Raw genomic sequence first — 57,671 nt, forward strand, 5'->3', positions numbered from 1 at the left:
CCCTGTATTTTCCTTAAAGAATTTTTTATATGCGTTTTCTAAATCTTTTAAGGTGTTTTGTAGTGAAAATTTATCAGGTTCTTTAAGCCACTCTAATTCTCTTTTTAAATTGGTCAAATCAGAACTGCACTGTTTATAAGTAAAAGTTTCTTTATTATTTTCATAAATTTCTATTTTTTTAGAAAGATATTTATTATATACAAATCTACAACATCCAAAAGTTTTGTTAATTAACTCTTGCTGTTTTTTATTTGGATACATTCTAAACTTATATGCTTTTTCCACTACTATCACCTCACTTTACTTGTTTTTTATGATTATGTTAATACTAGATGTCCATATTTTACACACCATACTATATGGTATTTATACATATCTGAGCTACTTCAATTTTTACTCACCCATCCTAATATTAACAAGGTAAATTTTTTAAAACAAGTTTTTTAAAGGTTTTTATATTTATTTCTAAATAACATATGTAAGAACCGTAAGTCCTAATTTTTATCATTTTTGAGGTTGTCGTTCACATAGGTTCGCTACTACCTATGCAGTTCTCTTATGAACTTCTTACACTTTCATGCAAGCACAGACTATATCTTATCCTTCAGCATTATCCGTTAAGGCCTACCCACTTCCACTACCAATAGCTTGTAGTGTACTTCCCTCAAGAGGAATAGTCGTTGAAGTTTCTCCTATTCGGAGCTTACCTGCTGATTGCCCATTTTAAAGCACTTAGGGTTTAACCTTATACCATCTAACCAATTTTTTCTACTTTCGTAACTTTCACACTTAGGTTTATTCCATCCTTATGTTTTAGTTTGGTTAGCTTTAGGGGTTTCCAGCAATTCAAGTAGTATTGGATAGGTTCTATCCTATCTCTACATATAAGTTTCCCTATACACTGACTATTTTAGCTACTAACTCACGACTAAAGTCACGAGTGTGCGTAGCTATTTTTTAATCAAAGAATCCTGATTCAGAAAATATATTCCAGTGCCAAGAGCCTACTCCAAATCCTGAAAGCAATATGGCTCCTTCATTTAGCGATTTATTAGTATCAAGAATCTGACTCATATTAGGAATTAGTTTTTTTCCAAGTCCATGACAGTGTTGACACATACCCTCAATATCATTGAAAGAAAACATATTGGCATTACCTATATACTCACTACCAAACCTTGAATATAAAGTTCTTAAAAATGAATTTACATCTGTGATAGTACCTAGAGTTGACCTTGAATTGCCACCAAGTCTACTTTGGTCTATGATAATTGGTGTTGATAGATTTTCTATACAATCAGCTTTAACTTCTCCATATCTAGGTAAAAAACTTCTTATAAAAGTACTAAACCTTTCATTTAATTGACGTTGGGATTCTTTTGCAATTGTCTCAAACACGATAGATGATTTTCTAGAACCTGATACACCTGTAAATATGGTTATTTTTCTTTTAGGTATTGTTAAAGATACATTTTTTAAATTATTCTCTTTACATCCTTTTAAAATTATAAATTCATTATTCATAACTTTCCTCCTACATTGTTTTTATCTAAATTTTTTCCAAGCAAATAATAGTAGTGATTATGTGTAAGTAAAATACTATTTTATTAGTTTTTTTTTATTTTTTATAAACACAGGTCAAATTATAGCATGTAGGTTTTATATGGTAGTATGATGTAGGGTTTGATTTTTATGAAAAATACATTTATTTTATATAAGTATTATTGAATCTATTTTATATAAATATCATTACTATATAGATATTAAATTATATAGAGTTCTTAAATTCAAAATTTTATATAATTGTATTAATTGCACAAAAAAGTACCTTATCTATAATTCTAAAATCATAAATAAGATACTTTTTCACATAATTAAAACACTTCACTTTAGATATCAAATGTAACCTACTACTTCCAAGAAATTAATCTTCACTTAACACAGATGTAAGTTCAGGGTCATTTAAAAGATGTTCAAAATAGCTATGCGCTGAAATATATCCTATACCATACATTTTGCGTTTTGAATTTACAACCTTATATTCATAACATGCACTCTTGACTTTATTATAGTCGTTAAAATCCACAGCTTTATAAATAGCTCTTTCATTTCTTGGTATATACTTCATATATTTTGGCTTGATAAAATATAAGTCATCTTGTATCTTACGCTCACGCTTAAGCTTCTTTAAAACTTCTCCATTTTTTCTATGCATTATATGGTCATCATACTTGTAATGATGAGCTATATGAGTTACATTACCTTTAAATTTATGCTCAAAATCTAATATAGTCTTCTTCATTAACTCATAATGTGTTCCTTCTTTTTTATCTATATCTGCAAGTATAATCACATTTTGAGGTTTTACCCCAAGTTCTTCCAACGCAGATTTAAATTCATTGTTTCTAAGCTCCTCTTTTTGCTTTCTAGTTAAGTTTCTAAACTTAGTATTAGCCTTAAAAACGTTAACCCCAGAACCATCTGATACTAGTACAACATATACATTATTTACACCACACTGTTTTATAGCATCTACAATTGCACTTCCACCCCATAAGACTTCATCATCTTGATGTTGAGGATAAAATACTGCTGCTGACTTAAACTTCCTGCTATTACTCTTAGGAATAGGCATCTCAAGCTTTCCATCAAAATTCCTTGCAATTAAAAATATCATTAATAATATTAATATACTTATGCCTATGTGCTTTGTTTTATTTTCCATATTTAAAATTTTCTCCTTCTTATCAATTCAAATATCTGATAAACCCTTGTGGCAAATAGGTTGAAATACACAAATCATTTTACAATATTTTATAGTTTCATACAATCTTTGACACGAACTATAATAAAATAAAAAAGCCTTCTAACCGCAATATTGCAAATATCACAGCTAGAAAGCTTCCCAATTCTTAAAATTTATTAAGCTTATTTGTAATCTAAATATGTCTATTTTGTATAAATTATACTTTAATTACTATATCGATACGACTATTTTCATAGTCTACATTTCTTTTAAAACTTCAAGTAACTCTTCTTCACTATACATATACTTCTTATTACAGAATTGACAACCAACTTCTGCTTTTTTATCTTCTTCTATTATTTCAGCTAATGATTTTTTACCAATTGCAACTAAAGCAGTTTTAACTCTTTCCTTTGAACATTCACACATAAATCCAACTTCACAAGTATCAAGTATTTTAGGCTCCAAACCATCTAAAACAATATTTAATATATCTTCTGGAGTTTTCCCTTCTTTTAATAGATTAGTTACTGAAGGTAATTTAGCTACATTTTCCTCTAATTTAGCAATCGTCTCTTCTTCTGCATCTGGCATTAATTGGACTATAAATCCTCCAGCAAACTCAACTTCTTCTTCTTTTGTAAGTACACCTAAAGCTACTACTGATGGAGTTTGTTCTGATACTGCAAAGTAATAAGTAAAGTCTTCTGCAATTTCTCCACTTACTAATGGATAAGTACCATTATATGGCTCTCTAAGACCTAGGTCTTTAATAACTTTTACAACACCTTCTGTACCTACTGCTGCTGCTACATTTAGCTTACCATTTGGATAGTCTTCCACTTCTACTTGTGGATTTCCTACATATCCTTTTACCATACCTTTAGAATCTGCTGTTGCAATAATAGTTCCAATTGGACCTCCACCCTTTATTATTACAGTCAATTTATCACTATCATTTTTCATCATTAATCCCATTATAGATGTTGCAGTTAATGTTCTTCCAAGTGCTGCTGTTGCTACTTTTGTAGTTTCATGTAATCTTCTAGCTTCTTCCACTGTGTTTTTAGTAGTTGCAACAAATGCTCTGACTTGACCATTTCCTGATGTTGCTCTTAATACATAATCTCTCATTCATATTCCTCCATATTTCGTTAATTATCTAATTTCACTATATTACTATTTTAATTTCAATCTATAAATACTTACCTATTTTAACCTTAGATAATGGTTATTCTATATTATACTTACTCTCAATTTATAAAGCTTTATAATTATAAAGCTTTATAATTATGAAAAAGTAACTGTTCATAAAACATCATCACTTTGTTTTAATATGTAAACTTGTATTTGTTGTATTTTTATATGACATTTATATTTTATATACAAATATATACAAATTTTTTTTACATACAAAACTATCTTATTTTTTACATACAAAAAATATTCTTTGACTTTCTTCATTAGGTTCATTAAAGGTAAAATCTCCATAAGATTTTATATATTTAAATCCAGATTCTTTAAGCATATCAACTATTTCATCTTCAGTGTACGCCCTTTGTTGATGTACTTCTTCAAACCTTTCAAACTTTCCATCTTCATCTTTAATAAAAAATGTCAGTTCCATTTCAATTAGATTTTCTTCATCATCAAAGTAATTTTGCCACATATAGGCTATATCATCTCTATTTTCACCATACATATTGTTTCCTAATATGTCGGCTAATTTATAAAACGAACTTATATCAAATATAAATATTCCATCTTTTTTTAATAATTCATATGTCTTTGAAAATACATTTTCCAAATCATCATCATAGGTTATATAGTTGAATCCATCACAAGCACAAAGCACACAATCTAAATCAGATATTTCAAAATCTAGTTCTGATATATCTTGTTGAAGTAAAACTAATTCTACGCCTTCTTTTTCTGCTTTTTCTCTTGCTACACTAAGCATCTCATCAGATATATCGATACCAGCTATATCATAATCTTTTTTAGTTAATGGAATTGTAAGATTACCTGTACCACATGCCAATTCCAATATATTTTTTACTTTTACACCTTCATCAGCTATTATATCTTCTATATATTTAACCCAGCCTTCATAATCAACTTCATTCATAAGTTCATCGTATACAAACGCAAAATCGCTATATTGACTCATCCTTTTTATTCTGCCCCTCCACAATCTTTTTCAGCCTCTTTTTGCGTGATGTAAGCATACCTCCAATTCTTCCAGCTTCCTTAGCTGTAAGCCCTGCCCATCCACGTTCTCCAACTTTATCCATAAGACCTAGTTCTGAGGCTATCTCATATTTCATTATATCATCATTTGTCAATATTTTAGTATTCTTACCATTAGTTATCTTCTTTTCTCTTTGCATATTTTCTTTCAAAAAAATCACCCCTTCATATTTGTATTTTTGTCAATTAAAAGAAATTTATACAAATATGTAAGGGGTATTTATCAATTCATATCTTTTTAGATTTAAGTATCTCTACTTTTTAATTTTTATAAATTATTTCTTAATCTATAGCTCCTTTATATTTTAATAATTTTGCATAGACATTCAGTGCGTTTACACATATCTTTTCATCAAAATTAAAGTTTATATTATGAAGACCATTTACAAATCCTTTTTCCTCATTTCTTGAACCTAACATAAAAAATAAACCTGGAACTTCTTTTTGATAATAAGAAAAATCTTCTGATATCATAAGTGGCTCTAACTCCACAACACTATCATTTCCAACAGCTGTTACAAATTCTTGATATAAATCCTTGTCATTTTTAACAGCAATATAATCGTCTATGATGTTTATATTAACCTTACAGTTATAAGCCAGTTCAAACCCTCTAGCAAGTTCTCTAACTCTAAGCTTCATCTTCTCATATACTTCTGGGCTGAAGCATCTCATTGTACCTTCCATCTTTATATTTTCAGCTATTATGTTTCTTCTAGCTCCACCTTCCATTCTACCAATAGTCAATACTGCATTGTCTATTGGGCTTATATTTCTTGATACTATAGTTTGAAGTGAACTTACAAAGTTTGAAGCTATAACTATCCCATCAATTCCATTTTGTGGCATAGCACCATGTCCACTTTTAGACACTATTTCTATATCAATGTCTCCTATTTGAGCCATAAAGTATCCTTCTCTTGTACCAACATAACCTTCTGGCAACTCTGGATATATATGAAGTCCATATATTTCATCAACATTATATTTTCTAAGTACACCTTCATTTATTAAAGCTTTTGCTCCCCCTGGACCTTCTTCTGCTGGTTGGAATATGAATACTATATTATCATTCAGTTGTTCTTTGTTATCATTCAAATATTCAATTAATCCAAGTAATATAGTGGCATGTCCATCATGACCACATAAATGCTTTACACCTTCCTCACTATGAAGCCCATCTATATCTGCTCTAAAAGCTATATCTTTTTTAGGTTTTTTGCCTTCTATTATTCCTACTATACCTGTTTCTAAGTAAACTTCATACTTAATCCCCAATTTATCAAGATAATCTCTTATGTATTTTGAAGTTTTATATTCTTTTCTTCCAATCTCTGCAATTGGATTTAATGCCTTTCTATGTTTATAAAGTTGCTCTTGTAAATATGATGCCTCTCTCATGTAATCTCCTCCAAATTTTAATTTATTATAAAAATATTTCTATATCTCTCATAATTAAAACATTATATAACAAACTATACTAATTAAAAGTAAAAAATTAAATTTAATATAAAAATATTTTGCATTATTAAATAATTCACCATTAATAATAATTCCCCTGTTTCATAAATCAAAACAGGGGAATTATTACTTAAAAATTTTATTTTTTAGCAAGAGAAGAAGTGTTTAGCAAGTCCACCCTTAGCAGTTTCTTTATATTTATCCATCATGTCTATACCAGTTTCTTTCATTGTTTCAACAACTTGGTCCAAGGAGACAGAATGTGAGCCATCAGTTAATAATGCATAATTAGCTGCATCATAAGCTCTTTGAGCTGCCATAGCATTTCTTTCTATACATGGAATTTGAACGTATCCATATACAGGGTCACAAGTCATTCCTAGATGATGTTCAAGTGCTATTTCTGCTGCATATTCAATATGGTCTATAGTACCACCTTTTAAGTATGCTACTGCCGCTGCTGCCATAGAACAAGCTGCACCAACCTCACCTTGACACCCTACCTCTGCTCCAGATATTGATGCGTTAGTCTTTATTATATTACCTATTATCCCAGCCACAAGTAGTGCTTCAATTATTTTTTGGTCATCATACTTATAGAAATCTTGCATTGCAAAGAATATTCCTGGGATTACACCAGCAGAACCACAAGTTGGCGCTGTAACTATGATATTACCAGAAGCATTTTGCTCAGAAGCTGCTAGTGCATATGCATATACAAGTGTTGAGAAGTTTTTATCTTTTTGGTATGCATTATAAAACGTACTTGCTCTTCTTTTTAATAATAATTTACCTGGTATTATTTCATCTGTGCTTAATCCATCATCAATAGATTTTCTCATAGCATCTTTTATAGTTTTTATATAATCTTTTATGTCTTCTGGTTCACATTCCAACACAAAATCTACTAAAGTCTTATTATTTTCCTTACACCATTTTACTATCTCATCCATAGTATCTAGATGATATATACTGTTGCTTTTGCTATTTCTTTGACCTTCTTCTGCTATAGTTCCTCCACCTACAGAATATACAGTCCATTCAGCCGTTACATTTCCTTCTTTATCTAAAGCTTCAAACTTCATTCCATTTGGATGAAAATCTTTTATAATATCTTCTTCCCAAACAATTTCAACTTTTTTTGGCGATATCGTTTTTTCAATTATATAGTCAGTTAAGTGACCTTTACCTGTGGCTGCCAAACTACCATATAATATTGCTCTAAAACTTTCTGCATCTGGATTTTCATTTTTAAATCTTTCTGCTGCTCTTTGTGGTCCCATAGTATGAGAACTTGAAGGCCCACTTCCTATTTTAAAAAGTTCCTTTAAAGTATCCATATTATTCCTCCTAAATTTACGGTATTATTGCTTATTATTAGATTTTACGCACATATTTATTATAACCTAAATATATTAATTATTAGTTATTAAATTCGCATAAAATTTATTTTTTATTTCCATTTTGGTATATTTTATTAAATTAATATGCATATTTTGAGAATAATACATTTATTTCAAATTTTTCTAATATTAATATAATATAAATATCTTATTTAAACAGTTAAGATATTAACTATACCTATTAAAATTAATTAATTTGTACTATAATTATTATTGTACTTAAAAAATTAAATTTAGATAAAAAAGGAGATTTGATTATATGTTATTTAAAGGTTCTGCTGTTGCTTTAGTTACCCCATTCACAGAGGATAATAATGTCAACTTCGAAAAATTAGGTGAATTAATCGAATACCACATTGAGAATGATACAGATGCACTAGTTGTTTGTGGAACAACAGGTGAGGCAACTACTATGAGTGAATCTGAAATTTTTGCTGTAATAAAATATACAGTTGAAAAAGTTAACAAAAGAATACCTGTCATTGCAGGTACTGGTTCAAACAATACTATGTTGTCTGTTCATATGAGTCAAGAAGCTGAAAAATTAGGAGTTGATGGACTTTTAATAATAACTCCTTACTATAATAAGACTAATGAAAAAGGTCTTAAACTTCACTTTGAAACAATAGCAAATAGCGTTAAATTACCAATTATTTTATACAATGTACCTGGAAGAACTAAAGTAAATATAAAGCCATCTGTTGTGGCTGAACTTGCTAAAATAGATAATATAGTTGCTGTAAAGGAAGCAAGTGGAGATTTAGCTCAAGTTGCAGAAATAGCTAAATTAGTACCTGAAGACTTTGCTATATACTCCGGTAATGATGACACTATATTACCACTATTATCATTAGGTGGAAGTGGTGTTATCTCTGTGCTTGCTAACATTTGCCCTAAGGAGACACATGACTTAGTAACTAAATTCTTTAAAGGTGATATTGAAGGCTCAAAAAAATTACAACTTGATATGGATGCTTTAATTGCTGCCTTATTTATAGAAGTAAATCCAGTGCCAGTTAAAACTGCCATGAATATTTTAGGTTTTAATGTTGGAGATTTAAGACTTCCTCTAGCTGAAATGGAAGAAACTAATCTTAATGTATTAAAACAAGAATTGACAAATTTTGGATTTAAATTTTAGCAATATTTATATAAATAAGTTGATTTTTTCTTAAATATGTATTATTATTAGAATAATCAAATTTTAATATCCTATTAACCTAGGGTAGAGGTAGCTGTAACTAAGAGTATCCAATAGTAGCTGGCAGGCGTTAATGATTGGAAAAAGGATTTACAGCCGAAGAAAATATTTCTTGCAATTATATTTTCTGGGATTACACATAACATGTGTAATACTGTCACTTATATTATAAGTGATGAGCTACAGGGTTTACTTTGAGTGATAAATTAGACGTACAAAGTATACCTTTGTACGTTTTTTGTATATAATTAAAGTTGTTAATATAATATTAAAGTTTTTGGATATAAAAAAATATTAACATATCTTACTTGTATAACTAAAATCAAATAATGTTTTAATAATTTAAAATTGGGGTGAATTTATATGAAAAAAGTAAACGTAGCGATAGTTGGTGCTACTGGAATGGTAGGTAGAACATTTTTAAAAGTATTAGAGGAAAGAAATTTTCCAATAGAAAATCTATTTTTATTCTCTTCTTCTAAATCAGCTGGTTCTAAAGTAATATTTTGTGGTAAAGAATATATAGTAGAAGAATTAAAGGAAACTTCATTTACTGATAGAGGTATACAAATAGCACTATTCTCTGCTGGAGGAAGTATTAGTGAAAAGTATGCTCCAATAGCAGCATCAAATGGAATCTTAGTAGTGGATAATTCTAGTCACTGGAGAATGGACCCAGATGTTCCTTTAGTAGTTCCTGAAGTAAATCCTGAAGCAATAAAAGAACACAAGGGCATAATAGCTAATCCTAACTGCTCTACTATACAAGCTATGGTTCCTCTTAAGCCACTTGATGATAAGTACAAAATTAAGAGAGTAGTATACTCTACTTACCAAGCTGTATCTGGTTCTGGTGTTAAAGGTGTTGAAGATTTAGAGAAAGGAATGAATGGTAATCCTACTGGATTCTACCCTCACCAAATATCTTACAATTGTCTTCCTCATATAGATTCATTTACTGAAAATGGATATACTAAGGAAGAAATGAAAATGGTAAATGAAACTATGAAAATACTTAATAATTACGACTTAAAAATAACTGCAACTACTGTAAGAGTTCCAGTGAGAAATGGTCATAGTGAATCTATAAACGTTGAATTTAACAATCCATTTGAATTAGAAGACTTGGTAAAAACACTTGAAGATGCTCCAGGGGTTGTAGTAGTTGATAATCCTGCTAATAATGAATATCCAACTGCTGTAGAATTTGACAATAGAGATGAAGTATTTGTTGGAAGAATAAGAAGAGACTTCAGTGTTGACAATGGTGTAAATCTTTGGGTTGTAGCTGACAATATCAGAAAAGGTGCTGCAACTAATGCAATTCAAATAGCTGAAATGGCTTTATCATACGATTTAGTATAATATACAAACTTGTATAAATATATAATTTTGTAAAATATTAATAATAATATAAAAACAAGCATTAGAAGTAACTGTAATATAAAACACAAAAATAAAAAAGAGGGGATTGATTTTATATGATATTTAAAGGTTCTGCTGTTGCTCTAGTTACACCATTTACAAAGGATAACAAAGTTGATTTTGACAAATTAGGCGAATTGGTTGAATACCAGATAGCTAATGGTACTGATGCTATAGTATCTTGTGGTACTACTGGTGAAGCTAATACTATGACTGATGAAGAACAACTTGCTACTATTAAGTATGTTGTAGAAAAAGTTAATAAAAGAGTTCCTGTTATAGCTGGAAGTGGTTCTAATGATACTATGCACTCAGTTAATCTAAGCCAAGAAGCTGAAAAATTAGGAGTAGATGCTCTATTAATCATAACTCCTTATTACAATAAAGCTAATAAAGCTGGACTTAAACGTCATTTTGAAACAATAGCTAACAGTGTCAAACTTCCAATTATACTTTACAATGTCCCTGGAAGAACTTGTGTAAATATAAGTCCTAGCCTTATAGTTGAACTTGCTAAAATAGATAATATCGTTGCTGTAAAAGAAGCTAGTGGAGACCTAGGACAGGTTGCAGAAATAGCTAGTTTAGTTCCAGATGATTTTGCTATCTACTCTGGTAATGATGATACTATACTTCCTTTATTATCTTTAGGAGGTCAAGGAGTTATATCAGTACTTGCTAATGTTTGCCCTCAAGAAACTCATGATTTAGTAGCCAAATTCTTTGAAGGCGATATAGAAGGTTCTAGAAAATTACAACTTGGTATGGATGCTCTAATAGCAGCTTTATTTATAGAAGTAAATCCTATACCAGTTAAGACTGCAATGAATTTACTAGGATTCAATGTTGGAGATTTAAGATTACCTCTAGCAGAAATGGACCCAGCAAATTTAGAAGTATTAAAGAAAGAATTAGTTAACTTTGGACTAAAAGTTAATGCATAGTAAAAATTGATGCATGGTAAAAAATAGGTTTGGTCAAAAGTTAGCCCTTAATCATAGGAGGAAATTATGTTAAAAGTTATAGCAACTGGTTATGATGGAAAAATGGGTAAGATTTTAGCCGATACTATAAGAGAAGATAGTGAATTAGAATTGGTTTGTGTTGCAGCTAGAGGTATGGATAGTTGTGAAGGTGACCTTAAAATCTATGAAGACATGAGCACTATAGTTGAAGAAGTTGATGTAGTTATAGATTTTTCTCATCACTCTAATTTAGATAATATCTTATCTTATGTTTTAAAGACTAAGACACCTTTAGTAATTGCTACTACTGGATATAATGATGAAGAAATGAACAAAATACATGAAGCGGCTAAAGTTATTCCTGTATTCCAATCATATAATATGTCTCTTGGTGTAAATGTATTAGTGAAATTAGTTAAAGATGCAGCTAAATTATTAGAAGGATTTGATATAGAAATAATAGAAAAACATCACAACAGAAAAGTAGATGCCCCAAGTGGCACAGCTGTTATGATTGCTAACGCTATAAAAGAGGTTTTACCAAATGTTGAAAATAATTATGGTAGATATGGTCGTAGCGCAAAAAGACAACCAAACGAAGTTGGTATTCATGCTATAAGAGGTGGAAATATTGTTGGTGAACATGATGCTCTATTTGCAGGAGATAATGAAGTCCTTACAATAAGCCATCAAGCCCAATCTCGTGGTATCTTTGCAAGTGGTTCTATAGCTGCTGCTAAATACTTAGTTAAACAAAAACCAGGATTTTATAATATGGACAGCATGTTAGGATAATAACAATAATATAATGAGGACACACAGTTTAACTCAAATATATACAATAGATAAATTTATTTGATACTATGCTTATATAATAAAAAATCTGTAAAATAAAATGTAAATAATGAAAAGTAAGTATATACTAAAATTGATAAATAAGTATATAATAAAAGAAATATAATGAAATACAAGGAGAATTAACAAATGGTAAATTTAAACGATGCTTATGAAATAGCAAGATATATAAAAGAAGTTAAAAAGAAAACACCTGTTAAGGTATATGTAAATACTAACTCTTTACATTTCCAATCAACTGATAAATTTAAAGTATTTGGATGCAATGGTTCTTATATATTTATAGGTGACTATGAAGATATAATGGAAGTATTAGATAAACATGGTAAAGATATAATAGATACTCATGTAGAATACGATAGAAGAAATTCTGCTATTCCTCTAAAAAATACTTTAAGTGAACATGCAAGAATCGAGCCAGGTGCAATAATAAGAGATATGGTTACTATAGAAAAAAATGCTGTTGTAATGATGGGAGCTGTTATAAATATAGGAGCTGTTATTGGTGAAGGTTCTATGGTAGATATGAATGCTGTTATTGGAGCTAGAGGTACTCTTGGTAAAAATGTTCATTTAGGTGCTGGAGCTGTTGTTGCTGGTGTTTTAGAGCCACCTTCTGCTACTCCTGTTATAGTTGAAGATGATGTTTTAATAGGAGCTAATGCAGTTATTCTTGAAGGTGTTAGAATCGGTAAAGGTGCTGTTGTTGCAGCTGGTGCTATTGTAACTACTGATGTAGAAGCTGGTGCTGTTGTTGCTGGTTCTCCTGCTAAAGTTATAAAAATGAAAGATGAAAAAACGGCTGACAAGACTAAACTTATGGATGACCTTAGAAATTTAGATTAATTAAATAAGTAATGTATAAGCAAAAGGGTGTCTCAACATGAATTTAATTCATTAGAGACACCCTCTTTTTAGGATATTTGAAATTATTTAAAATGTCTTAACTTTACCCTAGATTAATATATTGAACCACTATTTACTACTGGTTGTGCATCTTTATTACCACAAAGAACAACCAATAGATTACTTACCATAGCTGCTTTATGTTCTTCATCCAAAGTTACAACATTATTTTCACTTAAATTAGTTAGTGCCATTTCTACCATACTTACAGCCCCTTCAACAATCTTTTTACGTGCTGCTATTATAGCCTCTGCTTGTTGACGTTGTAACATTGCTGCTGCAATTTCTGGTGCATAAGAAAGGTGAGTAATTCTTACTTCACACACTTCAATTCCTGCAATATCAACTCTTGATTGTAATTCGTCTTTTAATTTATCAGCTATCTCTTGACTACTACCACGAAGAGATTTCTCATCTCCATCTTCAGATACATCGTATGGATAAAGTCTTGAAACATTACGAATAGTCGAATCACATTGAATAGATAAAAATGTATTATAATTATCCACATTAAATACTGCCTTTGTTGCATCTACAACCTTCCAAATTACAACAACTCCTATTATAATCGGATTTCCTAATAAATCATTAACTTTCTGCTTTTCATTATTAAGAGTCATTGTTTTTAAAGATACTTTTTTCCCTCTTGGATTAGATGATATATCTACTTTTTCATCAGATGAAGATTTTGATATATTAATTCCTGATGATGTTGGATTTATTGCAGAACAAAATGGATTTACCCAATAGTATCCTTCTTTTTTTATAGTCCCATAATAGTTACCAAACAAAACAAGAACTATAGCTTCCTTAGGATTAATCATCTTTAGTCCAAAACATAGGATAAAATCTACCAGTATAAATACAAGCCCTGAAACTAACATAAGTGAACCTATCCCAGCAAAGCCACTATCAAGTTTTATTATTCCAAAAACCATAATAGCTATTGAAACTACTAAAAATAAGATAATCATTATCAAAGCCATTACTCCATTAAATGTCTTTGCTTCTTTCTCTTGATAAGTCTTCTCTTCTTTTAACATATCTATCACTCCCATCTTAGTATATTAAGTTAAGATATTTCTAATTTAATAATATCACTTTTAATACCCTAAATGTTGAGTTTAAAGTTAATACTTTAAATTTTTATCTATCTTTACATATACACATCTTTAGAACTTTTAATATATTAATATTGATTTTTAAGCGAATTTTATGAAATATGAACTTAAATTTAATATATATTAAATTTAGGCACTCTTTTTTAAATATCCAGTAAACTATAACCCTAATATCACTAATATTATTTTATATAAATTGTATTAGTGATAAAATAAACTTATAGTAATACAACAAATTTTTATTAATTTAATAGGAGGAATTTATGTTGAAAGTTATAATTAGTGGTTATAATGGAACAATGGGAAGAGTACTAGCAGAATGTGTAAAAAAAGATAGTGAATTAGAACTAGTGTGTGGGGTAGCTAGGTCTGCTGATGAAAAAGGTTGCCATTGTGATACAAAACTTTATAAGACAATGACTGATGTTACTGAAAAAGCTGATGTCATAATAGATTTTTCACATCATAAAACTTTAGAACCAATATTATCATATGCGCTAAAAAATAATGTACCTGTAGTATTAGCCACTACTGGCTATGATGAGAGTGATTTAAACAGAATAGAAGAAGCATCAAAAAATATTCCTATATTATTATCATCAAATACATCTCTTGAAGTAAATATATTAATAAAATTGGTTAAAGATGCATCAAAAATGCTAAATGGTTTTGATATTGAAATTATAGAAAAACATCACAATAGAAAAGAAGATGCTCCTAGTGGAACTGCTACTATGATAGCAAATGCAATTAAAGAAGTGTTACCTGAAAGTATAAATACACATGGAAGATATGGTAGGGATTGCAAAAGAAAATCAAACGAAATTGGAATACACTCTATAAGAGGAGGCAATATAATCAGTGACCATGATGTTATATTTGCAGGTGATAATGAAGTTCTTACATTAAGTCATCATTCTCAATCTGATGAGGTGTTTGCAAACGGTTCTATAGTTGCAGCTAAATTCTTAGCTTGTAAACAATCTGGACTTTATAAAATGTCAGACATATTAGGATAGTTTTTTATACATAATAAATCTCAATCTATTTAGATATTCAAGTATAAACATTTAAATAGATTGAGATTTTAATATATATTATTGTATTCTATATACTGAAACAAATCCAGCAGCAGAAGTACCTGATGTTGTTGAGTTAAAAGTAAAGCTTAAAGTAACAGCTGCTGCTCTGGCATCAACCAAGAAGTCCAGTCCTACACTTACATCCGATGCAGTAAGAGTATTTACTGCTTTTGCAATAAAGTTATTTTGAGCTGTTCCATTAAAGTTTGTAGTTATTGATATAAACCCTGCAAGTGAAAGTGTAGCACGTACACCAAAAGATACATTATATATTCCTCCAACTGCAAGATTTATAGTACTACTTGTTGGTAAAGTTATATTAGTTCCATTTATAAATGATGAGTTAAATGTAACTAATGAATTATTTGATAAGGTTGTAGAAGATACTACAAACTGTGCATTATTTGATGCTAATACTCCTGTTGCTCCTGTTGGACCTGTTGGGCCTGTCGCTCCATCTGCTCCTGTTGCTCCTGTATTTCCGGTTGCCCCTGTTGCTCCATTTGCTCCTGTTGGGCCTGTTGGACCTATTGCTCCTGCTGCTCCTGTTGCTCCTGTTGCTCCTGTTGGACCTACTGCTCCATTTGCTCCTGTTGGACCTACTGCTCCATCTGCTCCTGTTGCTCCTGTTGCTCCTGTTGGACCTACCTCTCCATCTGCTCCTGTTGGGCCTGTTGCTCCTACTGCTCCTGTTGCTCCTGTCTCTCCTGTTACTCCTGTTGCTCCTGTTGGACCAGTTGCTCCATCTACACCTGTTGCTCCTGTTGCTCCTGTTGCTCCTGTTACTCCTGTTGCTCCATCTATACCCGTTGGACCTGTTGGACCTACTGCTCCTGTTGGACCTACTGCTCCATCTGGACCTGTTGCTCCTACTGCTCCTGTTGGACCTACTTCTCCATCGGCTCCTGTTGGGCCTGTTGCTCCTATTGGTCCAGTAGAACCTGTTATTCCATCGGCTCCTGTTGCCCCTGTATTTCCTGTTGGGCCTGTTGGACCTACTGCTCCATCTGGACCTGTTGCTCCTGTTATTCCATTTGCCCCTGTTGCTCCTGTATTTCCTGTTGGACCTGTTGGACCTGTTATCCCATTGGCCCCTGTCGCTCCTGTCGCTCCTGTATTCCCTGTTGGACCTGTTATCCCATTGGCTCCTGTTGCTCCTGTTATTCCATTGGCTCCTGTTGCTCCTGTATTTCCTGTTGGACCTGTAGAACCTGTTATTCCATTGGCTCCTGTTGCTCCTTTGTTTCCTGTTGGACCTGTTATTCCATTGGCTCCTGTTGCTCCTGTTGCTCCTGTTGGACCCGTTATTCCATTGGCTCCTGTTGCTCCTGTCGCTCCTCTAGGACCTGTTTCTCCTGTTGCCCCATTGGCTCCTGTTGCTCCTGTATTTCCTGTTGGACCTGTTATTCCATTGGCTCCTGTTGCTCCTGTGTTTCCTGTTGGACCTGTTATTCCATTGGCTCCTGTTGCCCCTGTTGCTCCTTTAGGCCCTGTTGGACCAGTTGGACCAGCCGGGCCAGTTGGTCCTGTTGGGCCTACATCTTGATACAAACTTGGCCCTGAATTGTCATTGTAATCACTCATATAATAAATCCTCTCTCTTTTAAAATTAGAGCAATACTCTATAAGTATTGAGCATTACTCTATATAATTATATGAATCGACAATTTCTTATGTGAGAATATATTTATTTACTTATATCAATATCTATACTTTGATTATTAAATGACTCTATATTATTAACTTCTTTGCTCCAATCCTCTATTATTGGAGTAATACTTATTTTTTTAACATCTTTTTTGACTTCATACTCTAAAGAAGATTCAACATAATTACCTTTAGAATAATCTAGACTATATCCTCCTGCTCCACTAAGTAACTCTAAACTTTTTCCTCTTGCATCTTTAAGTTCAAATCCTAATGTTTTTGGAAGTTTATCATCTTTAGCAAAATTATATTTATTAACTTTGAATCCATACATTACTTTAATCTTCGTTGGAGATACCCTCACTTCTTTTAATACTAAATCTATATCAACGTTTTTATTTTTTAATCGTACATTCTTGTTGACATTATAAATTCTTGTATCTTTAGCTATATTTGAACCATTTATACTAGTATTAAATTCCCAATTTCCACTAAGATACCCATTTAAGTGCTCACCTTCTACTCCTCCCATGTTTCCTATCTCTATCTCTTTTGATGTCTTTATACTCTTGTTTAACTCATACTCAACTTTATTTATGCTTATACTTATATCATAATCTTTATTTAAATCTACATTTTTCAATAAATCAAAATTTTCTACATCACTTTTTCCATCTCCATCTTTATCCAAATTCTCAAGTTTGCATGTCATAACCATATTAGTAGTTCCATCTTTATTTTTTTCTGATGTAGAAGGACCTGATACTGAAACAAAGTTCATATCTCCAACTTTAATTTTAATATCATCAATTCCCAAGAATCCATTTTCTTTCTTTAAACCCAAGGCATCTTTATCAAGCTTACTATCATCAACACTTATATTTAAAAATAGCTCCCCTTCTCCAAGCATAATCTCATTTAATGTTATACTTATTCCTTTATCTGTAACAACACTGTCTACAATGTTTTTATAGGGTTTGAGTTCTTCAGTATCTTTATTAAAGAAGTATTCTATTTGTTTTCCTATATGTTGCATGTATGCTAAGGTAGTTTCATTAGTAAATGCAGATGTACCTAAAATAACTACTGATAATCCTCCTACAAGAGCATATCTCTTAAAATTATTACTCTTATTATATTTAACCTTAGATTTCATTCTCTTTTTCATCTCCTCTTTTTCTTCACTACTCAATACAATGTCATCATATTCTTCTATATTTATATTTGTCTCATTAAATAAATCAAATTTATCTTTCATAAAAAATCTCCTTTTCTTCTATATTTTTTATATTCAAATATTTACTATTATCCATTTTATATTTAAGCTTTCTTCTTATTTAAATGAATTTTCATCTTTTTTCTGCCCCTTGAAAGTCTATTATGTAAATTTTCAACAGTAGTCTCATTTTGCATAGCTATGTCTTTTAGAGATATCTCTTCTAAATAATACTTTCTAAAGAGCTCAGCATCTTTATCACTTAATGTACTTATAAGGTCATTTATTTCTTCTTCAATTTCTTTTTTGTACAATTTTTTATCTATATAGGATATTTCTTTATCTTCCAATTCCAAGTGTGTATTATTGTTTGTGTACTTTTTCCTATAATTGATTGCTCTATATTTAGAGATAGAACCTATCCAATTTTTAAAGGAATTTTTTTCACTATCAAATTTTTCTATGTTATTCCATATTGATAAAAGTACATCATCTATACACTCTTCCTCATAAATCCTAGCATTAGCAAGAGTTCTTCTAACTATAGATGCTATAAAGTTTCCATACTCATCAATAAGCATTTCCATCCCTTTTTCTTTTTTCTTTTTTATATTTTTGATTATCAGTTTATCCTCCAAGTTAATACCTCCTTTGTAAAAGCCTTTACAACTACTAATACAATTAAAAATCTCATTTCCTATCACTTATTTTAAATTTTTTTATTATATTCATAAAAATAAAACTAGTTAAGCCATATAAAATTAAACTAATCCTACTTTAAATTACTTTTCAAATGAAAAATGCCTCAACACGATTAATAAAAATCATATTGAGGCATCCACAAAATTATATAATTGCTTATCTATCTTCATCTGTAACATTGAATATATAAGGAACATTTCTATAGTAATCACCAAAATCAAATCCATACCCGACTACAAACTTATCTTCTATTTCAAATCCACAATAATCTGGCACTAAATCTACTTTTCTTCTACTTGGTTTGTCCAAAAGAACACAACATTTTAAACTAGCTGGGTTTTTAGCTTTTAAATGCTTTAATACAAAATCCATAGTTAAGGCAGAATCGGTAATATCATCTACGACTAATACATCATATCCTGCTATATCAGTAGTAACATCTGCAACTACTTTTACTTTACCAGTACTTTCTTCACTATTTCCATAACTAGATGTAGTCATAAAATTAACTCTAAGAGGTAAATTTATATTTCTAACTAAGTCCGCACAAAATATAAAGCTACCTTTTAATAGAGAAACTACCATAAGATTTTTATCTTTATAGTCTTTTTCTATAACTGCTCCTAATTCTTTTAATTTATCTTTAATTTTTTCTTCTGAATACAACACTTCCCATTTTTTTGCTTCTATATCCATAAAAAGACCTCCAATTGTAATAATCCTTCTTAATTTTATAAGAGATTGCTCACTTTTTCAATACTCTTATTCAATATTAGCCAATATTATTGAGTTTTTAAGTGCATTCAACAATTATTAACAATGTATCTTATATTTTAAGTAGTTCATATATTAATACTAAATTACATACTATATATTTTAGACAAAAAAAGAAAAAACTTGCAATAACAAGTTTTTTCCATTTATACATAATTGTATTTCATCAGAGGCACTAATTAAATTTATTTATTCTATTTTTACTATATCTTATAATATAAAAATATTTTAAAATACTAATCAACTTTATTCATATCATTCATTACATTTAAGATTATCTCATCTGTTATAGACATACCTTTATCACTTACTCTACCTAAGTTTTGTATACTTTGCTCAACACTTGAACCAACTATACCATTTAGTGGTGGTACAAAACAGTCTTGCTTAGCTATTATAGCACTTTGTATAGCAGCAGATGCAGCAGATGATAATTTTAAAGCACAACCAGCTTTTGCTCCATCACATATCATTCCACTTAGGTCAGCTATCATATTTTCTATAGCTCCTTCTATTTGCTTTTCAGTACCATTCATAAGCCAAGAGATACCTGCAGTAGCTCCAGTAGATGCAGCAACTCCGCATCCACATACAGCAGATAATCTTCCTGTATAGTTTTTAATATAACCAGTTACTAGATGTGATATAGCTAAAGCTTTTGCTAGTCTTTCATCAGATTGTGGGAATTTTTTATTGTAAGCAACTATTGGAAGAATTGCTGTCAAACCATGGTTTCCACTACCATTAGAACTCATAACAGGCATTTTTACTCCAGCCATTCTTGCATCTGAAGCTCCAGCAGTTAACATCATTGCATAGTTTATAACATCATTACCTAAAAGACCTTCTTCCATAGATTTTTTGATTCCATATCCTACGCCAATACCAGTTTTTTGCTTTAATCCATATTCGGCCATTTCTTCATTCATTTTTACTCCATCTAGTAAAAATTCTATATCTTTAAAATCAATATCTTCTACATTTTTTACTAATTCTTGTATAGTTACAGTGTCCATTAAGCTCTCAGCTTTTTCTGCTGAATCATTTGAAACTGATACTTTTGGCTCATTATCTAGTAATACTTCTCCATCTTTCTCTAAGTATGTGAAGTTGTCATGTTTAGTTCTTATTCTAACTTTAGAAGTATGATTTGCTCCTTTTAATAACACTTCTATAAATACTTTCTCTCTAGTATCAGCAGGTGTTATTGATAAAGGAGTGTTATCCATATAGTCTTCAGCTATTTTAACTTCTTCTTTTGTTAAAGTTTCTAGTACACTTAATCCGTTTTCAGAATGACCTCCTACTATACCTAGAGCTGCTGCTATTTTTAATCCTAATCTTTCAGTCCCTGGTATACCTACGCACATACCATTTTTATATATACTAGGACTAACTAACATACGATTTTCAACTATTTCTTCTCCTAATAATTCCTTTGCCTTTGCACATGCTAGTGCTAAAGCTACTGGCTCAGTACATCCTACTGCTGGCTTAACTTCTGCCTTTAACATTTCCACTAATTCTTTTCTTATATCTCTCATTTTATATAAACCTCCCAATTAAGTTTAGATTTAGTACTCAAATAATTCTATTAAATAATTTCTTATCTATATTTATAGCAAGATGCATGCCATATTTTTTATTTTTTCTATATTTTTATTTTGATACGCTATAATCATTGATATGACTGATTCTATATATATACTTTTTTTATTTACATAGAGATTTTCTATTCCTTTCAATCGATAAAAGGATGACAATTTCGCAAAAAGACAAAAAAAAATCTCAAAATGAGATTTTATATCATTTTGAGACGGCTTACACTTATTCTATTACTATGAGATTATATTGTATTTTTCAATTTTTCTATATAATGTAGCTCTTGATATTCCAAGTGCTTTAGCTGTTAATTCTTTATCTTTTTTATAATCTTTGTATCTATTTAAAGCTTTTATTATCTCAATCTTCTCAAGTTCATCAAGTGGAACTATTCTATCACTTTTAACCTCTAATTCTTCTACAGATGTATTTTTTATCTTTTGAGGAATCACATTCATTGTAATGACTGGAGACGAAGACATATTCACACTATATTCAATAATATTCTGTAATTCTCTTATATTACCGGGCCACTTATATTCAATCATAGCATCGACAACTCTGCTATCTATATCAATAACATTTTTATCTAGTTTTTTTGAATACTCTTTAACCATATGCTTGATTATAAGTGGTATATCATCTTTTCTTTCTCTTAAACTAGGTAATTTTATAGGTATAACGTTTAATCTATAATACAAATCTTCTCTAAAGGTCCCATTTTGAACCATCTTTTCTAAATCTTTATTCGTTGCTGCAATAATCCTTACATCTATAAAAACATTTGATTTACTTCCAATCTTATTGAGCTCTTTTTCTTGTAATACTCTCAATAATTTTGACTGTAAGTGTAAACTCATATCTCCTATCTCGTCTAAAAATATGCTTCCTTTATGAGCTACTTCAAACATTCCAAGCTTTCCACCTTTTTTAGCTCCAGTAAAAGCTCCCTCTTCATATCCAAATAACTCACTCTCTAATAAATTATCTGGTATTGCTGCACAGTTTACAGCTATAAAAGGATTATCAACCCTATTACTATGATTGTGTATAGCTCTTGCAAAGAGTTCTTTGCCCGTTCCACTTTCACCAGTAATAAGTACTGTTGAAGTTGATTTAGATGCTATTAGGGCTTCTTTTTTAGAATGTCTTATGGCTGCACTTTCACCAATTATATTTTCTAATTTTATCTTATAATCTTTATTAATCTTATTATAGTTCTTTATAGCATCTCTTTTATCTATAAAATCAATAACATAGCCTTTTAATTCATTTTTTAATACTATTTTATTGATATTATATATTCCTTTTGAATCATATCCATATCTCTTATAAAAAAAGCTACATGATTTATCTTTCTTAAAGTTATTTACAGAAGGCTTCTGTATAAAATCTAATTCAGCAAATATGTTTTTTCCAGTTATATTATCTTTTAGATTAAAAAGCTCCTTAAATTTTGAGTTATACTTATCAATCTTACCATCTACATCAATAGATACAACAGCCTTGTCCATGTTGTTTAATAAAGTCTCTAATTTTTTCTTTTCTAATTCCAGTTCATACGTTTTAATTTGAGCTTTTAATTTGCTCGATATTAAATCTGCCATCTTACCTAGAAAGTTTATAAGACCACTTTTATTATTTTCTATAATCTGTGCCTGCTCTTTTGTAAAGGCTATAAGACCTATAACGCCATGAGAATCACCATCACATATAATAGGGCAGCATACCTCTGCAAACTCTACACAGGCATCATTCTTATAGCATTCCTTACATATATCACTACTCTTTGGGTCATCGATTAGTATTGTAATCTGTTCTGTAAGTGATTTTTTAAAAGCTGTATATTTATCTACTTTCTCACCTATTTTATCTACATAGATTCCTGTTCCTGCAATCCTAAATAGTTCTTTATTTACTATAGTTACATCTATATTGAGTACTGATACTATAGCCTCAGCTATATTTTGAATATCAGATTTTATATATTCTAAACCTATCATAATCATCATTCCTTATTTTTTCTTAACATAAGTATTTGTCTTATTTCTTTAAGAATCAAGTATATCTTATTTAAAGTAAATTGGATTGACATTAGGATTACAAAGAGCATAACAATTATTATCAATTCATAATTTATTTCCATCTAAACATCTCCTTATAACAAAAGACTAGGCTTAACCTAGTCTTTTATATTATATCCATATTTATATTTTAACTCATTTATCTTCTTTTTCCCACATAAATATATTTTAATTTATTTGACTCTTTAATCATACCATCAAAGTTTAATCTTGAAAATATATTGAATACTTCATGTGGATAGTGAATCTTTGCAACAGAACCACAAAACTTATGTTTAAGATAGTTTAACTTAACTTTTAAATTTTTTAAATTTAAATCCTCTAATATAACCTCTCCATTGCCCTTTAAAACTCTTTGTATTTCAGATGAAGCTTTTTCACAATCTGTAATAACATTAAATTGGTCTACTATTATTATCTTGTTGAAATGATTATCATCAAATGGTAAAAACTCTAACTTACCTTTAACTACATTGCAATTTTCATTATATACTAAAGAATAACAGACATCTTCATAGTTACTATTCTCCAGTATAGTTACAGATGTACCAAGACCTCTCAATCTCTTGCCTAGGTTTCCTATATGACCAACAAGCAATATTTTATCACCTACATTATACTCAATTGTATCCAAAAAACATTCTAATTCATCAGATGTATATTTAGCTTTAACTGGCTGTCTATTTATCTGATACAATATGCTTTTCACAATGCTTCACCTCTTCATTTCCTCAATTATAAATTATGTACAGATTACATTATAATAAATGGCGAGCAACTATTCAAGAGATATTTCATTAGTATTTTTTTAAACAATCTTTATGAATTTTAATATGTTATTATAGCAGAATTATTGGTATTTTGTTCATAAAAAACAGTATACTTTTTGAATCTATTCGTTGTTATTCTCATCCAGTTTTTTTATTTTCGATATTGATACTTCATAAGCCATTTTTTTAATCACATTATTTTCATCTATTTTTTTCTCATATTCTCTACTTTGAACCCTACCCCAAAGCTGTATTCTATCACCAACCTTTAGATTCTTTGCAAATTTAGCATTTCTACCCCAAACTATTGATGGTATATAGTCAGATTTGTTATAAGGTCTATTTATAGCCACCAATAAATCGGTTATTTCCCTACCTAGAGGCGTCTTCCTATATACAGGCTCCTTACATACATATCCATCTAGAAATATGCTATTAGGGTCTTTATTTTCCTCATCTATGCTTTTTATTTCTCTGGCAAACACTGTAAGCACTAATCTATTTTTATTATTTAATGTTTTATTATATGATCTTAATTGACCTACAACATTGACTAAATTTTGTTTATCGAGGTCAACATCTTGAAGAAGTCTTTCTGATACAGTCATTGGAAGTATATCAAAAGAATCACTTAGTCTGTTTATTTTTATTTTCATATTATAAAATTTTTCCCCAAATATCTCATGACTAAATTCTAGCTTATTGTCTAACTCCCCTCTTAAGTTTACTACGTTATTCTCATCTTTAACAGCTATCATATTTTATCCCTCCACAATTGTTAATTCTTATATTTCTGGTATCAGCTTATATAATAAATATATTTGTGAGGGATGTATTTTATTACAAATCTTTGATTGCTGTTTAAAAATTTTTATTTAGTTATAAATTTCATTTAATCTTTTCCTTTTTAAATTTATAAAATTGTTATTGGATTTATATATCATCACACTGTTTAATTCCTATATTTCACTCTTATATTAATTTTAAAACTCTTTATATATTTTTTTAAGTCATATATAACTCATTCTAAATACTTGTATACAAGTAAATCCAGTAACTTAAATTTATCCAAATAATTCAGATAACTCTAGAGTCATATATAACTTATTTTTTATCAGTTACAAGTTATTTTAGACTTAATATGATAATATTTTTATTTATCTGTATTAATATATGAGCACTTGCATAGTTTATTGAGCATAAAATGTAAATATTTAACTTCAAATTATGCTTTAATTTTTATAAATACAACAATTTTCATCTCTAATTTAATAAATTATTATATATATTACACAATTGGCATATTAATTGCTTTATATAATTATATTAATTTAATAAATAAAAAACTGCCCTAAAATATTAAATTAATATTTTAAAGCAGTTTATAGTTTTATTATTAGCTGTAATATTTAATAAATACTAAGCAGTCTTTTTATTTTTATTTGCAGCCATTATCATTGTAGCAGAAGTGTAAGCTATAACAACTATTACTAATGCTTTTAATATATCCATTGGTAGAGTTTTTACTATATATGCAGCTACGAAAACCCCTATTAAACCACAGATAGCTATTATAACTGATGCTTTTTTAGTATATGCATCTTCTTTTATGAATTTCATACTTGCAACTGGCATTAATAATGCACAAGAACCCATAACTATTGGGAACGCAACTTTTGCAGACATTCCTAAGAAGTAAACCATCGCCATACCAGGAGCATATAGACCTATACCAGCTGTCATTAAAGCACCTAGTATAAAGTTACCTAATACACCTATTACTAATTTAACACCAGTAAGACCTAATTCATTTCCCCCACCTGGTAATACGTTAACCCAAGGATGACCTAATAACATTAATATTGCTGTTAATGCTAGAGTTACACCCATAACAAGTTGTATTTTTCTTTCGTCCATTTTAGCTATTATTCCTGCACCTATGTATGAACCAACAGCTGCTGCCACAACCATAGATACTAGAGTAACACCATCAACTGGTATGATTGATGTAAATATGAATGCTTCTGTAACAACTGGAATAGTATGTGCTACGTTTAATGTACCAGGCATTTTTTTATCTGGTATATTTAATTTTAAAGCTTTTGACATTGCTATTGTTGGAGCAAATGACCCTATTCCTAATGTATCAAAGAAATCTGTTATAAATCCTGTTACAGCAACTTTTGGAGTACTTTGTTCTTCTAGTTTCCCCTCTTTGTTTGCTTTAGCTACGTCTTTACCAAACACAACTGCAAAGATTGCTGCGAATACTACGTATAATGCCTTTAAGATCGCTACCATAATCCATCCTCCTATTTTTTTATTTTTTAATATATTCTGAATCTTATAGCCTAAAAGCTATAGAATAGTAGCCGATAAAAGGCTACTATTCTATTTTAATTTCCCAATTTATTTATTGCTTACTTAAGAATAAATCCATGTTTAAGTGGATCTTCTTCATCTATTACAAAATGATTGAATCCAGTTATATAAGCAGAACCAGATATTTTAGGTACTACAGCATTGAAATCTGCAACTTTAGTTTCTTCAACTATTTCACCTTTGAATAAAGTTCCTAATATACTTTCATATACGAATTTTTCTCCTACTTTTAATTCACCTTTAGCATGTAAAGTAGCTAATTTAGCACTTGTTCCAGTTCCACATGGAGATCTGTCAACTTGCCCTTGACCAAATATAACTACATTTTTGTAAGTAGCTTCTGGATGAGTTGGCTCATCATATATTTCAACTAAGTCTACAGTTTTTATGTGAGCTAAAGTTGGATGTTGTATTTCTATTTGCTCGTTTATTATGTCTCTAAGTTTCATAGCTAACTCAGTTAATTTACCAGCATTTTGAGGTTCTATTTTTAAACCTAATTGACTTGCATGTATTATAGCAAAGAAGCTTCCACCAAATGATATGTCAAATTTAACTGTTCCAACACCTGGTAATTCAACTTCAACACCTTCTTTATATAAGAAAGCTGGCACGTTTAAGAATGATACTTCTTTAGCTTTTCCATCTACAACTGTAACGTCTCCTCTTATTATTCCTGCTGGAGCTTCCATAACTACATGAGTTATAGGCTCTACTGCTGGAACTACACCTGTTTCTATAGCTGCTGTCATAGCTCCTATTGTACCATGGCCACACATATTAAGGTATCCGCCACCGTCCATGAAGATTATTCCAAAGTCAGCATCTGGGCAACAAGGTTGAGTCATTACAGAACCAAACATATCATTATGTCCTCTTGGCTCTAACATTATAGCAGTTCTTAAATAATCTAGATTTTTTTCTAAATATTCTTTTTTCTCAGGCATAGAATTTCCTTTTATATTAGGTATTCCACCTACAACTATTCTAGTTGCTTCACCTGCTGTATGAGAGTCTATAGCTTGTATACTTCTGCTAAATTTCATATCAAATTCCCCCTTAGGTTTATTTTGCGTTTTACGCATTTTTAATTTTAGAAAAGCCAATGCTTCTTAACATCAACTTCATCCATGTGATTGTATCCAACTACTTCTGTTTCTATGTAGCATGTTGTCTTCTTATAATAAATTATGGTAGCTTTATATGTATGGCTTCGTAAATACTAGTCCTCATCTGCTCCCATAATAGTAAGACCTACTGTAAATATATCCAATACCTTAATTAAAATTATTCATAACAAGTGCATGTTAGAATCAATATCTATCAAATCTAGTAATGGATTTGTTATCCATGTTTTCTCATCTTAAGTTTTAAAAATGCTAGAGCTTTTTTAGCATCTATTTCATTTGTGTTGTTTTCTCCAACAACTTCTGTCTCTATACCTTCTTTTGATTTGTTCATATCAACTATAGTATTCATATATTGATTGCTTACAACAAATTTAGCTTGAGTACCATTAAATGTAACTCCAACTACAGGTATATCTCTTTTTCCTATTTCCTCAAATGTGTTGGCATAGTCAACATGTGAGTTTCCCCATCCATCTGATGAAACTATAGCTCCATCTACTCTCATGGCTTCCAGCCAAGCGGCCGTTCTTTGTCCCACAAAAGTCTTATTTTCGTTTCCATCTGGAGTTCCTACTACTATTACTCCAAGTAAGTCTACATCTTTATCACTTTCAACTATGTCTAAAAGTGGGTCTCTAAAGTGATGAAGAGATGTTTCTTTTGTTGAAGGTCCTATTCCCATAATATCCACCTCTCTTAAGTCATAGCTCTAAGGGCACCATCTCTGTATTCATTAGGAGATATAATCATAGGTACATTTCCCATATCTATAATTGATGTTCCTCCTTCAAAACCACTAGGCTCCTTTGAGAATAACTGATTGTCATACATAGCACCTTGACCTGCTATTTGTTTTACTATGACAACCTTTTTTGCATTTGGTCGAATTTTGTCAAAATATTCACGAACTTGAGTAGCATTTCTTCCGTCTTCCATTTTCAAAGACGTTCTTATTTCTTGTATAAAATCATCACATGCTCTAAATGCTGCAAGTGGAAGTGCTCTTTCGAAAGGTAAACCTCCCTTTAGAGTTACATCTACATGAATTATATAATCTTCAACTGATGGAGTTCCATATCTACCAAACACCATTTGTTCTTTCAAAATTCCTTCTGAAGAGCCAAATTCATGCATTTGATTTCCATCTTCATCTGCGCCAGTTAACATTACATATACACCAGTTAAAGTATGTGTAATTCCCTCTCCCAATCTGCCTAAAACTTTGGTTGATATTGGTATAATGTCCATAATAGTGTTAATTTCTCTGTCATAATCTCCAGGCTTTATTATATCTACTTTTATGTCTGTTATTAAATCTTCTTTTTCTTTTATTTCATCTATACTTGATAAGTTGATTGTAAGTACATCTTTCTTTATAGAAGTTTTTGAACCGAAATTAACTTCATTCATATGAAACGGTTTTATAACAAGTCTTCTCATTATTTTTTCTTCCATAATATCCACCTTTGTTCTTAAAACCCCTCTCCTAACTGTGTGGGAGAAGGGTTTTATATTTTCAAATATAAATTACATTTTAAACGTGAGCTTTATATTCGTATGGTAATGGAACTATCTTACCAGCAGATGGTATTGCAACTAATTGCTCTAATGTATCTCTTAATATATGTGTTTGCATTTCTATGTTATGTGGTTCACCAGCATTAGCACCCATTGGAACTAATGGAGCAACTGCTCTAGGAGTTCCGTTTTGTCTAACTACTGGAGGAAGAGCTGCGATTATTATTGTAGGTATTCCAGCTTCCTCTATTGCTCTCTGCACGATCACGGCAGTTCTATGGCAAGTACCTCAGCCAGCTGTCATGACTACACCGTCTACTCCCTCTTCTTTAAGTTTAGCAGCGATAGCAGGACCAGTTTCTTCAGTGAAGACATGTTGGTTTCCTCCACCACCCATGAATGCATAGTGCATAGGAGCTACTGCTTTTATAAATCCTTCTGCAGCTAATTCATGTAATCTATCTATAGGAAACATACAGTTTATATCTTTGTTTACATCTCCATTATCATATCCACCATGTGATACCATCATTTCATCAACTGTAGCTGTATTAGGTACAGCTCTAAATGTAGTATCTCCTGCTAGATTAAATCTCTTGTCAGATTTTAAGTGAACACCAGCTGCTGTAGCTAAAGCTATAGTCATATCTTTTAATTCTTTAGTTACAGGAGTCCAAACTGGAGGAGGTGTTATTGGAACGAATATTTCAGATTGAAGTCCTTGTACTGTTGTAAGGCTCATATATTTCCTCTCCCTTCTATTTTCAAACGATTATTTATTATTTTTCTTCTTGCTTTGATTGCATTTCTTCTTGTTTTTCTTTTTCTCTCCTAATATTTTCTACATACTCTTGATTAGGCTCTGGACTTAATACCTCAGGATAGCTTAGCATGAATCCAACTTCTTGACCTATCTTAAGTTCGTAGTCAGTTATAAGCATTCTATTAGGTATTTTAAATTGTCCAAGTCTACCTTTCAGGTCTATAGTCACTCCACCACCTTTGATGTCAACTATAATACCCTCATAAAAAGTCTCTGATGAGATATATTTTAATCTATCCATTATAATTCTACCTCTCTACACTGTTTTAAACTTGGATCTAAATTTATACTATTATCTAAATCTTAGTTTTCGTCTTTTTCGTATATTTCTCTTCTTTTCTTACTCATTGGTAAAGATTGCTCATTATCTTCTAATGCTATTTTTTCTCCTGTAACTTTTTCTATAGCCTCTATGTTATTTAATTTAACATTTGGATTCCATTTTCTTTCAGGAGCTTTAACTTCTACACCAGCTATAGCATTTTTAAGCATAGCCATTATTCTAACAGCATCTTCTGGAGCTAATGTATTGTTAGATAATATTTCATTCTCTATACCTTGCTTAGACTTGTTATTATCTACCATGTGAGTCATGTATTTATTACCAACAACTAGAGCACCTTGAACAGCTGAGAAACTTACACCAACTACTGGTATACCTCTCATACCTATTTGCTCTATGTGAGATGCGAAGTCTATATGGTTGTTTCCGAAACCTTCAGTAGTTACTACAGCTCCATCAACTTCCATAGCTTCAACTAACATACCTAATCTCTTAGATACATAGAATTTCTCAGCGTTTACTTGTGGAGAACCAACAAATACAACACCTACTAAATCTATTTCTTCATCTTCCATAGCTCTTATTACTAATGGCTCTCTCCAGTAATGTCTTGACATTTCTTTTGATGCAGGTCCTATACAAGTTAATGCATGGATACCACCATCTAATACTTCAAGTGGAGATAATACAACTGGCATGTTTCCTAAGTCAACGTTTGGTTGAGCTCCTAATGTACCAACTGGCTCAACTGGTAATATTAGGTTGTCATGCATTGCACCTTGTCCCATTATTTCTTTTATAACAACAACTTTCTTTTTACCTTCTCTTCTATATTGCTCTATTACTTCTTCGTCAACTACTAAAGAGTTGTCAACTGTTTTTAATGCTTCTCTTATTTCTTGAGTTACATAGTCAAATGCACGGTGAGCAGCTAGAGGTCCTGGTCTTTCCATGTTAGTTCCTGCTTTTATTGTTACTTGACCTTTGATGAATATTTCACCTTTGTCAGCAGCACCTGGTCTACCCCACATCATAGTAGTATTTAACTCACCTTCTGAAGAACCGAATTCACCTATTTGAACTCCATTTTCATCTGTACCAGTTAATACCATTACAGCTCCATCTATAACTCTAGTTATACCTGTACCTAATTCGCCTTCTTCTTTAGTAGCGATTGGTTGTATATCTAATACAGCTTCACTGTAAGTTTCATATTTATCAGGAGTTATTATTTCTAATTTCATATCTACAACTAACTCTTGAGTATCATTAGCTTCTTTACATATTTCTTCAGCATTTCTGATGTATAAAGTAGTTCCTTCTATTTTAGTCTCATCAGCAAATTCAACTTTATCTATTTTAAAGTGTTTTTTAGTTAAGCTTCTTAAAAGTTTCTTTTCTGCAACTTTTGGAGCTACTTCTGCTGCACCTGCTACTGGAGCTGCAACGTTTGCTACTGGAGCAGCAACTCCTGCTTGACCAGCTACTGATAAAGGTATTTCTAAGCTTATATTTTTACCTTCACCTATGTGTATTTTAACTGTTTCACCTAAAACTCCTGTGCTTACTGGCACTACTGCTTCTAAAGCTGCTGGAGCTTCTTCTACTACTGCTTCTTCTGCTACTACTTCTTTAGCCTCTCCTGCTTTGTATCCTTCTACATTTTCTGTAGTCATTGGAGATAACGCATCTAAAGTTTCTTTTAACTTAGCTCCTAGTACTTGACCTATAGTTAATCCATTTTCTGGTATTGTTAATAATCCAGAATCCTCTAAGTCTGCAAATATTGCTGGATCTTCTAAGTTTTCTGGTGCTATTATTGTTCCCGCTTCAAATCTACAACAACATACTGCTGGGTCATTTGCATGGGCTTGAGCTGTTTCTAAAGTTATTGACATAGTATAAAATACCTCCTTACATTATTTTCTTATTTATTATTTTAAATCTCGATTCCTCAACAGGTAGCCCCTTAACTGAGGAATCAAGTAAATTAAAACCTTCTTAAATAGTTGTATTTTAACTATTATTTTTGTGGTACTACTCCCATTTGAGTAGCAATTGCTAAAGGTATCTCTAAGTTGATATCTTTACCTTCTTGTATGTGTATTTTTATTACTTGACCTGTTGTAGCTTGTGTCAAAGTAGCTACAGGTGCTACTGGAGCTTCTACTTTTTCTTCAGTAGATTCCTCAACATCTGTTTCTGTTGTTTTATACCCTTCCACATTATCTGTAGTCATTGGAGATAAAGCATCTAAAGTTTTTGTTAATTTAGCTCCTAATACTTGACCTACTGTTAAATGATTTTCTGGTATAACTAGCAATCCTGAATCTTCTAAATCTCCAAATATTGCTGGATCTTCTAAATTTTCTGGTGCTATTATTGTTCCTTCTTCAAATCTGCAGCAGCATACTGCTGGGTCATTTGCATGAGCTTGAGCTGTTTCTAAAGTTATTGACATATAAAAATGCCTCCTTCTTTTGATTTTTAATTTATATTGATACCTTAACACTTTTAATAATCAACATTTTTACTGTTCCCTACTAACAGCTCTAAGTGTTAAGATTTTTAAACTACATAAGTCATCAAAATCATTGTTTTTTTCTCATTTGAAGTCACTTTATATATAAGCAATTCCTATGCCAACTTATTAACAAAAAGATTTTTTCTATAATAGATTCTTCTCTTATCGCTATTTTTAGCCAAATATCATATAAATATTTATTTAAAACAGTTTATTTTTTATGTATGTAAACATTTTCTCAAACAAAAAAAGTGTCAATTTATCAACACTTTTTTATTTTTTTTAACACACCCACATACATAGCATTGTTATAACCATTGATTTCACTACACTTAATACTGATATTTATTATTTTGTCAAAATTTAGTCATGTGTCATATTTTAGACACATCTATTTTGTATTGGTCTATCTTATAATACAATGTAGTTCTTGGTATATTTAATATCTTAGCTGCTTTAGCTTTATTTCCATTAGACATTTTTAAAGCCTTTGTTATATTTTTTACTTCAATCTTTTGAGTAGCTTTCGTCAAATCTAAAGGATATTCCTCTTCTTCAGTACTTTTATTAGTAGAATCCATCATGTAGCTTGGTACATCCTCCATCTCTATCCTAGAGTTTTGAGACAAAACAACCATATTTTCAATTGTATTTTTTAATTCTCTAATATTTCCTTTCCATCTATAGTTTTGAAATATATCTATTACATCTTTACTAATTGTAAGAACAGGTTTGTTGTTTTGTTTACATATTTCTTCTAAAAAGCTATGAACCAACAATCCTATGTCCTCTTTTCTCTCTCTAAGTGGTGGAATCTTTATCTCCACAACATTTAATCTATAGTATAAATCTTCTCTAAATTTTTCTGATTTCACCATTTTACCTAAATCTTTGTTAGTAGCTGATATTATTCTAGGATTTATTTTTATTGTTGTATCTCCACCAACTCTTCTTATTTCCTTTTCTTGTAGTACTCTAAGCAACTTAGCCTGCATACTAAGAGGTAAATCAGCAATTTCATCTAAAAATACAGTCCCATCCTTTGCAAGTTCAAATATACCTATTCGACCTTTTTTGCTTGCTCCAGTAAATGCACCTGATTCATATCCAAAAAACTCACTTTCAAACAACTCATTTGGTATGGCACTACAGTTAACAGGTATAAATTGACCTTTTCTCTCACTATAATCATGAATAGCTCTGGCAAATACTTCTTTACCTGTACCACTTTCACCCCAGATAAATATGCTACTATTGGTTCTAGCTACTTGTTTTGCAATCGCTTTCGATTTTTCCAACTTATAACTCTTACCTAAAATTTTATCAAAGCTACCTTTGGATAAGTTTTTAACTTCATTCTTTAAATATTTCAATGTATCATTTACCTTTTCAAGTTCAAGAGCAAGTATCTTGGCTTCTGTAACATCAACTTCTGTACATACAACACCAATAAATTCTTCCTTATAAAATATAGGATTTGCATGGACTAGTGCATACATATTTTCTTTTTTATCTGTAAAATATAAGTCACTCATACCGATTTTACTATTTAATACTTTTTCTGAAATAGTATTTTCCAAAAATTCGTTCATCGGTCGACCGACTATGTCTTCAGATTTTATATCATACCTTTCCTCCATAAACTTATTCCACAATATAACTACACCTTCGTTATTTATAGCACAAATTCCTTCTTTAATTTGTCCTATAATATATTTCAAAGTCAATCCATAGTCTTCTAAATGCATATATAAATAGTCTCTAATATGCTCTTGTTTTAAGACTCCAATAATTTTATTGTCTCTAAGAACAGGGAGAATTCCTATATTTTTCAATATCATTATATCTCTGCACTCATCTAAGGTTAGACCTTCGCTGACATATATTACATCCTTTTTCATTATAAGTTTTACTGGTTGACCGTCATACTTCTTATGCATGTCATAAAGATTATGTATATCTGTCATAGATATAATCCCTTTTAATTCACCAGATGAATCTATTACCATTAGAGTTTTTGTGTTACTTTTTATCATTTCTTTTATTGCATCTTCAATTCTTGTGTCTTCGTCTATAGTTGTAAATTTTGTATCCATTACCTCTTCTACTTTTTTTACTTCTGGTATCGAAAACATAAAGTCCCCCCTTTATAGTAGTACATCATCAAAACTTATTTATATATATTTATTCTAGCATATCATAATAACAGTTTATTAAATAATTAATATTAAAATTTCTTAACTGTTTAATATACAAATTTCTAATACAAATTCATGTAATTACTAAAATGAATACTTAAATCTATACAAATGAAATCAAATGAATTATACCTTTAGTATATTATTTTTTCAATACTATTTTCACCTTCAAAGTATTTTTCTATTCACAAAACAATTAACATCTGTTCTCACAAAGGTTATACTTACACAAAAAAATGCCTCAAAATGATTTTAAATCAATTTGAGACAATATATTCTAAAACTTAATAACAAACAGTACTCCATATTAATTTTTTGCTCTTTTTGTTTGATACACTAACCCACAAATTGCTACAATACCAATAAGTATGTATGGCATTATTTGAGTTTCATCACCTGTTTTTGGTGATTTTACAACTATGTCATTTGTTGGTGGTACTGGTGGATTTACTATTGTATCATTTTTTGATGGCACTGATGGATTTTCCACTACATCACCTGATGGTGGCACTGGTGGATTTATCACTGTATCATCTGATGGTGGTACTGGTGGATTTATTACTGTATCATCTGATGGTGGTATTGGTGGATTTATCACTGTATCATCTGACGGTGGTACTGGTGGATTTATCACTGTATCATCTGATGGTGGTGATGGCTTAGGTTTATGACCATTTGAGTTATCATTACCATTATCTGGTGGCACTGGTGGATTCACATCAGGGTCTCCATCTGTTGGTACACCTATATTGAAATCAACTTCCTCGCCATTTTTTTGTTCTATTGTATAACTTAATAAATTTTGCTTACTAGTAGGCAATAAAGATGAATGGTCTTTATCACCAAAATCGAAAACTGTCTTAAAATACTGAATAGCTTTTGGGAAAATATAATCATAAGATAAAGCAGATATATTAGCTTTTACATCTGGCTTATTAACACTCTTAAGTTTAAACTTTTCTTGTGTTGAGATTTCTACTTCACCTGTACCTATTACATTTCCATTTTCATCATAAGCAGTTACTCCATCTGGTAACTTTAATTTAACTACACCACTATAACCTACTAAAGCTATAGCTTCTGTTTCATAAGTACCATCTTGATTCTTATCAAATTTAATATCAGTCAAACCATTACTCAGACTAGGTTTTCCTGTATCATTTGGCTTTAATTCTTCACGCCCTGCATTTAATAATGCCTCTAAGTAAGCTTTTGAATTTATTGCTGCTTCCTTACCTTTTAGATACTCAGCTTTTTCCTCTTCAGTCTTTGCACTCTCTATAAACATATCATAAAGCTTTATATTAGCTTGATATTGTTTAAGTCTTTCCTGCTCATTCATTTGCCCAAGCATAATCCAAATAGCATCTTGAGTAGTAGAATGAGTTATACCTTCATATTCTTCTCCACCTAAATTAAATTGTTGCTTATATCCAAATCCATCAAACTCAGAACCCGCATATAGTATAGATTTAATTGCATCTTCGTTTTGATTTTCTTGACCATTAAAATCTTCTGCTGGTAAGTATGGACTCTTATTATGACTAGTTGGAGATTTTAGATGATTATTATAACAAAATGCAGTTTGTTCTCCGTCTTCACCTTCTATTATATATTTCCCATCTTTATAGCCTGCACCTATAAGACCTTCTATTATATAATCAAAAGTTAAAGTTTTTGTAATATCATCAAATCTCACATCAAAATAAGGTCTATTTGAACCATCTGTTTCTTTTAACAAACATGTATTTTTTACTTTTGAATTTTTATTATGCCATAATCCAATATTTGCATCTTTTGAAGTAAGTACCTCACTAATTTCTGACTGTTCATCTGTTTTTACATCATTTTCATCTTCCCAGAAATTATATACAATCTTATTTATTTGAGATACAGTAAGATTAAGAATATCTTCAATATTCTGCTTCAAGCTCATTTCTTCTACTTCTAATTCTTCCTCTTCTTCTGATGGTATAATTTCACCTAATGGCTTCTCCCCATCTGGTATCTCTTCACCTGATGGTTTCTCTCCATCTGGTATCTCTTCACCTGATGGCTTCTCTCCATCTGGTGTTTCTCCTCCTGATGGCTTCTCTCCGTCTGGTGTTTCCTCTCCTGATGGCTTCTCTCCATCTGGTGTTTCTCCTCCTGATGGCTTCTCTCCATCTGGTGTTTCTCCTCCTGATGGCTTCTCTCCGTCTGGTGTTTCTCCTCCTGATGGCTTCTCTCCGTCTGGTGTTTCTCCTCCTGATGGCTTCTCTCCGTCTGGTGTTTCTCCTCCTGATGGCTTCTCTCCATCTGGTGTTTCTCCTCCTGATGGCTTCTCTCCATCAAGTATTGTATCTTTTCCACTTACTTCGTCAGCATAAGATATTATTGGTGCAAATGCAGTAAATGCCATACTAAAAGCAATTACTAAACTAATTATACTTGATTTTTTAATTTTTATTTTCAAGATTTTCCTCCTATTTATATTTATAGCAGGTTGCACTACTAACTCCATATATCTTTTAAGTGCCCAAATTTAAGATATACTTCACAGTTTCTATAAATAGGTTTTTAGTAATTTTTATTTTTGTAATACTTTTTATTTTTTAAGTGCACTCTTTATGAACATTCTAAAATTATTAGTAAGAGACAAAAACTTATTCTTACATTAAAAAAGATACTGTAGAGTATCTTGAGATAATACAAAACTATTTACTCTATTGGATAATTGACTAAATTCAATTTTTATATGTCAATATGACCACATATCTGAGTTTGTTTTTGTCTAATATAATTTTAATAGCTATTGCCATTATTATATATTAGATATTATATTTTGTCTATTTTTTCCATATTATTTATATTATTCGTTAATGTTATCGACATATCACAACAAAAAAACATCCCCGAAAACAATTTTACAATTTTTTCCAAGGATGTTTTATTATATATTTTTATATTATATTATTTTATTTTTAATCTTACGTCACCTTTTATTCTTCTTATTAATGGGTGATTAACTGTTCTCATTACATGGTCAGTAATATGATATACACCTAATTTTAATTTTGGTGCAGAACCCATTACTGTGTTACTACAGTCAGTACAGTTTCCTATTAATATAACTTCTGCTCCAGCTTTCTTAAATTCTATACATTTTTGAGCTTGTCCTGGACAGTGTCCTGGATTTTCACATTTTAATGCACCTTTAATTTCTTGAGCTTGTTTACATTTTTGAACTGATACTATATCAGTAACTCCCATTTTAGCTGCTATGTCTCTCATTCTTTCTTCATTAGGTCCACATGCACAGACTAAAAGACCCATTTTTCTCTTTTCATTAACAAATGGCATAGTAACTATTATACCACCACTAGTTTTAGTTATTGGAGTATCTAAAGTAGTAGCTTTACCAGTGAAAGGTCCTCCTAAGATTATCTCACCGTATTCACCTTTTATTCCACCAGCTCTTTCAATTAATTCTCCAACAGTAGTCCCAATTGGCACATCTTCAAATACTATAGATTCTTTTCCACTGTTTAATTGACCAACTACAGTTACATTTTTAGATATAACTGGTCTTTTTTGCTCAACAGCTTCTACTATTCTAGTTAATGTTTCTACATTTATTACTACTGCATTAGCTTCTGAAGGTAATTGAGTTGGCTCAAGTAATTTACCTAGAACGTCTCTTACTATCGCTCTCTCTTCTCCCATTGGGTACATGTCAACTAGTTCTGCAACTTCTATATTATCTCCCGGCTTTATTACTTTTTTAAATGCTGCTATTGCTTCTGGATGCTTGCTTTTTATTGCTAGCATACCTTTTCCAGCATTAGTAACTTCCATAGCATATTTTATACCTTGGTAAACTATCTCTGGTCTTTCTTCTATTTCTTTTATGTTATGAGCTAATAAAGGTTCACATTCAGCAGCATTTGCTAATATTGTTCCACCTTTTAAATCTATGTTTAATTTTATATGAGTAGGGAATCCTGCTCCACCCATACCTACAACTCCAGCTTCTTTAATTAAGTCAAGTATACCTTCTCCTTTTAATGGTTCAAAAGTATCATCTTGTACTTCATCAGCTTCGATTACTATAGCTTGGTCATTTATTTCACTTATTTTTCCACTAACACTGGCATAAATATTTGCTCCTAATCCAGCTGGTTCTGCGATTAGAGTTCCTTTTTTTACTACATCTCCAACACTTACTACTGGTTTATCTGGACCACCAACGTGTTGTTTTAATAAAATAGAATATAGTTTGTTCAACTAGTACGCCCCCTTAAGTATATTAATTTTTTTTATAAGCTGTTCAAATAATGTTAATGTTGTTTTTCTATTACAATGTCTTAACATATTGTTTATTTCTATAGAACATATCGCTTATTAACAAAGCAATTTCTATGCCAACTTTTAAACAAACTTATAACCTTTGAAAATACTGTCTTACAGCATCCATAACTTCTTTCAAATATTTAAACTCATTTTATAAAAGTCAATTATTAGACACTTTTTCAACCAATTTAATCTATAATTATTGATATCGCATACATGCATAAAAAGTGTCAAAAAATAGACACCGTCTTTTTATCGACACTTTTCTAACATATACTATATAATTTACCACAACTTTACTTAAAATATACATTTACTACTTGTTAATTCTTAAGTTTCTGCACTCCATTAGAATCAATTATGTAATTATCTTTATATAATAAGTCTGATATTTTTACTAAACTGTATCCATCTTTTTTAAGCTTACTTATTATAGTGTCCAAATAGTTATCTACATCATTTATATTAGCATGAAATAAAACTATTGAGCCAGGTTGAGATTCTTTTATTACTTTTTCAATTACATGGTTTGGACCAAGCTCTTTCCAGTCTATAGAATCCACATCCCACTTAATTACTTTATAACCTAAATCACTGCAAATGTCCATAGCTTTGTTGTTTACATCTCCAAAAGGTGGTCTAAACAAATTTGTTTTTTTCCCTGTTATATTAAATATCTTTCCTGATGTAGTTTCTATTTCTTTTTTTATGTCTTCTTTTGATATTTCTTTCAAATTCGCATGGGTATTTGAATGATTGCCAATTTCATGTCCCTTTTCATCTATAGCCTTCACAATATCTTGATTATCATCTACCCAGCTACCAACTAGAAAAAAAGTAGCTTTTACATTATGTTTATCTAAAATCTTTAAAATTTCATCCATATTATTAGTTCCCCAAGCAACATCAAAACTTAAAGCTACTTTTTTCTCATTTGTATCAACTTTATATATAGGCATTTTTGAGTTATCAGACTTAGAACACATATACTTTATTCCATAAACAAGAGCAAATATTAATACTAATAATAATGAAAAAAATAAAACACTATATATCAAAGCTTTAGTTCTTTTGACTTCTCTTTTCATACTATTCCCCCTTTTAAATAATTTCTTCTATATTTAAAATTTATTTTTTTTTAGTTCAAAAAAGTACTGTAATATTTAATTTATAAGACAATAAGTAAAAAAACAAAATCTATATCGTTCTAGTTAAACGCTCTAAAATACCCGTTTATTTAATTTTTTAATATTTTTTACATTTTTACCTTTATTTTTCTGTATATATTATTTTTATTTTGGAGAAATTAGTATTAACATCACATAAATAAAAGTGTTGTTAGACATCATAAACTAATTATTTGAGGAGGAAATTTACTATGTCAAATTCAAACAGAACAGTAGTGCCAGAAGCAAAAGCTGCTTTAAACCAAATGAAATTAGAAATAGCTAACGAAATAGGTTTATCTAACTATGAAAACATAGACAAAGGAAACTTAACAGCTAGAGAAAATGGATATGTTGGTGGATACATGACTAAGAAATTAGTTGAAATGGCTGAAAGACAAATGGCTGGAAAATAGATAGTAAATTTTGACACCTGGGTATCAACAGGGCTGCTAATTAGCAGCCCTGTTTCTCTGTATTTATTTGTAAAATTAATTTTATATGATTTGTTAAAGATTAATAATACTATATAAATTGTTCTTTTAATTTTGTATGAATTAGTTTAATATATTATATATAGAAATAGTTTGACGGAGGATGATATTTATGTTTGAAAACTCGTCTGAAGAATTAGCGTATCATAAACTTTTAATTTTATATATATTAGAAAAAATTAAAATGGATTTAACTAATTCTCAAATAACTCAAGTAGTATTAGAGACTGAGATGATGAATTATTTTTCATTACAACAGCTTTTATCTCAGCTTATGGAATCTAAGTTTTTGACTACATATAAAGACTCTGACAGAGAATATTATGCTCTTACTCAAAGAGGCGTAGAAAGTCTAGAATACTTCTTTAATCGAATACCTACTAGTGTTACAGAAAAAATAGACAAGTATATAGATTCTAATAAAGAAAATTTACTAGCAGATACTCAAGTAAAGTCTAGTTTTGTAAAACAAAGTGATAATGAATTTATTGTCAACCTTAGAGTCATAGAAAATCAGTCTAACTTAATAGATTTAAATCTAAATGTTTCATCAGAGAAACAGGCAAAGCTTATTTGCAACAACTGGAAAAATAATGCATCTTATATGTATGCCGAAGTTATCGACTTACTTATAAGAGACATACATTAAAGCCTACAAACAAATTATAGTTGTAGGCTCTTTTCCTACCTTGATTTCTTTTATTAATTTGTTATTTGCAGTTTCGTAAACTTTCACTGAGTTTTCTTGTGTATCTGACACAAATAATAACCTTTCATCTTTAGATATTTCTAATCCCTGTGGAATTCCATTTATCTCAATATTCCCAATGTATCTACTTGTTGTATAATCTAAAATTCTCACATTATTATAACCCAAATCAGCAACATAAACTTTTTTCCCACTATAATTAAATCTTATTTCTACTGGTAATAAGAATTCATATAATACCTTTTTTATATCCATACTTACTTCGTCAACTATTATAAGCTTTCCATCAAGTGTTGATATATACATTTCTTTCTTTTGTTTATCAAGTTCTATATGCCATGCTCTAAAGTCCATATTAATTTTCTTTTGTATATTTTTATTTATTGTATCTATACATACTATTGAATTTATACATGGTACATATAACTTTTTACTTTCTCTGTCAAAATCAAATCCATGTGGCATGTTATCAACACCAATAATTCCTATTGGATTTAATGTGTTTTTATCCAATACGTATATACTATTAGAATCTTCATTTGCTACAAATAATTCATTATCACTAAGTACAACTTGACTAAGACTTCCTCCTATGGAAACAGTATCAATTATTTTATCATTGCTTAAATCTAAGACATAGAGTATCCCATTACTTGAACTAGGTATGTATATTAAATTTTTTTCTTTTTCTATGCAAAAATGATGTGGATATATATTATCTTCTAATACTATTTCCTTTTCTAGCTCAAGTGTAGAATAATCAACTATACTAATACTCTTTGATAGATAGTTAGAAATATAGATTTTCACATAACCCCTCCTCTCCACAATACATATACTACAATAATATATTATTTCATTAGCTTGTATTATGCTTTATAGTTGCATTATTACGCATATATTTGGTATTATTATTAATGTTAAAAAAATGAAATATATTTAATGGAGGTCTTTTTAATGAAAGTAACATTTAACCCAAGTGGTGTTTGTTGTAGAGAAATGGTTTTTGAAGTTGATGAAAATAATGTGATTGTTGATGCTGAGTTCATAGGAGGATGTAATGGTAATTTATCAGGACTTAGAAGCTTAATAATTGGTCAAAATGCTCTTGAAGTTGCTGATAAATTAAATGGTATTGATTGTGGTGGAAAAGGTACTTCTTGCCCTGACCAGCTATCTAAAGCTATCCGTCAATCTATATAATCACCACTATATAAACATCAGAAAAATTATTAAAAACTTACTTTATATAAAAAAGAGCTACCTACTAACTTAGATAGCTTTTTTTTATATATTTATTTTATAAAGTTATAATTTATTTACTAAAGTTCTAACTGTCCCAATCATATATAAAGAACCTGCACTTATTATAACATCATCTTTATTTGATGTTTCCAATGTATAATTTACTGCATCTTCTATCTCATGCTTTGATGTTACATCATCTACATATTTTAATACTTTTTCTTTTAATATATCTGAATTTATAGCTCTTGGATTATTAGGAGTTGTTGTTATTACCTTATTAAAATGTGGCAATAATATATTTAAAACACTATCAATGTCTTTATCTTCTAGCATACCTATTAATAGGGTTAAACTTCTATCTTTAAAATTCTTATTAAGTGCTTTTGCTAAAGATTTTGCTCCATCTTCATTATGTGCACCATCTATTATAAAAATTGGATTTTCTTTTATTTTTTCTATTCTTCCTGGCCACTTAGTATTTATAAGTCCTTTTCTTATCGATTCTTCACTTATCTTTTCTAATTTGTTTATATCTTTTAAATATTTTATTACACTCATCGCCAATATAGAATTATTTATCTGATGTTCACCTATCAATTTTATTTCAAGGTCTTTGTAAATTTCTTTCATTACAGTACAGTCATATATTTGAGAGTCTATATCTGATTTTTTTATATTTATATCATCAAAATTAACTTCTATATATTGTGCTTTTTTCTCATTACAAACTGACTTTATGACATTTTTTACTTCATCAGTTTGGTCATATACTAGTACTACTCCATTTTCCTTTATTATCCCAGCCTTTTCATATGCTATTTTTTCTATTGTGTCTCCAAGTATTCCTGTATGGTCTAAACTTATAGATGCTATTACACTTACAAGTGATTTTGTTATTATATTGGTAGCATCATATCTTCCACCTAAACCAACTTCTAAAGCAACAAAATCCACATTTTGTTCTGAATAGTAATAAAATGCCATTGCAGTAACCACCTCGAACTCTGTTGGATATGCATAGCCTTGTTCTACCATAATATCTATTTTTTCTTTTATTAATTCAATTATCCTAGCAACATCGTCTTGTGGTATATTTTCTCCATTTACTCTTATACGTTCAGTAAAGGTTTCTAAATATGGAGATGTATATAAACCAACTTTATATCCACACTCTCTTAGTATATTAGAAACAAAAGAACACACTGAGCCTTTTCCATTAGTTCCAGCTACATGTATTATATTTAAAGTTTCTTGTGGGTTCCCCAATAATTCTAATAATTTTCCAATATTCTCTAGACCTAATCTTATACCAAACTTATTGGTTTGTGATATGTACTCTAATGCTTCTTCATATTTCATTATCTAATTCCTCCTGTATCGGCATTTTCTTTTATGTTATCTAATTATAGTATATTTTTTGATTTTAATCTACTGACAAAGAATACATATAATCTAATACCTTATACATTAAATCTAATTACTAATTCCTTATTTATAATTTTTTATTTTTATACATTTCTACTAACTCAGTTAATGTATATATCGAAACTAAATCATACTTTGATATATCCATATAATTAAATTTTATGTTAAATACCCGTTCTAGTTTTTGAAGCAAATTAAAACAATTATCATAAACTAATCCTATCTCTTTATTAAAAAGACTACATTGAAATAATTTTTCATTATCAACTTTAATATTTAAGCAATCTCTAACAACATCAGCGACTTTCATAAGAAGAGCATTTTCTTTGTCATACAAATCTAGTTTAAAGTTTGGAATTCTACTATATTCATCTAAATCAAAACTATCCCAATTATTTTTAATTGCTAATAGTTCAAGTTTATCATTTAAATCAGATATCGTTATATCTGGATTTTCAGACAATATCTTAGCTATTTTACCAGTAAACTTTGCTGCTACATAGCTATTACACTTTGGTGGTAATCTATAAGAATTATTTATATCACAACTTATATACGAATTACTATCCATAACACATTGAACATCATATTTTTTATTGTACCAAAAAGAATCATCTACATCTAAGGTAAATCCTCTCACTCCTATAACATTATTAAACATTGCTGGATAACTTAAGTCAAATTCATTAGATAATGAACATACTATTATTTTCCCTTTTCTAAACAATTCATAACAAACTTCAAATAATCCCTTGACACTTTCTACTCCTATGACTGATAAACTTAAGTTAATCAATCTTATGTTTGTGTCTAAAAGATATTTTAATGCTTCTTCAAGAACTTTTATATTTGCGATGCTATCTTTACCTAAAACTTTTATAACAAATAGCTCTACATCTTCATACTCCTTCTTTATTATTGATGCACAAGCAGTTCCATGACCATCTTCATCATCAAATTTATCTGATATAAAAATATAATCATGTATACATTCAAAAGCAATTCCTCCAACTAAGTTATCCTTTAAGTAATCATGTTCTTTATCTATTCCTGTATCTAATACTGCAACCTTAACTTTATTATTCATATCACATATATTCTCCATTACTAAAAGTTTTTAATATATCTATGTTAATAGTTCATCTTAAATTTTAATTTAAGTTGCACAATTTCTCTTTTAAATGCCATATTTACTTCTAAAAACATAAATTAAGTATACTATATATTCAATTTATATTCATTATATCAATTATTATCATTAAATTGTTAAATAATAAGATAAAATTTTTAGATTTATATCACAATTTAGAATTATTTGTAAAAAGGAGATTATCCTTCTTATTAGACAATCCCCTTGTATACTTTATTCATATATATTTATAATTAACCACCAATTACACATTCTACTTTTTTACTTAAATATCATAAACCTCAATTTTATTTATGGGAATAATTATTTATATACTATAAGAACATTAATTTAAATGTAATTGTCTTGTAATACATTCTACAATGTATGAATCAATATGTAAAAAAACACTCAAGATAGCGAATAAATATATATTTAAATCAGCACATAAAAACTTGCACTCTGCACACTCATAAAATTTATATAGTCATTATCCTAAGGATTGATACCTAAACCCTTATATATTATATCATATTTCAATAAATAAATTGCATAAAAGGGAATCTTTTAATAGAACTAAACTATTTATAAATTCATTACTATAAATTCTACAAATTATAAATGCTTATTTTAATATATACTGTATTGCCTCAGACATTGATATAACTAATTAAAATAGATATAATAAAATGAAACAAATATTTATAGAATTTTATAAATATTCATTATTTTAAAGAGGTGATTATATTTGAAAGAAGAAATATCAAGAAAAGAAATTTTAAAGGAAAGTTTTCTGACATCAATCCCAATATTTCTAGGATATATCCCATTAGGACTTATTTGTGGTATTATGCTTCAAAAATCAGGTTTATCTGCCTTTTACATACTAATGATGTCACTTATGGTATTTGCAGGTAGTTCACAGTTTGTGGCTGCTTCAATGCTAGCTTCAAATGGAAGTATAACTTCAATAGTACTAACCACATTTATATTGAATCTTCGTAATTTTTTAATGAGCTCCAACTTACATATGCATATAAAAAATAAAAATATGAGGTTTTTAATGTATTTTTGTCATGGTGTTACAGATGAAACATTTGCTATAAACTTAGAAAAATATACTTATAGTAATTGGACAGATAAACACGCATTATACCTAAACAATCTTTGTATACTAGTATGGGCTGGTAGTTGTTTCTTAGGAGCATTTCTTGGAGAAATTGTCACTATAAGTGATTCTGTAGCAAGCTTTCTACTTATAGCAATGTTCATAACATTAGTAGTTAATCAAATTAAAAGTAAAGTATACATACTAGTTTCAATGCTTTCTATCCTATTATCAATAATTTTATATACTTTCTTTAAAAGTAGTTTAGTCATCATAATAGCATCTATTTTATCTGCTTTATTTGGCTTTTATATACAAAAGTTAACTCGCAAGAAGGAGGAAATCCATGAATACTAATTACATACTTGTAGTTATTTTAGGTATGGCAATTGTTACTTATATTCCAAGAATTTTACCTATGATAATACTTTCAAAAAATGATATGCCTGATTCTATTAAAGACATCATGAAGTTTATACCTATTGCTATACTTAGTTCACTCATAGCAAAAGATATTTTTTTTAATGGAGATAATCTATATATGTCATTAACTAATCCCAAAATTATATCAGGTATAATAGTACTATTAGTAGCTTATAAATTCAAGTCTATTGCTATCTCAATAGCTGTAGGTGCAATATCTATATGCTTTTTTGGAGTCATATTGTAAAATTTAATATATGTTAATGCATAGTAAAAAACTAAAATACTACATATAGAAATTATCTATAATATACTAATAATTAATCTATTATAATTGTACACTCCACATAATGAAACAATACCTAGAATCTATAAGCTACTATTTTACATCATAATAAAGGCCGTCTTAATACAGAGAATTTTTTCTATATTAAGACAGTCTTGAATAAATAGCTCTGTGATGACTTTAAATATTTTTTAAATATTTTAATTTACCTTTTTCAAAATTAATACATTATATCACATAACAAGCTTGTTAATGCTACTTTTAAATCTTTGAGTCTATACTTACTAATTGGTATAAATTTCTCATTAATAGTAATCATATTATCACCAAGATCTTCTATTCTTCTCAAATTGACAATAAAACTTGTATGACATCTGAAAAATCCATTTTCACACAATAATTTTTCTGCTTGTTTCATGCTCATATTGGCTTTATAATCTCTCCCTAATGTATGTACAACTAAATCTCTCTTTACAGTTTCAACATATAAAATAGAATCTATAAGTATTCTATTAAATCCTTTTTTACTATTTAAAACTATATAACGCTCCTTCTTTCTTTGAAGGTTATCAATACAAAGATTTACACCCATTGCAAAGTTACTATACTCTATAGGCTTTACTAAATATCTATAAGCACGTACTTCATAACCCTGGGGGGCATACTCTGAAAAAGCAGTTGTAAATATAATTTCTACTTTTTCATCAAACTTTCTTATCTTTTTAGCCACCTCAATTCCATTGATATCTTTCATTTGGATATCTAAAAATATAATGTCAATTTTTTCTGGGTATTTAGATATTAAATCTTCTCCACAAGAGAATTCCAGTATTTGATAATTTAGACACCTTTCAGACAAAAGTTTTTCTGCAAATTCCTTAAGTATGCTTCTTTGTATTTTTTCGTCATCACATATAACTACCCTGAACATAATATCACCTCCAAATCTAAAATATCATTTAGTTTACTTTATTTCAATTTACAAACTGTACTCATTGACTTTTATATTCAAATTTCTTTACAAACTTAAATTGTCGATTAAACTACTTCTAGTAATTATCTTTGATACATAAACTTAAATTATGATAAATTCATCTATTTTTCTAGATATATTGTGCAAAAAATATATGAAGGCAAACGTAATCTGTATTTTATCATCCTATATTAAATATCATAATATAGCAAATTTTTATTGCTCATAAATTTTTTAGATATAAGATTAATATCATCATAAATAAGATAAAAATATAACACATCTGTAATGAATTATAACATCATATTTGTATATATAGAAAGAAAAACATACAAAAAGTACAGATTACGTACTTTTTGTATGTTTTTATTAACTCTAGTATTTATTTTATTTTAGATTCTAAATTTGTTAATCTTTCATCAACAGATTTAATCATTTCTTCAAATTTTTCTTTTTTAGCTTTTTCTTCTTCAATTAAACTTTCAGGAGCTTTTGCTAAGAATCCTTGGTTTGCAAGTTTTCCATTAACTCTCTTTATTTCTCCTTCTAATTTTTTCTTTTCTTTAGATAATCTCTCAATTTCTTTTTCAAAGTCAACTAGTTCATTAAGAGGTATAAATATTTCAACACCATCAATAACTACTCCAACTGCATCTTCTGGAACATTAGATTTATCTTTTGCTATTTCAACATTTGAAGCAGATGCTAAAGTTATAAAATAATCTTTACCAAGTTCAATAGCTTCTACCTTTTCTTCACTTGGTACTATTATCAACTTAGCTTTCTTAGAAGGTGGTACATTCATTTCTGCTCTCACATTTCTTATACTTCTTATACCTTCCATCAATAAATTCATCATTTCTTCTTCTTCAACCATATTATCTTCTTCATTATATTTTGGCCACTCAGATACTATTATACATCCTTCAACAGTAGGAAGGTAAGTGTATATCTCCTCTGTTATAAATGGCATATATGGATGTAATAATTTTAATATCTTTTCAAGAACATAAGTCAATGTGTATAATGCTGCAGACTTAGCATCTGTATCTTCTCCATATAATCTAGGTTTAACCATTTCAATATACCAGTCACAGTACTCTGACCAAGTGAAATCATATATCTTTTGAAGTGCTATTCCTAAATCAAACTTATCCATGTTATTAGTTGCTTCTTTTACAATATTATTTGCTCTTGATATTATCCATTTATCTGCTAGAGTTAAATTATCTTTAACACTTTCTCTAGTTATGTTTTTAATTATATCTTCATCAATATTCATAAATACAAATCTTGATGCATTCCACAATTTATTAGCAAAGTTTCTAGCAAATTCTACTCTTTCCATATAAAATCTCATATCATTTCCTGGGGAATTTCCAGTTGTTAATGTAAATCTTAGTGCATCAGCTCCATATTGCTCGATTATCTCTAATGGGTCAATACCATTTCCTAAAGATTTACTCATCTTTCTACCTTGAGAATCTCTTACTAATCCATGAACTAATACATGGTCAAATGGCTTCTCATTCATACAGAACATACCTGCAAAAGCCATTCTAACTACCCAGAAGAATATTATATCATATCCTGTAACAAGTACACTTGTTGGGTAATAGTAGTCTAAAGCCTCAGTTTTATTTGGCCATCCTAGAGTAGAGAAAGGCCATAGTGCAGAACTAAACCAAGTATCTAATGCATCTTCATCTTGTTTAAAATGAGTACTTCCACATTTAGGACATTTATCAGGCATTTGTTTTGCTACTACTATTTCTCCACATTCTTGACAATAATAAGCTGGTATTTGATGACCCCACCATAATTGTCTTGATATACACCAATCTCTTATATTTTCTAACCATTGTAAATAAGTTTTATCAAATTTTTCTGGAACAAATTCTAGTTCTCCATTTTTAAGAATATCTATAGCTGGTTTTGCAAGTTCATCCATCTTAACAAACCATTGCTCTGATAATCTAGGCTCAACTATTGTATGGCATCTATAACAAGTTCCTACATTATGATTATGCTCTTTTATGTTAATTAGGTAACCCTGCTCTTTTAAGTCTGCTACGATAGCTTTTCTACACTCAAATCTATCCATACCTTCATATTTTCCACAAACTTCATTCATAGTTCCATCTTCATTCATAGTATTTAACTGTTCAAGATTATGTCTTAATCCTACTTCAAAATCATTAGGGTCATGTGCTGGAGTCATCTTAACTGCACCAGTTCCAAACTCTAAGTCAACATAACTATCTGCAACTATTGGAAGTTCTCTTCCTACTAATGGAAGTATTGCTGTTTTTCCTATTAAGTGTTTGTATCTATCGTCTTCTGGATTTACTGCTATACCAGTATCTCCTATCATTGTCTCAGGTCTAGTTGTAGCTATTTCTAAGAAATCCTCACTATCTTTTAGTGGATATTTTATATGATAAAAGTTTCCGTCATGTTCTTCATGTTCAACTTCTGCATCTGATAAAGTAGTTTTACAATCTGGGCACCAGTTTATTATTCTATTTCCTCTGTATATATGACCTTTTTCATACAATTTTACAAAGAATTCTATAACTGCTTCATTACACCCTTCATCCATAGTAAATCTCTCTTTATCCCAATCGCAAGAATCTCCTAATTGCTTAAGCTGATTAGATATCTTTCCTCCAAATTCATCTTTCCATTCCCAAGCTCTCTTTAGAAATTCATCTCTACCTATTTCATACTTTGTTTTACCTTCTTCTTTTTTTATTCTTTCAACAACTTTAACTTCAGTTGCTATAGAAGCATGGTCTGTTCCTGGAAGCCAAAAAGCTTCATACCCATCCATACGCTTCCATCTAATTAATATATCTTGAAGTGTATGGTCAAGAGCGTGTCCCATATGCAATTGTCCTGTTATGTTTGGTGGTGGCATCATTATTGTAAATGGCTTTTTATCTGGGTTTGGTTTAGATTTAAAATACCCCTCGTCCATCCATTTTTTATATAACCTAGCCTCAAAATCTTTTGGATTATAAGTTTTTGATAAGTTCGTATTTTCCATTGTCTTGCCTCCTATATTTTTATAAATAAATTTTTAAAATATCTCTAGAAATAAAAAAGAGCCCTTCATCCTCTTTAAAAAGGACGAAAAGCTCGCGTTACCACCTTAATTCCAAAGCTTAAAACACATTAATATATAACTAAATATTACTTAATGTTATTTTATCAACTTTGACTCTCAAAGAATTTAACGGTTCTAACCGTCTAAACTTACTAACAGTTCAGTTTAGAAACTCCAAAGCTACATTCAGTAAACCTTATACTTAGAAAATCTTACAGCCAATGAATTTTCCTCTCTTTTAGTAGTATTTACTTACTCCTCTTCTTCTCAGTCTTTAATGTTACATATTATTATATACAAATATTATTCTTTTTGTCAATTATTTTTATTTTATTTTTTCTGAATTTTCTCAATTATCTTTTTATATTTTATGATAATTGTTATTTTCTATACCATCTTTCCAACTTATTTTATCATGACAGTAAATTATACTATTATTTTGTTTAAATCTTAACAGTATTTTCTTAATTTTAAATTATATTTTCTTTATATTTCCTTTATTATTCTATATTTTTTATATTCTATTTTATAAATTATATGTTTTATTTCATAAATAATTTACTTTATTTTTTACTATATTTAAATTTATTATAAGTTTTCTTGCCAGAAATTTTTAGGTGTGATATTCTCTGTAATCGGTAATATTGTATATCCTCTCTCTTTTAAAATTCTTATAATGTTATTTAGAGCATTTAAACTTTGTTCTTTCTCATGAATTAACACTACCAATTCATCTCTTTTTCTTCCATAATACAATATATTACTAACTATTTGACTTGTAGAAGATTTCCAATCTTGTGTATCCAAATTCCAATCCCAAATTAAGTAATCATTTGCCATAAGTTTACTATATGAACCTTCTGGCATATATGGCTTACTTCCATATGGCAATCTTATTAATTTTGAGCTCTGACCAGTTATATCTTGTAAAGTATCATTACATGTATTAAACTCACCAACTGTTACCTCTGGGCTTTTATATAGCTTATGTATATCATGACTTACACTATGAAAACCTATTGAATTTTTTTCTTCTAATACTCTTTTTACTTCTTCCTTATGGTTTTTCATATTTTGATTAAGCATGAAAAATGTCGCTTTGACATCATTTTCTTTTAAAATATCAAGAAGTGCATTTGTATATTTTGATGGTCCATCATCTATTGTTATGTATGCTACTTTTTCAGAAGTAGCTCCTGGCCCTTTTGTTTCCTCTTGAGATGCTTTATACATAATTTCTCCTAAAGTATTATTTTGAGAAAGTAATTCTAGTGTATTTTCATCTTTTGTGCTTATATTTTGGACTGGAACATTATTAATTTTTTCTTCTAATAATGTTCCAGTTAAAATTAAAACAGCTATAAGAAATATCCTTATAATTACATGAAAAGCAGTCTTATTATCTTTAATTTTCATCCCCCATATCTCCCTTTTATAAAAGCATAAGTTTAAGAGTAAAAAAATTATTTTTTATACTTATTCTCTTTCTTATTGCTTTTTATATCTCTACTAAATATTTTTTTAACTTTTTCTTCTTCCTTTTCTCCTAAAGAGTCTACTCTTTTGATTCCCAAAGAAGTTAAAAATTGTAATACATTTAAATTGTCAAACGGAGTTTCCATATTTGTACTTTCACTATATTCATCGACATTTTTAGTTCCTTCTTCTACACTTAGAATACGCTTAGGACCTCCCACACAGCCTCCTACACACCCCATTCCTTCTATAAATGTAGCTTCTATCTCATTATTTAAAACTTTCTTTAAACCGTCCATACATTCTTTTGTTCCTTCAAATGCTTTTTCTTCAAATTTTATGTTTTTGTCAATTCTTCTAACTGATAATTTAACCGCTTTACTTACACCTCCTGTTCTAGCATAAACTCTACCTGAAAGGGATGCCTCTACTCTATTACTTTCATCCATTATCGCTGGATTTAACTCTAATGCATCAAATATTTCTTGTAACTCTTTAAATGTAAGCACAAAATCAACTGCATCCTTTATATCTTCTAACATTGCTTCTTTCTTTTTCGCCATGCAAGGACCTATGAATACAACTTTAGCATCTGGATTCAAAATTTTTACAGCTCTACCACAAGCAATCATAGGAGAAACAGATGGCGATACATTCTCCAATATTTGAGGAAAACTATTCTGTATCAAACTGACCCAAATAGGACAGCAACAACTAGTTATAAAGCATCCTTCTTCATCTTTTTTCATATGTTCGTAATAGTCATATGCTTCTTTTGCAGTAAGCATATCCGCCGCCAAAGCAACTTCTATCATATCTTCAAAGCCTATCTTTTTTAATGCAGTTCTTAATTTACCAGGGCTTACATCTTTTCCAAACTGACCTACAAAAGCTGGTGCTACTATTGCATATACGGGACTCTTTATGTCTTTTAACAATTTTATCATTGGTATAAATTCTATCTTATCTGATATTGCACCCAACTTACATCTTGATACACAATCACCACAAGCACTACATACATCTTCCTCATTACAATTAATATGCTTGCTTCTTATTTTACATGACTTATCTTCCTTATTATTTTCATCACAATATTTACAAGCATCTGATATTATAGATATTATTGGTCTTTTGACTTCATCTAAATTTACAGCTTCATGTAGTGTATCTTTTAAATTTTTGTCTGTGTCTCCTGTTACATCTAATCCCATAGTCACCCTAATTAAATTTACCATAGTATCTTTATCAAATTTTTCACCAAAATTAGTTTTTAAATTTTCATTTAAGTTTTCATTTAATATTTTTTCAGGTAAGTTTTCAATATCCTCTGTATCATCATTCCAAACTGCCTTTACAAGTTCTCCAAAAAGCTTCATCTTATATATTTCTAATATTTTAGAATTATCATTTCTAGTATCCATAAAAAATAGTACCTCCGTAAATTAAACTTATATATGTTTAATATTTACAAAGATACTATTTTTTATTTATTATTTACTTACTATTATTGATATAATTTATTTAATTTCTTTAACATCTCTATTTCAAGCATTATTTTCATTAAATGATAGTTGAATACAGGACTTTTTTCTTCATCTATATTCCAGTCTAATTCATCTACATTATATATTTTCTTAAGGTATTTATATGTATGCTCCTTCAAATAAAGTTTATTTTCTAGTAACTCTATAGACTGCATGTGAAAATGTATCTCTCTACATATCCTTAAGGCATTCTCAATTTTTTCTATATTAGTTTCACTCAAACTATAATCCAACTCATCAATAAGTTTTGAGTATATTTCTTCTAATTTTTCTACTTCTTCTTCAAATCTCTCTACATCTAAATTATTTTTTCTGAGTATTTTATCTTCAATAAGTAACATTGAAAGTTCTTCTATCTTTTTAAATTCATCTATAACACTATTTAGATAATTTGGTCTAGCAACATAATAATTAACAAGTACCCCAAATAAAACACCTACAGATGTATCTAATACTCTATGTAAAGAATAATATACAGGGTCATTATTACCTACACCTAAATGTATAGCCAGAAAGGTTACACAAGCAACTACTACTGACTTTATTTTAAACAGATTACATAAATATATTGAGCACATTACTCCTAGACCACATAAAAATGGGTCTCCAGCTTTAGTGATGGCAAATATGAATCCTATTATACCACCTAAAATAGTACCTTCCACTCTATTGATTCCTGTTTTTAAAGAACCTTTTACTGTATCTTGAACAGAAATTATACATGCTACCAAAGAATAAAACATATTCTCAACTAAATAGTCACCAAGAAGCATACATAAAGTTACACTAATTCCTGTCTTTATGGTTCTCATACCCATCTTTTGAAGTTTCAAAGTTCCACCTCCTAAAAAGCACCTTATATAAAATACGCATCCTCATATTTAATATGTTCCTAGTATATCACAATTTTTTAAATTTACCCATTAATCATATTTTTTTATCAATTACTTCTTAATTTAGACAATAAAAAAAACTGCTTTAAAGCAGTTTTTTTATCCTATCTCTACCATTTTACCTTCAATTGCAAAAATTATCTTTTCACATACATTTGTTATGTGGTCTCCAATTCGTTCAAGGTATCTTCCTATAAGTAAAAGTTTTACTCCTTGGTCTATAGTATTCGTATTTTCATGCATTATTTTTAGACAGTCAATTTGTACTTGTTCATACAAACCATCTACAATATCATCTTTAGTTCCTACATCATAAGCTATACTTGCATCAAATAAGATTAAAGCTTCTCTAGTCTGAGACATCATATCCTTACACTCTTTTGCCATCTTAGGAATATCTATCAGCTCTTTTATATAAGCTTCTCCACCTATTTTCAACATTTCTCTAGCTATGTTGGCTGCATAATCTCCTATTCTTTCTAACTCTATTGATATATTTCCTAATGAATAGATAAATCTTAAGTCTCTTGCCATTGGTTGCTTTAATACTATTAGTTCTATACTTTTATCTCTTATCTCTTCTCTCAATTTATTTATCTCTTCATCATTTTCTACTACTTTTCTTGCACCCTCTAAATCCTTCTCTATCATACAAGTCACAGACTTTTCTATTGCTTCTTCACATTTTTCCATCATAAGTACTGTTTGTTCCTTTAAAGTATCAATACTTATATCTAAGCTATTATTGACCATTGTCTAACTCCTTTATAGTTATATATTTTAACCAAATCTACCTGTTATATAGTCTTCTGTTCTTTTATCTACAGGAGTGGTAAACATAGTTTTTGTATCACTAAATTCTATAACCTCTCCATTTAAGAAAAAAGCTGTTTCATCTGATATACGAGCAGCTTGCTGCATATTATGAGTAACTATGACTATTGTGTAGTCTTTTTTTAAGTCTTCTATAAGTTCCTCAACTTTTAATGTTGAAATTGGGTCTAAGGCAGATGTAGGTTCATCCATTAGAATAACTTCTGGTCTCATAGCAATTGCTCTTGCTATACATATACGTTGTTGTTGTCCACCAGACAATCCTAATGCAGATGATTTAAGTCTATCTTTAACCTCATCCCAAATAGCTGCCCCTTTCAAACTCTCTTCTACAATCTTATCTAATTGTTTCTTATCTCTTAGTCCCTGTGTACGAGGACCATATGCAACATTATCATATATACTCATAGGAAATGGATTTGGTTTTTGAAATACCATCCCTACTTTAGTACGAAGATTTATTACATCATCTGAAGTATATATGTCTTCTCCATCCACAAAGATGTTTCCTTTAATTGTTACATCTTCTATTAGGTCATTCATTCTGTTTAATGTTCTTATAAAAGTTGATTTTCCACATCCAGATGGTCCTATTAAAGCAGTAACTTTATTTTCTTTTATATCCATATTTATTTTATTTAATGCTTGCTTGTCACCATAAAATAAATCCAAATCTTTTACACTCATTTTTATCTTATCGATTAATTCCATTATTCACACCTCTTAAATTTAATAATTAGCCTTATTTAATTTCTTAGCGACAAATCTTGCTAGCATATTTAGTGCTAATACAATTACTATCAAAACAATTCCTATACTAGCTGCTGTTGCTATATCTCCACTCTCTTTAGTTAGCAAGTATGAGTGTACAGTTAGTGTTCTTGCACTATCAAATATTCCACCTGGCATCTTAGCTACAGTACCTGCTGTAAGTAAGATTGCAGCTGATTCCCCAATTATACGACCAACTGACAAGATTACTCCTGATAAGATTCCTGGTATCGCACTTGGAAGTACTACCTTGTATAAAGTCTGAAATTTAGTAGCCCCTAATGCTAATGATGATTCTCTATATGCTTGAGGAACTGTCTTTAAAGCTTCTTCTGTTGTACGAATTATTACTGGTAAAATTATTATTGCTACTGTAAGAGAACCTGCAACTATTGAGTATCCCATTTTTAATGTAACAACAAAGAAAATTCCTCCAAATAATCCATACACTATAGATGGTATTCCTGATAAACTTTCAGTTGCAAATCTTATTGCTGTAACTGCTTTTCCTTTCTTTGCATACTCTTGCAAATATATAGCAGCTAAGATTCCTATAGGAGTTGCTACAACTATAGAAACTACTACTGTGTATAATGTTGTAATTATCATTGGAAGTATACCACCATCACCTGATGCTGAATAATTGCTAAATAAGAAATTAAAATTCATATTTCCAATTC

The 57,671-nt window shown here is 29.7% G+C and carries 51 protein-coding genes, 1 pseudogene, 2 riboswitches and 1 other annotated feature (1 of these 55 running past the window's edge); of the genes and pseudogenes, 11 read left to right on the top strand and 41 right to left on the bottom strand.

Going from position 1 to position 57,671, the window contains the following annotated elements:
- The 8 genes from Q3304_RS11055 to Q3304_RS11090 all read right to left on the bottom strand — a co-directional run.
- Positions 1–294: helix-turn-helix domain-containing protein (locus Q3304_RS11055; protein ID WP_407815429.1), on the bottom strand; the 294-nt coding region annotated here is incomplete at its 3' end.
- 663 nt (positions 295–957) lie between these two features.
- The gene (locus tag Q3304_RS11060) at positions 958–1,524 is read right to left on the bottom strand and encodes a hypothetical protein (protein ID WP_407814615.1); all 567 of its coding nucleotides are present in this window, start codon (positions 1,522–1,524) and stop codon (positions 958–960) included.
- A 400-nt stretch (positions 1,525–1,924) separates the two neighbouring features.
- Positions 1,925–2,725 (bottom strand): PIG-L family deacetylase, encoded by an 801-nt coding sequence (locus tag Q3304_RS11065; protein ID WP_407814616.1) that lies wholly within the window; start codon positions 2,723–2,725, stop codon positions 1,925–1,927.
- Positions 2,726–3,004: 279 nt separating this feature from the next.
- Positions 3,005–3,880, bottom strand: a complete 876-nt coding sequence (gene hslO / locus Q3304_RS11070) for an Hsp33 family molecular chaperone HslO (RefSeq protein WP_054271671.1) — start codon at positions 3,878–3,880, stop codon at positions 3,005–3,007.
- A 289-nt stretch (positions 3,881–4,169) separates the two neighbouring features.
- Positions 4,170–4,916, bottom strand: coding sequence for a class I SAM-dependent DNA methyltransferase (locus Q3304_RS11075; protein ID WP_407814617.1), 747 nt, complete (start codon positions 4,914–4,916; stop codon positions 4,170–4,172).
- Positions 4,903–5,148: a small, acid-soluble spore protein, alpha/beta type gene (locus Q3304_RS11080; protein ID WP_021386217.1), complete on the bottom strand. Its 246-nt coding sequence runs from the start codon at positions 5,146–5,148 to the stop codon at positions 4,903–4,905. Before Q3304_RS11080 ends, Q3304_RS11075 begins: the two co-directional genes overlap by 14 nt.
- 130 nt (positions 5,149–5,278) lie before the next feature.
- Positions 5,279–6,397: an N-acetyldiaminopimelate deacetylase gene (locus tag Q3304_RS11085; protein ID WP_407814618.1), complete on the bottom strand. Its 1,119-nt coding sequence runs from the start codon at positions 6,395–6,397 to the stop codon at positions 5,279–5,281.
- A 206-nt stretch (positions 6,398–6,603) separates the two neighbouring features.
- A complete protein-coding gene (locus tag Q3304_RS11090) occupies positions 6,604–7,797 on the bottom strand; it encodes an L-serine ammonia-lyase (RefSeq protein ID WP_054271674.1) in 1,194 nt (397 codons plus the stop codon).
- 322 nt (positions 7,798–8,119) lie between these two features.
- Here Q3304_RS11090 and dapA (Q3304_RS11095) point away from each other — a divergent pair, with 322 nt between their 5' ends.
- From dapA (Q3304_RS11095) to dapD, 5 genes are all read left to right on the top strand, one after another.
- On the top strand, positions 8,120–9,001 hold the full coding sequence (gene dapA, locus Q3304_RS11095; protein ID WP_054271675.1) for a 4-hydroxy-tetrahydrodipicolinate synthase: 882 nt from the start codon (positions 8,120–8,122) through the stop codon (positions 8,999–9,001).
- Positions 9,002–9,078: 77 nt separating this feature from the next.
- A riboswitch (Lysine riboswitch) is annotated at positions 9,079–9,252 on the top strand.
- A 172-nt stretch (positions 9,253–9,424) separates the two neighbouring features.
- Positions 9,425–10,426, top strand: coding sequence for an aspartate-semialdehyde dehydrogenase (locus tag Q3304_RS11100; RefSeq protein WP_407814619.1), 1,002 nt, complete (start codon positions 9,425–9,427; stop codon positions 10,424–10,426).
- A gap of 116 nt (positions 10,427–10,542) precedes the next feature.
- Positions 10,543–11,430 carry a 4-hydroxy-tetrahydrodipicolinate synthase gene (gene dapA / locus Q3304_RS11105; RefSeq protein ID WP_003422063.1) on the top strand — a complete coding sequence of 296 codons (888 nt, stop codon included), beginning with the start codon at positions 10,543–10,545 and terminating at the stop codon, positions 11,428–11,430.
- Between the two features lie 66 nt (positions 11,431–11,496).
- Positions 11,497–12,246, top strand: a complete 750-nt coding sequence (gene dapB, locus Q3304_RS11110) for a 4-hydroxy-tetrahydrodipicolinate reductase (RefSeq protein ID WP_054271677.1) — start codon at positions 11,497–11,499, stop codon at positions 12,244–12,246.
- A 189-nt stretch (positions 12,247–12,435) separates the two neighbouring features.
- Positions 12,436–13,152 carry a 2,3,4,5-tetrahydropyridine-2,6-dicarboxylate N-acetyltransferase gene (dapD, locus tag Q3304_RS11115; protein ID WP_021386275.1) on the top strand — a complete coding sequence of 239 codons (717 nt, stop codon included), beginning with the start codon at positions 12,436–12,438 and terminating at the stop codon, positions 13,150–13,152.
- A 113-nt stretch (positions 13,153–13,265) separates the two neighbouring features.
- On the opposite strand, the gene Q3304_RS11120 is transcribed toward dapD, so the two are convergent.
- Positions 13,266–14,255: an SPFH domain-containing protein gene (locus Q3304_RS11120; protein ID WP_407814620.1), complete on the bottom strand. Its 990-nt coding sequence runs from the start codon at positions 14,253–14,255 to the stop codon at positions 13,266–13,268.
- Between the two features lie 341 nt (positions 14,256–14,596).
- On the opposite strand from Q3304_RS11120, the gene dapB (Q3304_RS11125) reads away from it, so the two are divergent.
- Positions 14,597–15,352 (top strand): 4-hydroxy-tetrahydrodipicolinate reductase, encoded by a 756-nt coding sequence (dapB, locus tag Q3304_RS11125; RefSeq protein ID WP_407814621.1) that lies wholly within the window; start codon positions 14,597–14,599, stop codon positions 15,350–15,352.
- Positions 15,353–15,430: 78 nt separating this feature from the next.
- Here dapB (Q3304_RS11125) and Q3304_RS11130 read toward each other — a convergent pair whose 3' ends face one another.
- The 21 genes and pseudogenes from Q3304_RS11130 to Q3304_RS11230 all read right to left on the bottom strand — a co-directional run bounded on the left by Q3304_RS11130 (position 15,431) and on the right by Q3304_RS11230 (position 40,488).
- Complete coding sequence (locus Q3304_RS11130; protein WP_407814622.1) at positions 15,431–16,999, bottom strand: exosporium protein; 1,569 nt, start codon at positions 16,997–16,999, stop codon at positions 15,431–15,433.
- A gap of 103 nt (positions 17,000–17,102) precedes the next feature.
- Positions 17,103–18,320 carry a DUF4179 domain-containing protein gene (locus tag Q3304_RS11135; RefSeq protein ID WP_407814623.1) on the bottom strand — a complete coding sequence of 406 codons (1,218 nt, stop codon included), beginning with the start codon at positions 18,318–18,320 and terminating at the stop codon, positions 17,103–17,105.
- 62 nt (positions 18,321–18,382) lie between these two features.
- Complete coding sequence (locus Q3304_RS11140) at positions 18,383–18,916, bottom strand: sigma-70 family RNA polymerase sigma factor (protein ID WP_407814624.1); 534 nt, start codon at positions 18,914–18,916, stop codon at positions 18,383–18,385.
- 220 nt (positions 18,917–19,136) lie between these two features.
- Positions 19,137–19,676, bottom strand: a complete 540-nt coding sequence (gene hpt, locus Q3304_RS11145; protein ID WP_054271683.1) for a hypoxanthine phosphoribosyltransferase — start codon at positions 19,674–19,676, stop codon at positions 19,137–19,139.
- Between the two features lie 314 nt (positions 19,677–19,990).
- Positions 19,991–21,298, bottom strand: coding sequence for a serine dehydratase subunit alpha family protein (locus Q3304_RS11150; RefSeq protein WP_054271684.1), 1,308 nt, complete (start codon positions 21,296–21,298; stop codon positions 19,991–19,993).
- A gap of 294 nt (positions 21,299–21,592) precedes the next feature.
- The gene (locus Q3304_RS11155) at positions 21,593–23,368 is read right to left on the bottom strand and encodes a sigma-54 interaction domain-containing protein (RefSeq protein WP_407814625.1); all 1,776 of its coding nucleotides are present in this window, start codon (positions 23,366–23,368) and stop codon (positions 21,593–21,595) included.
- A complete protein-coding gene (locus tag Q3304_RS11160; RefSeq protein WP_167639843.1) occupies positions 23,365–23,502 on the bottom strand; it encodes a hypothetical protein in 138 nt (45 codons plus the stop codon). The genes Q3304_RS11155 and Q3304_RS11160 overlap by 4 nt, the downstream gene beginning before the upstream one ends.
- A 77-nt stretch (positions 23,503–23,579) precedes the next feature.
- A complete protein-coding gene (locus tag Q3304_RS11165) occupies positions 23,580–24,149 on the bottom strand; it encodes a class I SAM-dependent methyltransferase (RefSeq protein ID WP_021386272.1) in 570 nt (189 codons plus the stop codon).
- Between the two features lie 183 nt (positions 24,150–24,332).
- Positions 24,333–24,968 (bottom strand): single-stranded DNA-binding protein, encoded by a 636-nt coding sequence (locus Q3304_RS11170; protein WP_054271686.1) that lies wholly within the window; start codon positions 24,966–24,968, stop codon positions 24,333–24,335.
- A gap of 661 nt (positions 24,969–25,629) precedes the next feature.
- Positions 25,630–26,511 (bottom strand): TSUP family transporter, encoded by an 882-nt coding sequence (locus tag Q3304_RS11175; protein WP_054271687.1) that lies wholly within the window; start codon positions 26,509–26,511, stop codon positions 25,630–25,632.
- Positions 26,512–26,630: 119 nt separating this feature from the next.
- Positions 26,631–27,638 (bottom strand): proline racemase, encoded by a 1,008-nt coding sequence (locus tag Q3304_RS11180; protein WP_054271695.1) that lies wholly within the window; start codon positions 27,636–27,638, stop codon positions 26,631–26,633.
- 298 nt (positions 27,639–27,936) lie between these two features.
- Positions 27,937–28,404 (bottom strand): glycine/sarcosine/betaine reductase component B subunit, encoded by a 468-nt coding sequence (locus Q3304_RS11185; protein ID WP_054271688.1) that lies wholly within the window; start codon positions 28,402–28,404, stop codon positions 27,937–27,939.
- A 14-nt stretch (positions 28,405–28,418) separates the two neighbouring features.
- The gene (prdD, locus tag Q3304_RS11190; RefSeq protein ID WP_054271689.1) at positions 28,419–29,177 is read right to left on the bottom strand and encodes a proline reductase cluster protein PrdD; all 759 of its coding nucleotides are present in this window, start codon (positions 29,175–29,177) and stop codon (positions 28,419–28,421) included.
- Between the two features lie 79 nt (positions 29,178–29,256).
- Positions 29,257–29,982 (bottom strand): D-proline reductase (dithiol) protein PrdB, encoded by a 726-nt coding sequence (gene prdB, locus Q3304_RS11195; protein WP_079739805.1) that lies wholly within the window; start codon positions 29,980–29,982, stop codon positions 29,257–29,259.
- Positions 29,983–30,019: 37 nt separating this feature from the next.
- Entirely contained in the window at positions 30,020–30,304 is a 285-nt protein-coding gene (locus Q3304_RS11200) for a CBO2463/CBO2479 domain-containing protein (RefSeq protein ID WP_074179789.1), read from the bottom strand.
- Between the two features lie 62 nt (positions 30,305–30,366).
- On the bottom strand, positions 30,367–32,244 hold the full coding sequence (prdA, locus tag Q3304_RS11205; protein WP_054277631.1) for a D-proline reductase (dithiol) proprotein PrdA: 1,878 nt from the start codon (positions 32,242–32,244) through the stop codon (positions 30,367–30,369).
- 140 nt (positions 32,245–32,384) lie between these two features.
- Positions 32,385–32,807: pseudogene (locus Q3304_RS11210) on the bottom strand (D-proline reductase (dithiol) proprotein PrdA); the annotation flags it as partial.
- 437 nt (positions 32,808–33,244) lie between these two features.
- Complete coding sequence (gene prdR, locus Q3304_RS11215; protein WP_074179788.1) at positions 33,245–35,005, bottom strand: sigma-54 dependent transcriptional regulator PrdR; 1,761 nt, start codon at positions 35,003–35,005, stop codon at positions 33,245–33,247.
- A 370-nt stretch (positions 35,006–35,375) separates the two neighbouring features.
- Complete coding sequence (locus Q3304_RS11220; RefSeq protein ID WP_407814626.1) at positions 35,376–37,523, bottom strand: Cys-Gln thioester bond-forming surface protein; 2,148 nt, start codon at positions 37,521–37,523, stop codon at positions 35,376–35,378.
- A 15-nt stretch (positions 37,524–37,538) separates the two neighbouring features.
- Positions 37,539–37,624: riboswitch (cyclic di-GMP riboswitch) on the bottom strand.
- 396 nt (positions 37,625–38,020) lie between these two features.
- Positions 38,021–39,334: a proline reductase-associated electron transfer protein PrdC gene (prdC, locus tag Q3304_RS11225; protein ID WP_054271696.1), complete on the bottom strand. Its 1,314-nt coding sequence runs from the start codon at positions 39,332–39,334 to the stop codon at positions 38,021–38,023.
- A 389-nt stretch (positions 39,335–39,723) separates the two neighbouring features.
- Positions 39,724–40,488 carry a polysaccharide deacetylase family protein gene (locus Q3304_RS11230; RefSeq protein ID WP_167639838.1) on the bottom strand — a complete coding sequence of 255 codons (765 nt, stop codon included), beginning with the start codon at positions 40,486–40,488 and terminating at the stop codon, positions 39,724–39,726.
- A 290-nt stretch (positions 40,489–40,778) separates the two neighbouring features.
- Between Q3304_RS11230 and Q3304_RS11235 the strand changes: the two genes are divergently transcribed.
- Both Q3304_RS11235 and Q3304_RS11240 read left to right on the top strand, forming a co-directional pair.
- Positions 40,779–40,982: an alpha/beta-type small acid-soluble spore protein gene (locus Q3304_RS11235; RefSeq protein ID WP_003422115.1), complete on the top strand. Its 204-nt coding sequence runs from the start codon at positions 40,779–40,781 to the stop codon at positions 40,980–40,982.
- A gap of 190 nt (positions 40,983–41,172) precedes the next feature.
- Positions 41,173–41,709 carry a DUF4364 family protein gene (locus tag Q3304_RS11240; RefSeq protein ID WP_009891708.1) on the top strand — a complete coding sequence of 179 codons (537 nt, stop codon included), beginning with the start codon at positions 41,173–41,175 and terminating at the stop codon, positions 41,707–41,709.
- A gap of 3 nt (positions 41,710–41,712) precedes the next feature.
- Here the strand turns inward: Q3304_RS11240 and Q3304_RS11245 are convergent, their stop codons facing one another.
- The gene (locus tag Q3304_RS11245; RefSeq protein ID WP_054271698.1) at positions 41,713–42,579 is read right to left on the bottom strand and encodes a YncE family protein; all 867 of its coding nucleotides are present in this window, start codon (positions 42,577–42,579) and stop codon (positions 41,713–41,715) included.
- A gap of 147 nt (positions 42,580–42,726) precedes the next feature.
- Here Q3304_RS11245 and Q3304_RS11250 point away from each other — a divergent pair, with 147 nt between their 5' ends.
- Positions 42,727–42,972: a TIGR03905 family TSCPD domain-containing protein gene (locus tag Q3304_RS11250; protein WP_054271699.1), complete on the top strand. Its 246-nt coding sequence runs from the start codon at positions 42,727–42,729 to the stop codon at positions 42,970–42,972.
- A gap of 105 nt (positions 42,973–43,077) precedes the next feature.
- Here Q3304_RS11250 and Q3304_RS11255 read toward each other — a convergent pair whose 3' ends face one another.
- Both Q3304_RS11255 and Q3304_RS11260 read right to left on the bottom strand, forming a co-directional pair.
- On the bottom strand, positions 43,078–44,376 hold the full coding sequence (locus tag Q3304_RS11255; protein ID WP_223195919.1) for a folylpolyglutamate synthase/dihydrofolate synthase family protein: 1,299 nt from the start codon (positions 44,374–44,376) through the stop codon (positions 43,078–43,080).
- A 133-nt stretch (positions 44,377–44,509) separates the two neighbouring features.
- A complete protein-coding gene (locus Q3304_RS11260; RefSeq protein WP_231301102.1) occupies positions 44,510–45,529 on the bottom strand; it encodes a S8 family serine peptidase in 1,020 nt (339 codons plus the stop codon).
- 790 nt (positions 45,530–46,319) lie between these two features.
- On the opposite strand from Q3304_RS11260, the gene Q3304_RS11265 reads away from it, so the two are divergent.
- Together Q3304_RS11265 and Q3304_RS11270 are read left to right on the top strand one after the other, a co-directional pair.
- A complete protein-coding gene (locus Q3304_RS11265) occupies positions 46,320–47,036 on the top strand; it encodes an AzlC family ABC transporter permease (protein ID WP_407814627.1) in 717 nt (238 codons plus the stop codon).
- Positions 47,026–47,349 (top strand): AzlD domain-containing protein, encoded by a 324-nt coding sequence (locus tag Q3304_RS11270; RefSeq protein WP_054271702.1) that lies wholly within the window; start codon positions 47,026–47,028, stop codon positions 47,347–47,349. Before Q3304_RS11265 ends, Q3304_RS11270 begins: the two co-directional genes overlap by 11 nt.
- A 259-nt stretch (positions 47,350–47,608) precedes the next feature.
- Here the strand turns inward: Q3304_RS11270 and rgaR are convergent, their stop codons facing one another.
- From rgaR to pstA, 8 genes are all read right to left on the bottom strand, one after another.
- Positions 47,609–48,319, bottom strand: coding sequence for a two-component system response regulator RgaR (rgaR, locus tag Q3304_RS11275; protein WP_054271703.1), 711 nt, complete (start codon positions 48,317–48,319; stop codon positions 47,609–47,611).
- A gap of 424 nt (positions 48,320–48,743) precedes the next feature.
- On the bottom strand, positions 48,744–51,410 hold the full coding sequence (locus tag Q3304_RS11280; RefSeq protein ID WP_054271704.1) for a valine--tRNA ligase: 2,667 nt from the start codon (positions 51,408–51,410) through the stop codon (positions 48,744–48,746).
- Positions 51,411–51,486: 76 nt separating this feature from the next.
- Positions 51,487–51,748 (bottom strand) — a binding site (T-box leader).
- 310 nt (positions 51,749–52,058) lie between these two features.
- Positions 52,059–52,886 carry a polysaccharide deacetylase family protein gene (locus Q3304_RS11285; protein ID WP_054271705.1) on the bottom strand — a complete coding sequence of 276 codons (828 nt, stop codon included), beginning with the start codon at positions 52,884–52,886 and terminating at the stop codon, positions 52,059–52,061.
- A 47-nt stretch (positions 52,887–52,933) separates the two neighbouring features.
- A complete protein-coding gene (locus tag Q3304_RS11290) occupies positions 52,934–54,370 on the bottom strand; it encodes a [Fe-Fe] hydrogenase large subunit C-terminal domain-containing protein (RefSeq protein WP_054271706.1) in 1,437 nt (478 codons plus the stop codon).
- Positions 54,371–54,453: 83 nt separating this feature from the next.
- The gene (locus tag Q3304_RS11295; protein WP_054271707.1) at positions 54,454–55,326 is read right to left on the bottom strand and encodes an aromatic acid exporter family protein; all 873 of its coding nucleotides are present in this window, start codon (positions 55,324–55,326) and stop codon (positions 54,454–54,456) included.
- Between the two features lie 159 nt (positions 55,327–55,485).
- Positions 55,486–56,139, bottom strand: coding sequence for a phosphate signaling complex protein PhoU (gene phoU, locus Q3304_RS11300; protein WP_054271708.1), 654 nt, complete (start codon positions 56,137–56,139; stop codon positions 55,486–55,488).
- 27 nt (positions 56,140–56,166) lie between these two features.
- Entirely contained in the window at positions 56,167–56,931 is a 765-nt protein-coding gene (gene pstB, locus Q3304_RS11305) for a phosphate ABC transporter ATP-binding protein PstB (RefSeq protein ID WP_054271709.1), read from the bottom strand.
- A gap of 18 nt (positions 56,932–56,949) precedes the next feature.
- Positions 56,950–57,671 carry the 3' portion of a phosphate ABC transporter permease PstA gene (pstA, locus tag Q3304_RS11310; protein WP_054271710.1) on the bottom strand. It continues 103 nt past the right edge of the window, so 722 of the gene's 825 nt are visible here — the last part of the coding sequence; its start codon lies off the right edge, out of view; its stop codon occupies positions 56,950–56,952.

Origin of the sequence: Clostridioides sp. GD02377, from assembly GCF_045899875.1 — a bacterium.
Classification (GTDB): Bacteria; Bacillota; Clostridia; order Peptostreptococcales; family Peptostreptococcaceae; genus Clostridioides; species Clostridioides difficile_A.

What these genes read in the sequence shown, in the direction of transcription:
- Q3304_RS11120 (WP_407814620.1), bottom strand. Translation starts at nt 14,255, where the DNA reads ATGTTAAAAGAAGAGAAGACTTATCAAGAGAAAGAAGCAAAGACATTT.
- Q3304_RS11235 (WP_003422115.1), top strand. Translation starts at nt 40,779, where the DNA reads ATGTCAAATTCAAACAGAACAGTAGTGCCAGAAGCAAAAGCTGCTTTA.
- prdR (WP_074179788.1), bottom strand. Translation starts at nt 35,005, where the DNA reads ATGTTTTCGATACCAGAAGTAAAAAAAGTAGAAGAGGTAATGGATACA.
- dapA (WP_054271675.1), top strand. Translation starts at nt 8,120, where the DNA reads ATGTTATTTAAAGGTTCTGCTGTTGCTTTAGTTACCCCATTCACAGAG.
- Q3304_RS11135 (WP_407814623.1), bottom strand. Translation starts at nt 18,320, where the DNA reads ATGAAAGATAAATTTGATTTATTTAATGAGACAAATATAAATATAGAA.
- hslO (WP_054271671.1), bottom strand. Translation starts at nt 3,880, where the DNA reads ATGAGAGATTATGTATTAAGAGCAACATCAGGAAATGGTCAAGTCAGA.
- Q3304_RS11180 (WP_054271695.1), bottom strand. Translation starts at nt 27,638, where the DNA reads ATGAAATTTAGCAGAAGTATACAAGCTATAGACTCTCATACAGCAGGT.
- Q3304_RS11260 (WP_231301102.1), bottom strand. Translation starts at nt 45,529, where the DNA reads ATGAATAATAAAGTTAAGGTTGCAGTATTAGATACAGGAATAGATAAA.
- dapB (WP_407814621.1), top strand. Translation starts at nt 14,597, where the DNA reads ATGTTGAAAGTTATAATTAGTGGTTATAATGGAACAATGGGAAGAGTA.
- Q3304_RS11175 (WP_054271687.1), bottom strand. Translation starts at nt 26,511, where the DNA reads ATGGTAGCGATCTTAAAGGCATTATACGTAGTATTCGCAGCAATCTTT.
- Q3304_RS11230 (WP_167639838.1), bottom strand. Translation starts at nt 40,488, where the DNA reads ATGAAAAGAGAAGTCAAAAGAACTAAAGCTTTGATATATAGTGTTTTA.
- prdA (WP_054277631.1), bottom strand. Translation starts at nt 32,244, where the DNA reads ATGTCAATAACTTTAGAAACAGCTCAAGCCCATGCAAATGACCCAGCA.
- dapA (WP_003422063.1), top strand. Translation starts at nt 10,543, where the DNA reads ATGATATTTAAAGGTTCTGCTGTTGCTCTAGTTACACCATTTACAAAG.
- Q3304_RS11150 (WP_054271684.1), bottom strand. Translation starts at nt 21,298, where the DNA reads ATGAGAGATATAAGAAAAGAATTAGTGGAAATGTTAAAGGCAGAAGTT.
- Q3304_RS11130 (WP_407814622.1), bottom strand. Translation starts at nt 16,999, where the DNA reads ATGAGTGATTACAATGACAATTCAGGGCCAAGTTTGTATCAAGATGTA.
- Q3304_RS11185 (WP_054271688.1), bottom strand. Translation starts at nt 28,404, where the DNA reads ATGGGAATAGGACCTTCAACAAAAGAAACATCTCTTCATCACTTTAGA.
- Q3304_RS11280 (WP_054271704.1), bottom strand. Translation starts at nt 51,410, where the DNA reads ATGGAAAATACGAACTTATCAAAAACTTATAATCCAAAAGATTTTGAG.
- phoU (WP_054271708.1), bottom strand. Translation starts at nt 56,139, where the DNA reads ATGGTCAATAATAGCTTAGATATAAGTATTGATACTTTAAAGGAACAA.
- Q3304_RS11075 (WP_407814617.1), bottom strand. Translation starts at nt 4,916, where the DNA reads ATGAGTCAATATAGCGATTTTGCGTTTGTATACGATGAACTTATGAAT.
- Q3304_RS11085 (WP_407814618.1), bottom strand. Translation starts at nt 6,397, where the DNA reads ATGAGAGAGGCATCATATTTACAAGAGCAACTTTATAAACATAGAAAG.
- prdD (WP_054271689.1), bottom strand. Translation starts at nt 29,177, where the DNA reads ATGGAAGAAAAAATAATGAGAAGACTTGTTATAAAACCGTTTCATATG.
- pstB (WP_054271709.1), bottom strand. Translation starts at nt 56,931, where the DNA reads ATGGAATTAATCGATAAGATAAAAATGAGTGTAAAAGATTTGGATTTA.
- Q3304_RS11255 (WP_223195919.1), bottom strand. Translation starts at nt 44,376, where the DNA reads ATGAAATATGAAGAAGCATTAGAGTACATATCACAAACCAATAAGTTT.
- Q3304_RS11200 (WP_074179789.1), bottom strand. Translation starts at nt 30,304, where the DNA reads ATGGATAGATTAAAATATATCTCATCAGAGACTTTTTATGAGGGTATT.
- Q3304_RS11290 (WP_054271706.1), bottom strand. Translation starts at nt 54,370, where the DNA reads ATGGATACTAGAAATGATAATTCTAAAATATTAGAAATATATAAGATG.
- Q3304_RS11065 (WP_407814616.1), bottom strand. Translation starts at nt 2,725, where the DNA reads ATGGAAAATAAAACAAAGCACATAGGCATAAGTATATTAATATTATTA.
- Q3304_RS11250 (WP_054271699.1), top strand. Translation starts at nt 42,727, where the DNA reads ATGAAAGTAACATTTAACCCAAGTGGTGTTTGTTGTAGAGAAATGGTT.
- Q3304_RS11100 (WP_407814619.1), top strand. Translation starts at nt 9,425, where the DNA reads ATGAAAAAAGTAAACGTAGCGATAGTTGGTGCTACTGGAATGGTAGGT.
- Q3304_RS11060 (WP_407814615.1), bottom strand. Translation starts at nt 1,524, where the DNA reads ATGAATAATGAATTTATAATTTTAAAAGGATGTAAAGAGAATAATTTA.
- hpt (WP_054271683.1), bottom strand. Translation starts at nt 19,676, where the DNA reads ATGGATATAGAAGCAAAAAAATGGGAAGTGTTGTATTCAGAAGAAAAA.
- Q3304_RS11270 (WP_054271702.1), top strand. Translation starts at nt 47,026, where the DNA reads ATGAATACTAATTACATACTTGTAGTTATTTTAGGTATGGCAATTGTT.
- Q3304_RS11285 (WP_054271705.1), bottom strand. Translation starts at nt 52,886, where the DNA reads ATGAAAATTAAAGATAATAAGACTGCTTTTCATGTAATTATAAGGATA.
- Q3304_RS11160 (WP_167639843.1), bottom strand. Translation starts at nt 23,502, where the DNA reads ATGGAAATAAATTATGAATTGATAATAATTGTTATGCTCTTTGTAATC.
- Q3304_RS11155 (WP_407814625.1), bottom strand. Translation starts at nt 23,368, where the DNA reads ATGATGATTATGATAGGTTTAGAATATATAAAATCTGATATTCAAAAT.
- Q3304_RS11090 (WP_054271674.1), bottom strand. Translation starts at nt 7,797, where the DNA reads ATGGATACTTTAAAGGAACTTTTTAAAATAGGAAGTGGGCCTTCAAGT.
- dapD (WP_021386275.1), top strand. Translation starts at nt 12,436, where the DNA reads ATGGTAAATTTAAACGATGCTTATGAAATAGCAAGATATATAAAAGAA.
- dapB (WP_054271677.1), top strand. Translation starts at nt 11,497, where the DNA reads ATGTTAAAAGTTATAGCAACTGGTTATGATGGAAAAATGGGTAAGATT.
- Q3304_RS11240 (WP_009891708.1), top strand. Translation starts at nt 41,173, where the DNA reads ATGTTTGAAAACTCGTCTGAAGAATTAGCGTATCATAAACTTTTAATT.
- rgaR (WP_054271703.1), bottom strand. Translation starts at nt 48,319, where the DNA reads ATGTTCAGGGTAGTTATATGTGATGACGAAAAAATACAAAGAAGCATA.
- Q3304_RS11170 (WP_054271686.1), bottom strand. Translation starts at nt 24,968, where the DNA reads ATGATAGCTGTTAAAGATGAGAATAACGTAGTAAACTTAAGAGGGGAG.